The following is a 57,671-nucleotide window of genomic DNA, read 5'->3' on the forward strand; positions in this document are numbered from 1 at the left end:
CCATGGGTTTACCGTGACAAAGCAGCTGATGGCGAGCGCGGCGCTGGATTCAAGTATCCGGTTATGAACGTGCTCGATATCTGCCGCCTGCCAGTGTGGGATCTGGCTGCCGAAGATTGCCTGCTGGCTATGTGGTGGGTACCGACACAGCCGGTTGAGGCGCTGAAGGTTATCGAAGCGTGGGGATTCCGCCTGATGACCATGAAAGGATTTACCTGGCATAAGACGAACAAGCACAAAGGCAACAGCGCGATCGGAATGGGCCATATGACCCGGGCGAACAGTGAAGACTGCCTGTTTGCGGTGCGTGGAAAGCTGCCGGCGCGCATGGATGCCTCGATCTGCCAGCATGTCACGGCGCCGCGCATGGAGAACTCGCGCAAACCTGACGTGATCAGGGAGAAGCTGGTGCAGTTGCTTGGCGATGTGCCGCGCATTGAGCTTTTCGCCCGCCAGTCATCCCATGGTTTCGACGTATGGGGCAACCAGTGCGAAGGCCCGGCGGTGCAGTTGCACCCTGGCTACGCGCTGGATATCGCCGGGATGACGAGAGCATTCGGACATGCTCCATTTCCACCAACAGACAATCAGGGCCGGGAGCGTGCGGCATAATTCATCAGCGAGATTTAAATAGTCATTTTCTTCGGCTACTGACTTTCCATCCACTTCTCAAACTTCGAAGGGGAGAACAGCACCAGATCGGTGTGCTCCCCTGCTATCCAGGCATCAACCATATCAGCCCACTGCTGAAGCATGTAAGCGCGTTGCCGCGCATATTCTGCTTTATTGTAAACCGCTCTCGTCCCTTTCTGCTTTCGTGCCTGGCCTTTTTCAATCCAGTCTGATGGATAATCAGCTTCATGAAGGTTGGTACTGGCGGTACGTCGCAGATCATGCACAGTAAAGCGTTCAAAGTGATAACCCGATTCGTTTATGCGCGCCACTACGCGGTCGATCAGGGAATTAAGCGAGGCGTTAGAGATAGGTTTGTTGAAGTCGTATCTGCCAGGCACAAGATAAATACTGCCGCCTGCACACATCTGAAGGGTCACCATCAGATCAAGTGCCTGCCTTGAAAGGTAAATTGAATGAGGTTTCCCGCTCTTCATTCTTTCGCCAGGAATGGTCCAAACCCCTTTGGTGAAGCTGATTTCTTTAAGCTCGGCGTTGGTGAACTCCCCTTTCCTGACCATCGTCAGCAGAACGAGCTTGATTGCCATCTTCAGCGTGCCCATTGCACTGAAACTATCCAGCGCACGGAAAAATACACCAATTTCTTCTGGACTAAGGTATCGCTCCCGGTCCACAAATGTGGCAATGGATGACGGTTTTATATCAGCAGCTGGGTTATAGAACCCGTGCCCTCTGTCATTAGCATGACGGTACACACTGCTGATTATCTCCCGGGCTCTTACTGCTGTTGCATTACCACCGCGCTGGACGATTTTATCGCACAAATCACGAACCGCCGCTGTGGTGATCTCAGTCATTAGCTTGTTGCCGAGTGACGGTATCAGGTCACGATCAATGATCGCCCGCTTAAGCTCCCGCGTACTGTCGGCCAGCGTGGCATTCTTCATGTAACTGTCGGTATGTACCGCGAAAGTCTCAGCCCCACGGATTTTTTTAATACCGTCTCGTTTCGCCGCAGCAGGCGACTGGCCTGCCTTCACGAGCTTTTTAGCGTTAATCAATTCTTCTCGCGCTTCCGCCAGGCTGATACCGTCACGACCGTACTGGCCGATCACCAGTGTTTCCCGGCGGCCGTTGATGCGGTAGTCGTAGCGGAACGAGACAGAGCCTGACGTGAGCACGGCGACATACAGCCCGTCACGGTCAGAAACTTTATACAGTTTGTCTTGCGGCTTGAGGTTTTTAAGTTTGGTATCGGTAAGCACAATTCACCCGTAATGCATCCATATTTTTGTCGCTATGAGAGTATACCTTTCGGGTAATACCGTCACCTGTACCGTCGAAAAATGTGGTGTAGAGTGAATAGATATGAGTAGATATAAACAAAAACCCTCTGCAATTACAGAGGGTTAGATATTAAAATGAATAGATATGATGAGCTATGAGCTAGCTATACATCATTCCCACTCGATCGTCGCCGGTGGCTTGCCGCTGATGTCATACACCACGCGGGAAATGCCATTGACTTCATTGATTATTCTGTTAGACACGCGGCCTAAGAAGTCATACGGCAGGTGCGCCCAGTGCGCGGTCATGAAGTCGATTGTTTCCACCGCACGCAGGGAAACAACCCAGTCGTACTTACGTCCATCGCCCATTACGCCTACAGAACGAACCGGCAGGAACACGGTGAACGCCTGGCTTACCTTGTTGTACAGGTCAGCCTTGTGCAGCTCTTCGATGAAGATCGCGTCCGCACGACGCAGCAGGTCGCAGTACTCTTTCTTCACTTCGCCCAGCACGCGTACGCCGAGGCCCGGGCCCGGGAACGGGTGACGGTAGAGCATGTCGTACGGCAGCCCCAGCTCCAGACCGATTTTACGCACTTCGTCTTTGAACAGCTCACGCAGCGGTTCCACCAGACCCATCTTCATCTCTTTCGGCAGGCCGCCCACGTTGTGGTGAGATTTGATAACGTGCGCTTTACCGGTTGCGGAGGCCGCAGACTCGATCACGTCAGGGTAGATAGTGCCCTGCGCCAGCCATTTCACGTCTTCCAGCTTCAGCGCTTCTTCGTCGAACACTTCCACGAACACGCGACCGATGATCTTACGTTTCGCTTCCGGATCGTTCTCGCCTTTCAGCGCGTCCAGGAAACGCTGCTCGCCTTCCACGTGAACGATGTTCAGACCGAAGTGGTCGCCAAACATGTCCATAACCTGCTTCGCTTCGTTCAGGCGCAGCAGGCCGTTATCCACGAAGACACAGGTCAGGTTTTTGCCGATGGCGCGGTGCAGCAGCATCGCGGTCACAGAGGAGTCCACGCCACCGGAGAGGCCGAGGATCACTTTGTCATCGCCAACCTGCTGGCGGATACGCTCCACGGCGTCGTCGATGATTTTTGCCGGGGTCCACAGGGCTTCACACTGGCAGATGTCACGCACGAAGCGCTCCAGCATGCGCATACCCTGACGGGTGTGGGTCACTTCCGGGTGGAACTGCACGCCGTAGAAACGTTTTTCTTCGTTCGCCATGATGGCGAACGGGCAGCTTTCGGTGCTGGCAACGGTCACGAAGTCGGATGGGATGGCGGTGACTTTGTCGCCGTGGCTCATCCACACGTCCAGCAGCGGCTTGCCGTCTGCGGTCAGGGAGTCTTCGATACCGCGCACCAGCGCGCTGTCGGTGACAACTTCAACCTGCGCGTAGCCGAACTCACGCTCGTTAGAGCCTTCTACGTGGCCGCCCAGCTGCATCGCCATGGTCTGCATACCGTAGCAAACGCCGAACACCGGTACGCCCGCTTCGAACACGTACTGCGGCGCGCGCGGGCTGTTCTCTTCGGTGGTGCTTTCCGGGCCGCCGGACAGGATGATGCCGCTTGGATTGAATTCGCGAATCTGTGCTTCCGTGACATCCCACGCCCACAGCTCACAGTAAACGCCCAGCTCACGCACGCGGCGCGCCACCAGCTGAGTGTACTGAGAACCAAAGTCCAGGATGAGAATGCGATGTTTATGAATGTTTTCCGTCATTGACGCTAATTCCGAGGCAAGTGAAACAAAACAAAGCGCCCGGCATTGAGCCGGGCGCGGAAATTTATCAGGAGCCCAGACGGTAGTTCGGGGACTCTTTGGTGATCGTCACGTCGTGAACGTGGCTCTCCTGGATACCCGCACCGCTGATGCGTACGAATTCCGCTTTGGTACGCAGCAGGTCAATGGTACCACAGCCGGTCAGACCCATACAGGAGCGCAGGCCGCCCATCTGCTGGTGAATGATCTCTTTCAGGCGGCCTTTATACGCCACGCGACCTTCGATACCTTCCGGTACCAGTTTGTCAGCAGCGTTATCGGTCTGGAAGTAACGGTCAGAGGAACCTTTGGACATCGCGCCCAGGGAGCCCATACCGCGGTAGGATTTATAAGAACGCCCCTGGTAGAGTTCGATTTCACCCGGAGATTCTTCGGTACCGGCCAGCATGGAGCCCACCATCACGGCTGCGGCACCTGCGGCGATCGCTTTAGCGATGTCGCCAGAGAAGCGGATACCGCCGTCAGCGATAACCGGAATGCCGGTGCCTTCCAGCGCTTCAACCGCGTCAGAAACCGCCGTGATCTGCGGCACGCCTACGCCAGTGACGATACGGGTTGTACAGATAGAGCCAGGGCCGATACCCACTTTCACCGCGCTGCAACCCGCTTCCGCCAGCGCGCGAGCGCCTGCGCCTGTTGCCACGTTACCGCCGATAATCTGGAGATCCGGGTATTTAGCACGGGTTTCACGAATACGTTGCAGAACGCCTTCGGAGTGGCCGTGGGAGGAGTCAATCAGCAGCACGTCAACGCCTGCGGCAACCAGCGCGTCAACGCGCTCTTCGTTACCTGCGCCCGCGCCAACCGCAGCGCCGACGCGCAGACGGCCATGCTCGTCTTTACAGGCGTTCGGTTTACGTTCTGCTTTCTGGAAATCTTTAACGGTGATCATGCCGCGCAGGTGGAAGTTCGCGTCCACAACCAGCGCTTTCTCAACGCGTTTTTCGTGCATTTTCGCCAGCACCACGTCGCGGGTTTCGCCTTCACGCACGGTCACCAGACGCTCTTTTGGCGTCATGTAGACGCTTACAGGCTGGTTCAGGTCAGTCACGAAACGCACGTCACGACCGGTAATGATGCCGACCAGTTCGTTGTCTTCAGTGACTACCGGGTAGCCTGCAAAGCCGTTACGCTCGGTCAGGGCTTTCACTTCGTGCAGCGTGGTGGTTGGCAGAACGGTCTGAGGATCGGACACGATCCCGGATTCATGCTTCTTCACGCGGCGAACTTCTTCCGCCTGACGCTCGATAGACATGTTTTTGTGGATAAAGCCAATGCCGCCTTCCTGTGCCAGGGCGATAGCCAGACGCGCTTCAGTCACGGTGTCCATTGCTGCGGAGAGCATAGGAATGTTCAGACGAATGGTTTTCGTCAACTGCGTGCTGAGGTCGGCAGTATTCGGCAGAACGGTGGAGTGAGCGGGAACGAGGAGGACGTCGTCAAACGTCAGTGCTTCTTTAGCGATACGTAGCATGGGCAATATCTCTGACCTGGGTGGTTAAATATTGCCGTGGCATTATACAGAGCGTAACCGATTGCATCCACACTTTTTTGAAAAAAATGCTTGCGCTCACCTCTCAGCAGGTTACTATCGACTGAATAACTTGCTGATTTAGAATTTGATCCCGCTCACATGTTATCCTCTCAATCCCCCTCAATTTATACTGTCAGCCGCCTTAATCAGACGGTGCGTTTGCTGCTTGAGCAGGAAATGGGACAGGTCTGGATCAGCGGTGAAATCTCTAACTTCACGCAGCCTGCTTCCGGCCACTGGTACTTTACGCTGAAAGACGACACCGCTCAGGTGCGCTGCGCGATGTTCCGCAACAGCAACCGTCGCGTGACGTTCCGTCCTCAGCATGGCCAGCAGGTTCTGGTTCGCGCCAACATTACCCTGTATGAGCCGCGCGGCGATTATCAGATTATCGTCGAGAGCATGCAGCCCGCCGGTGAAGGCTTGCTGCAACAGAAGTACGAGCAGCTAAAAGCCATGCTTTCGGCTGAGGGATTGTTCGACCAGCAGTTTAAAAAACCCCTTCCCTCACCAGCCCACTGCGTTGGGGTTATCACGTCGAAAACCGGTGCGGCCCTGCACGATATTTTGCACGTCCTTAAGCGCCGTGACCCTTCCCTGCCCGTCATTATCTACCCGACTGCCGTTCAGGGTGACGATGCGCCGGGGCAGATCGTGCGCGCCATTGAGCTGGCGAATGCGCGTCAGGAGTGTGATGTCCTGATCGTCGGGCGCGGCGGCGGCTCGCTGGAAGACCTGTGGAGCTTTAACGACGAGCGCGTGGCGCGGGCAATCTTTGCCAGCCTTATCCCGGTGGTAAGCGCCGTCGGCCATGAAACGGATGTGACGATAGCCGATTTTGTCGCGGATTTACGCGCGCCCACGCCGTCCGCGGCGGCAGAGGTAGTCAGCCGTAACCAGCTGGAGCTGCTGCGTCAGATCCAGAACGGGCAGCAGCGCCTGGAGATGGCGATGGACTACTTCCTCGCCAACCGTACCCGCCGCTTTACCCAGCTTCACCATCGTCTGCAACAGCAGCATCCGCAATTGCGTCTGGCGCGTCAGCAAACCGTGCTGGAACGTCTGCGTCAGCGGATGAACTTCGCGCTGGATAACCAGCTTAAGCGGGCGGTATCTCGCCAGCAGCGCGTCACGCAGCGTCTGAACCAGCAAAACCCGCAGCCGAAGATTTATCGCGCACAAACGCGTATCCAGCAGCTTGAGTATCGCCTCGCGGAAAATATCCGCTCACGCCTGAGCGCCACCCGCGAGCGTTTTGGCAATGCGGTCACCCATCTGGAAGCCGTCAGCCCGCTCTCCACGCTGGCTCGCGGCTATAGTGTGACCACCGCGACGGACGGCAAAGTGCTGAAACAAACGAAACAGGTTAAAGCCGGGGATGTGCTCACCACCCGGCTTTCTGACGGCTGGGTCGAGAGTGAGGTAAAAGAGATCAAACCGGTGAAAAAAACGCGCCAGCGTAAAAGCGGATAAATCTTCGCCGGTTACAAACTATACTGCTGCTATTGCCTTTTTTGATAAGGAGAGCAGCATGCCCCATCTTCATAGCGTCATCCCTCCGTATATTCTTCGTCGTATTATCGAAAGCGGTTCAGAGCCCCAGCAGCGCTGCGCCCGTCAGACATTAACCCATGTGCAAACCCTGATGGCGCATATGCCGGGCAAACCCGCCGCGCCGCATGTGAATAAAGCCGGTCAGCTTGAGCGTGACATCTACGATGCGAAACAGACCCAGGAGCTGCCGGGTAGCCAGGTGCGCTATGAAGGCCAGCCCTCCAACGGCGATGTGGCGGTGGATGAAGCGTACGATTATCTGGGGATCACCCATGATTTCTTCTGGAAGGAGTATCAGCGGGATTCGCTCGATAATAAGGGGCTGATCCTGACCGGTACCGTGCATTACGGCCGTGAGTATCAAAACGCCTTCTGGAACGGCCAGCAGATGGTCTTTGGCGATGGCGACGGGGAAATCTTCAACCGCTTCACCATTGCCATCGACGTGGTGGCGCATGAGCTGAGCCACGGTGTGACGGAGACCGAAGCCGGGCTCATTTACTTTGAACAATCTGGCGCGCTGAACGAGTCGTTATCCGACGTGTTTGGTTCGCTGGTGAAGCAATACTATCTTAAGCAAACCGCCGATCGGGCAGACTGGCTGATTGGCGAAGGGCTGCTGGCAGCGGGGATTAACGGCAAAGGGCTGCGCTCCATGTCTGAACCCGGCACCGCCTACGACGATCCCCTCCTTGGCAAAGATCCGCAGCCCGCGCACATGAAAGATTTCATCAAAACGCGCGAGGATAACGGCGGCGTACACCTCAACTCTGGCATCCCCAACCGGGCGTTTTACCTGGCCGCAACAGCAATCGGTGGCTACGCCTGGGAAAAAGCGGGTTATGCCTGGTACGACACGGTTTGCGATCGCAACCTGGCGCAGGATGCGGATTTTGACGCTTTCGCAAAACTGACGATCGCCCACGGCGAGAAACGCTCCGGTAGCGACGTTGGGGCGGCCATTAAACAAGCCTGGGAACAGGTGGGAGTACTGTAATGCAGGTACCGGAACTGACGGATGACGCCGTGGTTGAGCTGGCCCGGGAAGGCGGCGTCGCCTTTATTCCTAAGCTGAGCGGTCAGCGCACGATCGCCCTCTCCACGCTCAACGAGGCACAGCGTCAGCGCGTGGTGAATATTCTGGAACAGGCTATCCCGCGCGGACAGCCACCGGGCCAGGCGTCGTCTCCGGGCAGCGGCGATCAGCGCTATTTTCGCATTCAGATAATCTGGACCCGGCACAATCAGGCGCAGTATACCGATATTATTGTGCTGGTTCCGGAGCAGGAAGCGCCGGAATCGCTGATTGAGCTATGGCAAAAAGGAGAAGGCTGCGTGTGCGATTAAGCCCCAGCCCTGACGAACTCGACGCGTTTTTTTGAGATCAGCCCATGGCCGTTCTGACAGAAGTAATCCACCGCGCCGCAGGCCTTGAGTACCTGAAGCGGCTGATGGCAGTCAGGGCAGCGCGCTTCGAGGGGAATATCTTTATTGCAGCTGTCGCAGTGCGCGATACCGTTTTGCGGCTCGAGCGCTGCGTGGCAATCCGGACAGGTAATCGACATGCTCTCTCCTGTTGAGTTGGGCCGGGACAGGACAACTGCCCCGGCAGACTGAATAGTATCAGGCTTCGGTAGCCGGTTTAGTTTGCGCATTTTCCAGCATGCGACGTACCGGAACAATGAGGACGATCAGCACCGCAGCACAAATCAGCAGCGCGATGGAGCAACGGGCAAAGAGGTCTGGCAGCATATCCAGCTGGTCGGCCTTCACGTGACCGCCAATCAGCCCCGCAGCCAGGTTACCCAGCGCACTGGCGCAGAACCACAGGCCCATCATCTGGCCGCGCATTCTTTCCGGCGCCAGCAGGGTCATGGTCGCCAGACCAATCGGACTCAGGCACAGTTCCCCGAGCGTCAGCATCAGGATACTGCCCACCAGCCAGAACGGAGAAACCCCTGCCCCACCATTGCTCAGTACGTTCTGCGCCGCCAGCATCATCAGGCCAAAGCCCGCCGCTGCACACAGAATACCGATCACGAACTTGGTGATGCTGCTCGGACGAATGTTTTTGCTCGCCAGCTTCGGCCATGCCCAGCTAAATACCGGGGCCAGCAGAATGATGAACAGGGCATTAATCGACTGGAACCACACCGCCGGGATCTCAAAATCACCGATCATGCGGTTAGTGTAGTCGTTGGCGAACAGGTTGAAGGAGGTTGGCTTCTGCTCGAACGCGGACCAGAAGAACGCGGCGGAGACCAGCAGAATAAAGCACACCAGCAGCCTTGCGCGCTCTTTGCGATTCAGCCCGGCGAAGATGAACAGATAGATGAAGTAGAGCGCGACGGAGGCGGCAATCACATACACCAGCACGCTGGCGACCGCGACCGGATTAATCACAATCACGCCCTGGGCAATCAACGTAACGATGATTGCAACACCCACAGCCAGCGCCAGCAGCCAGGCGCCCACGCCGTTACGTTTCACTACCGGACTGTTCCAGGTGGAGTCCAGACCGACTTCGCTGTCGTAACGCTTCATGGCCGGAACGGCAAACACGCGGAAGATAATCAGGGCGACCAGCATCCCAATACCACCGATACCAAAGCCCCAGTGCCAGCCGTGGGTTTTAATCAGCCAACCGGAAATCAGAGGGGCAATGAACGAGCCCATGTTGATGCCCATATAGAACAGCGAGAAACCGCCGTCACGACGCGCATCGCCCTTTTTGTACAGTGTCCCCACCATGACCGAGATACAGGTCTTGAACAGGCCGGAGCCGAGCACGATAAACATCAGGCCGATGAAGAACAGGTTGTCGCCCATGATGGCCGACAGGGCAATCGACAGGTGCCCAAGCGCAATCAAAATCGAACCGTACCAGACGGCCCGCTGCTGGCCGAGCCAGTTATCCGCCAGCCAGCCGCCCGGCAGCGCGGCGAGGTACATGGTGCCAGCAAAAATACCGACAATCGCCGAGGCGTTTTCACGCGCCAGGCCCATTCCGCCGTCATACACGGTGGCGGCCATAAACAGGATCAGTAGCGGGCGAATACCGTAAAACGAGAAACGCTCCCACATCTCGGTGAAGAACAGAGAACCGAGCGGATAAGGATGGCCGAAGAAGGTTCGGCTCTCTTTTTGATTAACAGAGGATTGCATAATTCTCCCGAAAAGGTATGTGTCGTGCTTGTAAACACCAGCATGTACGCCGAACGGTTACGTATCCGATCGATTTTTTACATGCGGCGAAATGTTGGTTAACCATTTGATAACCAGGCGCTAGTTTTGTCTAGTGCCGAACCCTGGACTTTAAGACGAAAATTCGACGATTGTCTACTTTCTTAGATATAAACATGGTTCAAAGCGAATAGTGATTGACATCACACAGGGAAGGCGGGCCTTTTGAATGAGCGAAAAAAAACCCGCGACAGGCGCGGGTTTTAGTGAGATCGGTAAGGATTATTTGCTTTTCTTAATGTGCTTAATCAAACGCTTACGCTTACGCATCTGGTTCGGCGTCAGGGTGTTGCGTTTATTCGCAAACGGGTTTTCCCCTTCCTTGAACTGAATACGGATAGGCGTACCCATCACGTCCAGCGACTTGCGGAAGTAGTTCATCAGGTACCGTTTGTAGGAGTCCGGCAGATCCTTCACCTGGTTACCGTGGATCACCACGATAGGCGGGTTATATCCCCCGGCGTGAGCATATTTCAGCTTCACGCGACGACCGCGCACCAGCGGCGGCTGGTGGTCTTCAGCAGCCATGTTCATGATACGGGTCAGCATCGCCGTGCTCTGACGGCGGGTAGAGCTGTCATAGGCTTCACGAACGGATTCGAACAGGTTGCCGACACCACTCCCGTGCAGGGCAGAGATAAAGTGAACGCGGGCAAAGTCGATAAAGCCCAGACGGAAGTCCAGCGTCTCTTTCACCTGCTCGCGCACTTCATTGCTCAGGCCGTCCCACTTGTTGACGACGATAACCAGTGAGCGCCCACTATTGAGGATAAAGCCGAGCAGAGAGAGATCCTGATCGGAGATACCTTCACGTGCGTCAATAACCAGCAGCACCACGTTGGCGTCTTCAATCGCCTGAAGGGTCTTGATCACCGAGAATTTTTCCACCACATCGGTGATTTTCCCGCGCTTACGCACCCCTGCGGTGTCGATAAGTACGTACTCACGTTCATCGCGCTGCATTGGAATGTAGATGCTGTCACGCGTTGTGCCTGGCATGTCGTAAACCACCACGCGCTCTTCGCCGAGAATACGGTTAGTAAGCGTAGACTTACCCACGTTTGGGCGACCCACGATAGCCAGCTTGATAGGCAGATCCTGCGGGTTGAAGTCGTCTTCCGGCTCTTCCTCTCCTTCTTCTCCGGCTTCAAACTGCGCCCAGTATTCAGCGTCCTCGTCCACCTCTTCCGGTGGGTTTACTTCATCAACCCACGGCAGCAGAACGGTTTCCAGCAGGCTGGTGACGCCACGGCCATGCGAGGCCGCGATAGGATAAATATCGCCCAGGCCTAAAGACCAGAAATCCGCAATGGCCTGATCGGCATCGATGCCGTCAGTTTTGTTCGCCACCAGGAAGGTTGGCTTTTCGCGTGAACGCAGATGTTTAGCGATAGCAGAATCCGCGGGCATCAGGCCAGCGCGAGCATCCACCATAAACAGAACCACATCTGCTTCTTCGATAGCCAGCAGAGATTGCTCTGCCATGCGGGTTTCTACGCCGTCTTCCGTACCGTCAATACCCCCGGTATCGATACAGATGAACTCGCGTCCTTCCACCTCTGCACGACCGTACTTACGGTCACGCGTCAGCCCCGGGAAATCCGCAACCAGCGCATCACGGGTGCGTGTTAAACGGTTAAAAAGAGTGGATTTTCCAACGTTAGGGCGCCCGACAAGCGCGACCACAGGTACCATGTTTGAAGCCTCATAAAATTCAAAATAACGTCGCTTTCGCAGCGTTTTTAAAAATGTCAAAACGGCTCCTGAGTGAACAGGAGCCGTTTAGTATACTACAACCGCCGTGTAATTAACGCGTGATCGCGTACAGCGTGCCGTCTTTTGCCTGAATCAGCAGTTTGCCGTCAGCCACAACGGGCTCCGTCAGGAAGCCTGAGCTATCCACTTTCTGCTGTGCCACGAAGCGGCCATTCTCTGGATCGATCCAGTGCATATAGCCTTCGCTGTCGCCCACCACCAGGCTGCCGTTATACAGTGCCGGTGCGGTCAGCAGACGGTGCAGCAGATCGCTTTGCGTCCACAGCGTTACGCCACCTTCGGTGCTCAGCGCCAGCAGGCGGTCGTTCTGATCCACCATATAAATACGGTTGCCGTCGACGATGAAATCGTTCACGGAACCCAGCTCACGTTTCCACATGATCTGGCCGCTACGCAGGTCCAGCGCCGTCAGGTTGCCGTTATACGCCAGCGCGTAAACCACACCGTCGACGATAACTGGCGTGGTGTCCACGTCACTCAGACGGTCGATTTCAGTTGAACCGGTCGCCTGGGAAATACGCTGCTGCCAGATCATCTGGCCCTGCTGCATCAGTACCGCGCTGACTCGGCCGTTGTCACCGCCCACAATGGCGGCACCAAATGCGGTCGCCGGAGCAGATTCACCACGCAGAGACAGCGCTGGCATATCCAGGTTAACCGTCCATTTTACCAGACCATCGGCTTCGTTCAGCGCCTGCAACTGGCCGTTGCTGGTATGGATCAGCACCAGGCCGTCGCTAACAACCGGACGCGACAAGGATTCACCGGCAACGGTGGTCTGCCATGCAACCGAACCGTCGCTGGCATTCAGCGCGTAAACCTGCGCTTTTTCGCTGCCCACATACACGTGACCGCCAGTAACGGTCAGGCCGCCAGAAAGCAGTGCAGGTTTACGGGAGAACCAGCCGTCTTTTTCCGCCAGGTTAATGGACCACACTTCTTTTCCGTCATCAGCGTTCAGCGCTTTAACGGTGCCTTTGCGATCGGCCGCATAGACAACGCCGTCAGCAAATGCCGGGTGCAGGTTGGAATAAAAATCGCCAATACCATCGCCTACGGAAGTGTCCCAGGCGGTAGATGGGGTGAACTGGTTTTCAACCGTCGGCAGCGGGGACATTTTAACAACGTCTTCTTCGCCACTGAACAGTGAACAACCACTCAATAACGTAACAGAAAGCAGTCCTGGCAGAAGTAATTTACGCAATTGCATTGGGTCCCTCTCAGACGGACAAATTATTTATTTTCATCTGCATCATTTCGCTCAGCGCAGGTGAAGCTTTACTATCCACGCCAGCTTGCCACGCTTTACGCGCGCCCGCTTTATCACCCTTACTCAGCAGTGCTTCACCGCGAAGATCGGCAACAATAGCGGCAAAGCCTTCGCCTTTAATGGTATCAAGCGTTTTGAGCGCGTCGTCGGCTTTTTTCTGCTGAACCTGGATACGCGCCAGACGCAGATTGATCACCGCTTTCAGATTATCGTCACTGGCAGCAGCAAGCCCCTGAGACAGTTGCGCAGCGGCTTTGTCCAGTTCGTTTTTATCAACATACTGCTGAGCCACTTCCAGCGCAGCCAGCGCGCCGTAGGTGTTTTTGTTGTCAGCGGCAAATTTCTCCGCAGCCGTCAGCGTTTGCGGCTGATCGGCACGGATTGCGCTAACGGTATTTTCGTAGTTCAGGGACGAACCGCGAGCAGAGTCAGCCTGATGATTGTTCCAGTAACGCCAGCCTACCAGCGCACCAACACCTAAAATAACCCCTACAACCAGTGCCTTGCCGTTTTCAGCAAAGAAGCGTTTAACCGCATCAACCTGGTCGTGTTCGTTCTCGTAAATTTCCACGCAGTCCTTCTCCTTAGCCCAATAGTGTGCGCAAGTGCGCCGCAACGCCATCCTGCGTTACCGTAGTTTGCTCACCAGAGCGCAGGTCTTTAACTACCACTTCGCCGTTGGCCACTTCGGACTCACCCAGCACCAGTGCGATACTTGCGCCCCACTTATCGGCACGAGCAAACTGTTTTTTAAAGTTGCCGCCGCCGTGGTTGGTCATCAGCTTAACGTCCGGCAGCGCATCGCGCACGCGTTCGGCAAGCTGCATTGCCGCAGACTGCGTATCCGCACCTGAGGCCACCAGGTATATATCGACAACAGGATCAGCTTTAAATTCCGGATTAACTGCCTGAACCAGCAAAACAAGTCGCTCAAGGCCCATCGCGAAGCCTACTGCCGGTGCTGCGCGACCACCCAGTTGCTCGACCAGACCGTCATAACGACCGCCAGCACAGACGGTGCCCTGCGAACCGAGGCTGGTGGTGACCCACTCAAATACGGTGCGGTTGTAGTAGTCCAGACCGCGCACCAGACGCTGGTTAACGGTATAAGCAATGCCCGCCGCTTCAAGCAGCTTGCACAGGCCGGCAAAGTGTTCGCGGGAATCCTCATCCAGGTAGTCACCCAGCGCTGGCGCATCATTCAGCAGCGCCTGTACGTCAGGATTTTTGGAATCGAGTACGCGCAGCGGGTTGCTGTACATACGACGCTTACAGTCTTCGTCGAGCTTCTCTTTGTGCTGTTCCAGGAACGCCACCAGCGCATCGCGATAGTTCGCACGCGCTTCCAGAGAACCGATAGAGTTCAGCTCCAGGGATACGTGCTCAGAAATACCGAGCGCACGCCACCAGCGGGCAGTAAGCATAATCAGTTCAGCATCGATATCTGGTCCTTGCAGACCAAACACTTCCACGCCAAGCTGGTTGAACTGACGGTAGCGGCCTTTTTGCGGACGTTCGTGGCGGAACATCGGGCCGATATACCACAGGCGCTGCTCCTGATTGTACAGGAGACCATGTTCGATGCCGGCGCGTACGCAACCCGCCGTCCCCTCAGGACGCAGGGTCAGGCTGTCGCCGTTGCGGTCCTCAAAGGTATACATCTCTTTTTCAACCACGTCGGTTACTTCGCCGATCGCGCGTTTGAATAACGGGGTCTGCTCTACAATCGGCAAACGAATTTCGCTGTAACCGTAGCTGCCGAGCACCTGCTTCAGTGTGCCTTCAATGCGCTGCCAGATGGCGGTTTCGCCAGGCAGATAATCGTTCATGCCGCGGATGGCTTGAATGTTTTTTGCCACGTTTATTCTCTTTCTATATACAAAAAAGAACCCAAAGAATGGGTTCAATCATACATGGGAAGCAGCCTGCTTCCCATCACGTTATTTTTCAACCTGCTGAACGCTGATGCGCTGCGCTTCGTCCATCATCGTCGCTTTTGCACGAATGCGGGCTTCGAGCTGGTCGATCATGTCACTATTATCCAGACGATCTTTACGAACGCCATCCTCATAGAGACCACTTTTCTTGTTACCGCCGGTCACGCCCAGCGTGGACACCAGCGCTTCACCCGGACCGTTCACCACGCAGCCGATGATGGAAACGTCCATCGGGGTGATGATGTCTTCCAGGCGCTGCTCCAGAGCATTCACGGTGCCGATCACGTCAAACTCCTGACGTGAACAGGTTGGGCAGGCGATGAAGTTGATCCCACGCGCGCGGATACGCAGTGATTTCAGGATGTCGAAACCGACTTTGATCTCTTCCACCGGATCGGCGGCCAGGGAGACACGTAACGTGTCGCCGATGCCTTCAGAGAGCAGCAGGCCGAGACCAATCGCAGATTTTACCGAACCGCTGCGCAGACCGCCCGCCTCGGTGATGCCAAGATGCAGCGGCTGATCGATCTGTTTTGCCAGCAGACGATACGATTCAACGGCCAGGAAGACGTCAGACGCTTTCACGCTCACTTTAAACTGATCGAAGTTAAGGCGATCCAGATGATCGACGTGACGCATTGCGGATTCGAGCAGCGCCTGCGGCGTCGGCTCACCGTACTTTTCCTGGAGATCTTTTTCCAGAGAGCCAGCGTTTACGCCGATACGGATTGGAATGTTTTTGTCGCGGGCGCAGTCAACCACCATGCGAATGCGCTCTTCGTTGCCGATGTTGCCTGGGTTAATACGCAGGCAATCGACACCATATTCAGCGACTTTCAGCGCGATACGGTAATCGAAGTGAATATCGGCAACCAGCGGAACACTCACCTGCTGCTTGATCAGTTTGAACGCCTCGGCGGCGTCCATGGTAGGCACAGAGACGCGAACAATGTCCGCGCCGACGCGTTCTAATGCTTTGATTTGATTGACCGTCGCTTCTACATCCGTAGTACGCGTATTGGTCATCGACTGGACGGCGATAGGCGCCCCATCGCCGATTGGCACGTTCCCAACGTAAATCCGTTTCGATTTTCTACGTTGAATAGGAGCCTGGTTATGCATGTAAAATCTCCCGCATTGCCCGTCTGTTACTGTGCTGCTGATTGTTCGGCATTAACGGTAAGACGCGCAACCTGGTTAGTTCTGATAAAGCGGCTCAGATCGACAGGTTTTCCTTGATACTGGATCTGTACCGCTGCCGGTGCGCCGATTTTAAGCTTGTAAGGTGCCTGGCCCGTTAGATTTAACGTGCCATCTTTACGTTGCAGGCCGCTGAACAGCTTTTTACCTGTCGCGTCAGTCACTTCCAGCCAGCAATCAGCCGTAAAATTCATCACCAGCGCATTCGGGTCAACGGCAGGTGCCGCCGTGCCAGCCGGGTCAGTTGGCAGTGACGCCGCGGTGTTCTCTGCCGGTGCCGTTGCCGCAGGGGCGGTATCAACATTGGCCTGAGAAGGTGATACGACCGCGTTCTGATCCTGGGTCTGGGTGGCTGGCGCAGTATTCGTCGTCGCTTCTGGCGTCGCCGCTGGCTCGGTTGCAGGCGTGTTGCTTGCTGCCGACTGAGGTTCGCTGGAGGTCGCCCCTTCGGTGCTCAACGGCACGCTTTGCGCGCCGTTATTACCAGACTGATTAAGCTCAGCGGAGGACTGATCGGCCATGGTGGTGATCTCTTCCTGCTGCGCTTTGTGGTTTTGCCACCACCATGCGCCCGTCAGGCCGACAACCACAAACAGGACCAGCCAGGTAAAGCTCATCAGCCAGCCATCGCGTTTTTTACGACGTTTACCCAGAGAGAAGCTTTGCATCGGCGCAACTTTTGCCGCACGCACAGGCGCCTGCTTCTCCATCATCGGCAGTAATTCGTCTTCAGGGATATGAACCAGTTTGGCGTAAGAACGGATATAACCGCGCAGAAACGTTGAAGCCAGATCGGCGGGTGCCTTATCTTCTTCAATATCGCGAACGGTGGAAACCTTCAGGCACAGGCGTTCTGCAACGGCTTGCTGGCTAAGTCCGAGTTGTTCACGGGCGTTGCGAAGACGAACGCCAGTGGAGAGTGCTGCATTTTGATCGTGAGTGGCTTCAGTATTCATTCGCTACAACTACTGGTACGTGAAAATAAGGGTTCAGGTGCCGGTGAGTCACAATGCCACCCGCACCGCGAAACTTTAGGTCAGTTAACCTGGAACAAACAGTATAAGACTGTCGGGCCGCAGATGACAGCGCTGGCAGGCCTTCACGCTAAACTGTTGTTACGTCGTTACATACTGCCCGAAAGTCGTATGAAACGCACCGTAATTATTAATCAGTCGTGATGATTGTGACTGAATATTCAGTAAATTAATGCTTCACGGCGCAAAAAATGCGCCGTGTCTGCATAATAATCAAATGGTTTTAACCGCGATTGACTCACCCTGCATACGCTTACGCAGCGTACGTTTGGTACGGTCAATAACGTCACCCGCCAGCTGGCCACAGGCTGCGTCGATATCGTCGCCACGCGTTTTACGTACGATGGTGGTGAAACCATACTCCATCAGCACTTTTGAGAAGCGATCGATACGGCTGTTCGAGCTACGGCCATACGGCGCGCCCGGGAACGGGTTCCATGGGATCAGGTTGATCTTGCATGGCGTATCTTTCAGCAGTTCAGCCAGCTCATGTGCATGCTCGGTACCGTCGTTAACATGATCCAGCATCACGTATTCAATGGTCACGCGGCCCTGGTTAGCGTTGGATTTCTCCAGGTAACGGCGCACGCCAGCCAGGAAGGTTTCGATATTGTACTTTTTGTTGATCGGCACAATTTCGTCACGGATGGCATCGTTTGGCGCGTGAAGGGAGATGGCCAACGCAACGTCAATCATATCGCCCAGTTTGTCCAGCGCAGGCACCACGCCGGAAGTAGAGAGCGTAACGCGGCGCTTGGACAGGCCAAAACCGAAATCGTCGAGCATAATTTCCATCGCCGGAACGACGTTGGTCAGGTTGAGCAGCGGTTCACCCATCCCCATCATCACCACGTTGGTGATTGGACGTGTACCGGTGACTTTCGCCGCGCCCACGATTTTCGCGGCACGCCAGACCTGGCCGATGATTTCCGACACGCGCAGGTTACGGTTAAAGCCCTGCTGCGCCGTAGAGCAGAATTTGCACTCCAGCGCACAGCCCACCTGAGAAGAGACGCACAGCGTGGCGCGATCGTCTTCCGGGATATACACGGTTTCAACGCGCTGATCGCCAACGGCAATGGCCCACTTGATGGTGCCATCTGAAGAGCGCTGCTCTTCCACCACTTCCGGTGCGCGGATTTCAGCCACTTCTTTAAGCTTATTGCGCAGCACTTTGTTGATGTCCGTCATGTCATCAAAGTTGTCGCTGCAATAGTGGTACATCCATTTCATGACCTGATCGGCACGAAACGGCTTCTCGCCCATCTCTTTAAAGAACTCGCGCATCTGCTGACGGTTCAGGTCCAGCAGGTTAATTTTTCCATTTTTATTGGGAACCGCAGGAATGGCGACTTCGGAGGTATTCACTAATTCAGACATAATTTTTTCCGGCCTCGTTGTTACACGTTGTGGCCCTTGGTGGGTTGAAAAGAAACGCCCCGGTAAGCAGTCTGCTCGTCCGGGGCGTTGCATTGTACAAAGTCTGGCGCAGGGATGCCACGTTTGCACGCGGCATTTACGAAATTATTAGCGAGTGCGCGGGCACACTTCGCCTTCAGCGAAGAAGAACGCGATTTCGCGCGCAGCAGATTCAACAGAGTCGGAACCGTGGGTGCCGTTCTCGGTGAAGCTGTCTGCGTAGTCAGCGCGCAGAGTACCTGCCAGCGCGTTGTCCGGGTTGGTTGCACCCAGCAGATCGCGGTGACGCTGTACCGCGTTTTCGCCTTCCAGTACGGATACCACGATTGGGCCAGAAGTCATGAACTCGACCAGACCGTCAAAGAATGGGCGACCTTCGTGCTCAGCGTAGAAACCGCGAGCCTGCTCAACGGTCAGGTGCAGCATTTTGGTGCCAACGATCTTAAACCCTGCTGATTCAAAGCGAGCGAAGATGCTGCCAATAACGTTTTTTGCCACCGCGTTTGGTTTGATGATGGAAAAAGTACGTTCAATAGCCATTGATAACCTCTGTAAAATGTTCTGTTGTTTTTGCATACCTGAGTATGGTGTGGCGCGGATTATAAAGAGCAATAGCGCCATTGCCTATGGTTATGCATAACATTTTTTTAAAATGAGACGAAGATTAGCAACAGCTCGTATTTCGCATACCGTGTTGATGATGAAAACAGAGCGGGCACTGCTTTTCATCAGACGTAAATGACCAGAAATGACGGTGGCACGTCAGGCAAACGGCTTCATATGCCCGTATGGTCACGCTTTTCGCTGTTCCTTCTGTTTGCGTCACGTTTATCGCCCCATGCTGGCATACCGCTTCGCAGCCGCCGCACCCCGTACAGCGTCCGGTTTCCACGACCAGTTCAGCGTTCTCAAACCGAATCGCGTTTTCCGTACAACTCCGCCAGCACGCGCCGCAGAGTACGCAGGATTCGGTATCGAGAGTTATCTCTGCCTCGCTAAACGCAGAAAACGCCCTGCGCAGCTCATGCTGACCGGGCACGACGCTACAGACCCGGACATCCTCACGGGGAACGTGCATCAGCGCACGCCGGGCGGTATTAACCTCGTTGACGGGTATATGTTTAAACGCCCACGCCGCTTCACCGCGTCGACGAAGCGCCAGATTCAGCCGGGCAATCGCCAGCAACCAGTCAGGATTCTGCTCCGCGTCGATACTGATAAAACGAACGTGGTACTGCGCGTGCCACAGCAGAAGCTCATTCACCCCTGGCGCACGGTCAGTAAACGGCCCAACAAGCGTATCGCCACTCAGAAAGCGTTTTCGCGGCGTGATGCCGGTGATGGCCCCAGCGGGGCAGACGAACAGGCAGTCACCGCATTCAATACAGCGGCTGTCATCAACCGAGACGCCTGAGTCGGTAAAAGAAAAAGCCTGCACGGGACAGACGTCCGCGCAGGCACAGCAGGAAGAGTGGCGAAAACGACGACGGACGCACGCATGCGTCACGTCCATCGCCGGGGCAAAGGTTAATCCGCCCATCAGCCAATACTGAAGAAAACAAAGCGCAGCATCAGCTCACCCACAATTAGCAAGGCGCTGCCCAACAGCATTGTGCCTCGCGCCGCTTTTAAGCCGCCCGCAGCAAAGCACAGCATACCCGCAACGGATACGCACCAGCTCAGCAGATGAACGGTTCGCAGTTGCTCCAGCATCTGTAGCGGTGCGTGAGGGAACGTCACCACGGTGTGGTCCATAGCCGTAATATCTGCCAGCCAGACGGGCTGCATCACCAGACGCACAAGCACCAGCAGCGTGATAATGACAACCGCCGCACGCACGGTTGACTGGGAACGCGTCCCAACGGCCATGCAGGCTGAACCGATAATCCCCACCGAACCGATAAACAGCACCAGAGTGTTAACATGCTGCCATGTCACCACGGATGCGTGCATGTAGATCTGCGCCATGCAGAACACATCCACCAGCCCGACAAGACCTGCCACAACCAGCAGTGGCTTCCAGCCAGGCTTTTTGACAAACATCAGCAGCGTTGCGAGGCCAAGTGCCGCAAGATAAAGACTGGCAAAGATAATCTCACGGCTCAGCCAGGAGCTGGATACGTGGCGCAGCGCGTTAAAAGCATTAAGCGGATAGCCCATGTGCAGCGCGGAGGCAAGCAGCCCCAGGCTCGCCAGCACAAACGCTCCGGCAGCCGGCAGCAGCGCGCTACGTTGCGTGCTTCCGAACGCCAGCCACAGCGTAACGCCAACCGATCCTTGCAGGAACAGCGTAAAAATCAGCAGCGGTAACTCATGCATGACGTTTCCCCTCTTTCTCTGCGCCCTGATGCGCTTTGATCACCAGGTTTGGTTTGGTGATGGAGGAATCAGGCAAGCCTTTCACATCACAGACCGCACCATACTTCGCCCGCAGTTCATCAATCGGCCCGAATTTAATCGCTTCGAGTGGACAGGTTGCCACACAGACGGGCTGCTCTCCCTTCGCCTGGAGATCCACGCAGAAATCACATTTGGACATCTGCCCGGTCTGCTCGTTGAGCTGTGGCGCGCCGTAAGGGCAAGACCACGCGCAGTAGCCGCAGCCGACGCACTTATCAGTATCAACGCGCACAATGCCGTCTCCCGGACGCTTGTGCATCGCCGTGGTCGGACAGTTTTTAGTGCAGATTGGGTCTGCACAGTGGTTACAGGAAATAGAGAGCGTGTAGGCAAACACATTGTTGCTGACGCCGCCCTGCCCGGTTGGGATGAAATTCCCGCCATTGACTTCATAAACGCGACGGAAACGACGTCCGACCTCAAGGTTGTTTTTATCTTTGCACGCCACCTGGCATGCCTTGCAGCCCGAGCAGCGAGAAGAGTCGATATAAAAACCCAGCTGTTTGTCGCTCACCGGTGCGTAATGTTTAAACTGACTCATGCTTTAGCTACCTCCACCAGCATGGTTTGATGGGAATTCCCTTTCGCAAGCGCGGTAATACGGGCGGAACTGAGCACGTTCGCGCAGCCGCCTTTATCGATACCCTGCTCGTCCGGCTGCCACCAGGCGCCTGCCTGCATGGCCACCACGCCTGGAATGATGCGCGGCGTGACCTCCGCCGGGATCTCGCAAATGCCGCGCGCGTTATGAATACGTACGGTATCCCCCTGCGCAATGCCGCGCTTTTGCGCATCCTGCGGGTTGATCCACAGCTTTTGCTGCTGCGCCTCAATTAACCACGGGTTGGCGTACTGGGTGGAGTTAGCGCGGTTTTTCCCTTTCCAGGTGATCAGCTGGAGCGGGAAGGTTTTCGCCAGCTCGTCTTCCGGCCCTTCATGGGCAGGCACGTAGTGCGACAGCGCCGGAATTTCCGGGTGATGCATGTCGTACAGACGCTTCGAGAAGATCTCAATTTTTCCGGACGGCGTCGGGAACGGATGATTCTGCGGATCGCGAATGTTGTCTTCAAAGGCAACGTACGGCGCGCTTTTGAAAAGATGCTGACGCGTCTTCTGTAGCGTCGCGAAGTCCGGCAGGTTTTCATCCGGCATGGACAGCCGCGTCTGCTCCCAGATGTGCTCAATCCACGCTTTTTCGTCACGGCCCTCGCTGAACGCTGGCTCGACGCCAAGCTTAGCAGCGACCTCCCGCAGCCAGTCGTAGTCTGAACGGCGTTCAAATTCAGGTTCAATGAGCTTTTCTGACAGGATCAGATAGCTTGCCGTGCCCCAGGTTTCGCCGATATTCCAGCGTTCCATAAAGCTGGTTTCCGGCAAAAGCAGGTCGGCGTATCTGGCGCTAGGCGTCATAAACAGATCGCTTGCGACGATAAACTCGATTTTCGACTCGTCTTCCAGGACACGGGTTGCCTGATGAAGATCCGGGTTCTGGTTAGCCAGATAATTGCCCGCCAGCGAGAACAGGATGCGGATATTGCTGTCCAGCTTCTCAGCATCCTTCAGGCCATCTTCCGCGGTTACCTTAGAAGCATCATCAGCAGCCTGCACCCAGTTCATGACCGAAATTTTGGCTTTGACCGGGTTGTCCGGCATCTCTGGCCCGGCCGCAAATTTGCGGTTTGCGCAGCCTCCATAGCCTGCTGCCCAGCCGCCTTTCACCCCAACGTTACCCGTCAGCGTGGCCAGTATCGTCGAGCCGCGCGCGGTGCGCTCGCCGCAGTTGTGACGCTGCGGTCCCCAGCCCTGGATCAGCGCGGCGGGTTTGGTGGTTGCGTAGTCGCGCGCCAGCTGACGAATAGTTTGTGCAGGCACGTGAGTGATTTTCTCTGCCCACTCGGGCGTTTTCGCCACGCCATCCTTTGCACCGCTCAGGTAAGCCATCAGGGATTCATTGGCCGGAACGCCTTCTGGCATGGCGTCTTCGTCAAAGCCCAGGGTGTAGCGTTGAATAAAGTCGCGATCGTGCAGATTCTCCGTGACGATCACATACATCATCGCGTCCATCAGGGCGTTGTCCGTGGCAGGAAGCAATGGGATCCACTGATCGGCAAGGGAGGAAACCGTATCGGAATAGCGTGGGTCAACAACGATAAAGCGCGTGCCGTTTTGCTTCATCTTCTGGTAGAAGTGGTTGCTGTGCCCGAAGATGGTTTCCGTCGGGTTATGCCCCCAGAGAATGACCAGTTTGGTGTCCAGCAGCGTGTCCAGAGAGCTGCCGCTGGCGGCGGTGCCATAGGTATAGGGCGTTGCCGCCGCCGTGTTACCCATACTGACCGAGTGATAGCTTTCGAGATAGCCGCCGGTTAAGTTGAGCAGACGACGAACCATTTTATCGCCGGAAAAGGTCCCGCCGGACACCGCGGTGCCCACATGAACATAGCGTGACGCAGCACCGTATTTTTGCGTAATAGTTTTTAATTGATCCGCAATAAGGGTGGTGGCTTCATCCCAGGTAATACGTTCGAATTTTCCTTCGCCACGTTTACCCACGCGTTTCATTGGATATTTAAGCCGATCGGGATGATAAACAAATTTCCGATAAGCCCGACCACGAACGCAGGCGCGCATCACTGGCATCTGCGGATCCAGCGCGTTATCCGGACGCGTTGAAATTCGGGTCACAACGCCATCACTGACGTGAGCACGAATATCACACTTGCCGCCGCAGTCAAACGTACTACAGGTTTGCACCACTTTTTCTTCAGGCGTAGCGTCTGAAACCGCCGCATCCTGTGCCTGTACTTTGCCGGTTTTGACGACAAACGGCAGGGCGGCGAGCGCCGACCCTGCCTGAATAAAATGACGCCGGGATATGGCGGGAATAAGCCCTTCTCCCTGATGTTTATTTTTTTTCATTGCTCGTTCCTTCAAATAAAAACGCATTCTCGTTTTTTTTCAGGAACGAATATTGATAATTATCAAGCTAACTCTTGAGGAGTAACACTTAGCGATCTAATTCAAAATTCACCGTCACCGTTTGTCCTGTTTCATCTAATACAATTAATTGATATTTACCAGGCAAATATAATTGCAGTGAATAATTCTTCTGATGCCCGTCCAGCGGTTCGCCATTCAAAAACCACCATCGTTGCCCCTCCCCGCCGCTGGTTGAAACGTTGAGGGTAATATTTTTCTCACCTGGAAGACGTTTAATTACCGCCCCTTCTCTGACGCCTGACAACATCAGCGGCGCCGCATTATGGTTATCCAGCGGAGGGCAAATTGCTGAACGGGCGGGGAGACGAGCAGCCCGTTTTTCGGCAGCAGGCAGCCAGGGCTCCAGCGGCAGCGGCCAGACATCCAGCACTTTTTCTGTCGCATCAGGACAATCCGCCGCAACGCGTTTGCCTTCTTTATCCAGCCAGACCGGGAAACGGATCCCGCGAATACCTTCCTGTTCCGGCAGCAGCAGCGTAGGCGGTTCACTGCCTTCCAGCAGCCAGGTTGACAGCCGACGCCGACAGTTTTCGCTCCCTTCAGGCAGGGACTGGCCCCCCGGCCAGCAAATCACGCCCCGTCCTACGCTTGCGGGACGCGGATCGCGCGGCAGGCGCGCTTCATCCACCATCGAGCGGGACTGAAGCATGTTATTGACCTGATTCAGGAGCGGTACCGCGCTGGCGAAACCAAACTGCCCGGCAACGGGCGTGCCGTCCGGGCGTCCGGTCCAGATTCCGATGACATAGCGGGCATTCAGGCCGATGGCCCAGGCATCCCGGTAGCCATAGCTGGTGCCCGTTTTCCACGCCAGCGGCGCAACCTGGGGCAGCGCACTGTCCGGCAGGGGCTGTGCTTCATTAGCGAGAATGCGACGAATAATCCACGCCGCCCCCTGCGATAACAGCGGACGTTCGATCAGCGGATCGCCCGGCTGTAAACGCAGCCGGCCCGCCTTACCCTGACGCGCAAAGGCGCTATAGGCGGCAGCGATATCAGCCAGGCGTGCGCCTGCGCCCCCCAGGATCAGAGAGAGGTTGGGCTGTGCCCCCGCAGGCAGAATGAGCGGTAATCCCGCGTTGCTCAGCATTCCGGCAAAACGTTTTGGGCCGTACGCTTCCAGAACCTGCACCGCAGGCAGGTTGAGGGAACGCACCAGGGCTTCGCTCATACTGACCGGCCCATGGAAGCCGCTGTCAAAGTTGCCGGGACGATAATCCCCCGTTTTTCTTGGAACATCCTGTAATAACGAAGCGGGATGGATCAGACCATCGTCCAGCGCCATGCCATAGATGAATGGTTTGAGAACCGATCCCGGCGATCGGATCGCATTGACCATATCTACGTGGCTGAAACGGCTGTCATCATTGATATCTACCGAGCCTACCCAGCCACGCACTTTCATGGATGTATGATCCACGACGATCATCGCCAGCGAACTGCGGGCGGGCAGGCGTGATTTCCAGTTCATTGCCAGCTCTTCAAGCTGTCGTTGCAATGCTGCTTCCAGCGTGGTGACTATTTTTGTGTCACGACTTTTACTCAGCATCATGCGGGAAAAGAGCGGCGCCAGTTGCGGCATCTGCCGGGGGGCCAGCCAGACCGGCTCTTCACGGGACTCTTTCACCAGCTTCTCAGACCAGACGCCCTGAGTCAGCATGCGGTCGAGTACTTTGTTCCGCGCCACTTCGGCACGTTCCGGCCAGCGGTCCGGGCGCAGACGGCTGGGTGCTTGTGGTAGTACAGCCAGCAGCGCCGCGTCGGAATAGCTCAGCTGAGACGGCGGTTTGCCAAGGTAAGTCCAGCTTGCCGCGCCCACGCCCTGCAACGTGCCGCCAAACGGGGCACGGTTCAGATACAGCGTCAGGATTTCACGCTTGGAGAGATGCCATTCCAGCTGCATCGCCCGCCACAGCTGACGAATTTTACCGCCAAAGGTTCGCGGATGCGGATCCAGAAGGCGTGCCACCTGCATGGTAAGCGTGCTCCCGCCAGAAACCACTCTCCCGGAGGTGAGATCCTGCCAGGCGGCACGCAGTACAGATAGCGGATTGACGCCCGGGTGATCCCAGAACCAGCGATCTTCATACTGGATCAGCGCCTCAAGATAGCGTGGGGAAACCTCTTTAATGGTAACCGGATAGCGCCAGATGCCTTCGCTGTCGGCAAAACGCCACAACGGAACACCCTGCTCATCCACCACCACTCGCGCAGGGTTGACCTCTTTCAGGGGCAACGGCCACACGCGGTCAGCGACGACAATCAGCCCCCCTGAAACGAGAAGCGCTCCCGCCAGCCACAGCCAGCGGGAGCGAATCAGGCGTGCTATCCGCATCTTACGGAACAACGATCAGCGGGCCACTGGCCGCCCCCGTTGCCCGCCACTGCGGAACGTACATGGACTCGACCATCGGAACAGGCACCTGGTAGGTTCCCGGCGTAACGGCACGGGCCAGGTAAACCAGCGTGACCGGCTGACCTTCATTGACCGGCACCGCGGCCACAAAGCGATCGTCGCGGAATTCCATGTGCTGAATATCAGACTGTTGCATCTGATTCAGCAGGTTTTGCACTTCACTGCCGCTGTCCTGCAAGCTGGCGCTGCTGCTCGCCAGATTCTGGTTTTCCAGCTCCAGACCTGCCGGGAGCAGATCCACCACCAGCGCATCCGGCACGTTCTGGCTGGCCTTCACTTCCAGCCATACCAGAACCAGTTCACCGCTCTTCAGAGAAGAGAGCGACTTGCTGCTGCCGTCTGTCGCAAGGATATGACGTTCAATCTGCAAGACATTAGAGGATGGCTGAGGCGCATACTCCGGATAGCCAGTAGTGTCCAGTCGTACCCACAGCGGCGTAGTGCCGGTATTCGTCATCTTCAACGCACCAATCTGATCGCCGTTCAGGTTTTCTACCTGCGCTTTATCACTGCTCTGGGTCTGTTCAGAGAGAGAGGTCGTTGCCTGCCACGCACCTGACAAGGTTTGCAGTGATCGTCCGGCCAGGAATAGCGCATTGCTCTCCTGGGTAGACAGCCAGCGCTGGCTGAACGCGTCTTCAGATAACGCGTTCAGCAGCCTGTTTTGCGCATCCGGCAGCAGCTTGTACTCTTCCAGCAGGGAGAGCATCAGGGCATTATCACGCAGCTGGCTGCCGTAATCCGCCATCCAGTTTCGGCTGTCGTTACGGGGTGTTTTGAGAGCCAGATCCAGCGCCTGCTGGCTGCGCGGTGCATCCCCCATCAGTTTGAGTGCCATGCCCAGCTGCATCAACGGAAGCCCGGAAGCAGCCTGAGCGTGGCGCTCCCAGATTTCACGCAGCGCACCGAGCGGCGCTTTTTGCTGACGCGCCAGCACCAGCGAAGCATACGCCTGGACAGCAAATTTGCTGGCCTGGGTGTCGTCGCTGTAGCGGATGGACATCATGCCCGGATCCTGTAAATAGCGCAGCAGTCGGCTGTTGGCGTTATTCACCGCCTCGGCAGGCACGCTGTAACCCTGCTCCCCTGCCCGCACCAGGAAGTCCGTGACATAGGCGGTCAGCCAGTACTCTTCCGGGCCGTTTTTATCCCACAAGGCAAAACCGCCATCGTCACGCTGCATTTGCAGCAGACGGGAGATCCCGATATCAATGGCCGCACGGCGTTTATCGTCGGTATCGCCTTTAATGCCCAGTGCCTTCAGCTGTGCCGCGTTGGTGTAGAGGGACGGGAACAGGCCGCTGGTGGTCTGCTCAAGACATCCATACGGATAGGCCTGAAGTTCACGTATGTAGCGCGCCAGGTTCAAAGGTGGTTTACCGCTGAGCAACAGCTGCCCCTGTAGCGTGGCAGGCGAGAAACCTTCGATATGCTGTGCTGGCGCACTCCAGGATTCGCCAGGATTCAGCATCGTGCCCGTATTCACGGTTTGCGCCGGGAATGCGGGACGCACGCCAATTTTCCAGCTCTTCTGCTGCGGCGCAAACGTCTCACCTGGGAGCTGAAGGCCCGTCACCTGAGCAGTCACTTGCCCATCGCCATAGCCCTCCAGGGCACGCACCGGTATAAACAGGGTGCTACGTGCGCCAGGCGGCAGCTTAACCGGCTCTGGCTGAGCACCTTCGAGCGACAACTTACCGGCTGCGGTTAACGCAATGTTCAGCGTTTGCGGCTGGTCAGTCAGGTTAGTCAGGTCCAGCGTCAGGCGGGAGGTATCGCCACTTGCGAGGAACCGCGGCGTGTTAAGCTCGGTGATAATCGGAGCCGCCACAATGATTTTGCTTTCGCTGCTGCCGAAATCGTCTTCCGTCCAGGCCTGCGCCATCAGACGCAGTTCACCGTTGAAATCGCCAATCGGCAGCGTGATGGTACCTTCGCCGTTGGCATCAAGCGTAACCGGCTGCGCCTGCTGGGCAATAATGGTGACATGGTTCACCGGTGGCTTACCGCCGCGTTTCAGTTCATCGCCGTCTCCGCCAAAGCGCAGTGCGGCCAGACGTCCCTGACCTTCAATCACCTGGCCGTAAACATCATAGATGTCCGCGCCATAGCGCTTCTGACCGAAGAAAGCTTGCCACGGATCCGGCGTGACGTAGTCGGTAATGTTCAGCACGCCGCTATCGACAGCCGAGACCAGCACGTTCACCTTCTGTGGCACAGCCCCCTCTTTTACGCTGGCTTTCACTTTCACAGAAAGCGTCTGGTTCGGACGCATTTTTTGCGGGTTATCCAGTGCGATGTTCAGGCGACGATTTTCGTCCCCCATTGGCAGATGCAGCAGGCCAACCGCCCGTTTTGGCGTGGCGGATTTTGATTTATCGCCAGGACGAACCACCAGCGTGCTGAGATAGAGATCGTGACGTTTCCAGGCCTTGTCGACCGGGATAGCGAGATCCAGACCGTTAGCCGGTACGTCGATCTCTTTCCACCACAGCGGCCCTTCACTGGACTCGATCATCGCATAGCCCTTGCCTGCGGCCGGCGCGGCGATGCGCAGTTGGATGGTATCGCCTGGCTGATAGGATGGCTTATCCAGTTTCAGCGTCACGCGGTCAGGGCGCGCGGCCCCGGTGCCGTCGCTGTTATCCTGCCAGCTGTAGCCTGCCCAGAAGCGCACGCTGCTGACCATGTCATCAGGGGCTTTCACTTCCAGACGGTATGAGCCCCACTCCACCGGGAAGGTGACTTTACCGGTTTCATCGGCCTTGAGGTTTAGCTCCTGCTCGCCCTCAACCAGATCTTTTTGATCAAACTGAGACTGCCAGCCCTCACTCTCGGACCAGTTCCAGAAGTAGTCACGACGCTCGCGAATCAGTCGTACCTGTAATCCGGAAACGGCCTTTTTGGCTCCGCTGGCATCGGCATAGACGATGTCGAAGCTGGCGTTGCCGTTCTCGTCGACGATCGGCTGGTTGACGGTAGTATCGGTGCGGTAGTCGTAAACCGCCTTGCTGGCGAACTGAGGGCGAATACCCGGCAGCTCAGCCGCCGGCCAGATGGACTGCTCAGCGCGTCGCGTCACCGGACGCCCACCTGATTCCAGCAGGCTGGCCTGCAAAATCAGTTGCAGCGGCGAGTGCACCTCTTTCCACTGGCTTTCGGTGGTAACCTGTCCGCGCCCCTGTTCGTCCAGCGTAAGCTGCACTTCATCCAGGCTGCGGCTCAGGTTCTCCTCGGCAATATCACCGAACTGGAAGCCACGCAGCGCAGGCACCGCGTCACGTAGCGGACGCAGGAAAAGCTGGCCTTGCAGAGAATTGCCGTTAGCTGGCGCGCCGTACAGGTAATAGCCGACCACGTTAAAGTCGACGTTATCCTGCGGTGAAACCGGCGTTTTTTGTCCACTCAGGTTGAGCGCCATGCGCTCAGGCATAAAATCTTCGACGTGGAAATCCCACATGCGCTGCTGGTTATCCCCCGTATTCGCGCGAATATGCCACATGCCGGTCTGGGCGCCGCTATCAAGCGAATAGTTGAAGCGATAAAGGCCATTCTCAGGTTGCACAACGACCGTACGCGCCACCTGTCCGTCCGGACGCAGCACGTCAAGTTTTACCGGCTGCTCGAGAAGCGGTTTGCCATCGCTGTCGCGAAGCAGGCCGTTCAGGATCACCGTTTCACCCGGACGATAGAGATCGCGCGGGCCAAACATAAAGAACTGTTTGCTGTAACCCGGGTTACCGGCGATATCAAACTCCGCCAGATCCAGCGCCGGAAGTTTGAGATCAAGAAGCGTGGTCTGGCCATCTTTACTGGCCAGGATCAGCGCGGCTTCTTTATCGGTTTCCAGTTTCGCATGACCATCGGCGTCGCTGTTCGCCTCGGCCAGAGTCTGCCCTTTATCGTTCAGAAGGGTAATGGTCACGCCTGACTGCGCCGCACCGTTTTCAAGACTCTGGGTGAAGATGTCCAGGCGGTTATGATAACGGTGAGCGGACAGCCCAATATCACTTAAGGTAAAGAGCGTCGCGGCGTTACTGTAGTTATAGTGACCAGCCTGATTCATCACGGCGATATAGACGCCAGACTGCTGGAGCGGCTTAATATCTTTGAGCGGCAGGAGCAGTTTTTCACGCGTGTTGCGCGCCGGGTTGAGGTCGAAACGGCCGGTGTAGACCAGTTCCGCCATCTTCAGCAGATTGTCAGATTCCCAGTTGGTCAGCGAGTTACGGTACTCCCACTGGCTGACAAACGAGGCCAGCGACTCCGGCTTAACGCGGTAGAAGTTCACGTCCACATTGTTGACGTTGAGCGCCATCACCGGCAACCCTTCCACCACTTTACCCGGCAGCAGCGATCCGCGGCTGGCGAATCCGACCGTCGGTTCAACATCCCGGGTGGTGATCGCTTTTTCATAGTCAATGCCGAATGTCGCTTTGTTCAGCGCCAGCAAATCACGTTCGACGGTGACAACCAGATTACGATTCGGCTCCAGATGGCGCAGGCGCAGCTCTTTCAGATTGGGGGCCAGTTCCCAGGCGCCGTCCACTTTGCCGCTTTTTTTATCCACCACATGTACCGTTTTCGCAAAATCCTGGCTGGGATCCAGCGGTACAGAGAAGGTCAGAACCAGCGTCGCGGCGCCGTCGAGTTGCACTTCCGAGGCATCCAGCAGCGTCAACGCCTTACCCTGACTCTGCGCGGCCAGCTTAGCCAGCTTTTCAGGATCCGGTGTTGCCGGGGTTTTCTTTTCTGATGCAGTAGACGCTGCGGGGGCAGCGGCCTGAGGTTTGTCGTCGCTGTTATCACAGCCGACAAGCGTAAAGGTGGTGAGCAGCGCGAGAGAGATCGCAGCTAAGCGAAACGGTTTCATCCTGTATCCCTGGCCTGAGGGGCCTGTTGGTCATCGTCCGGATAAGTATTATCCGCAAGTTTCGTTAATACAAAAAGTCCAATTTTATAATCTGGAAAGCACCTCGCAGAATGGCATCACGCCGCTACGCCGTGATGGAACCGCGATCACAGCGCATAACGTCACATGTTACCTTTCACGTCATTTGTTTTTAAAACAAGAAGATAGCTGGATAAGCTCGCATCAGGCCTGCTAGTTTTATGACCATGACGCACCCTGAGTGCGCGGTTCAATAAGAGAGAAAGCCATGAAACGAGCCGTGAACGCCCTACAAAATTTCGGAAAATCACTTTACGGACCTGTACTTATCTTACCCATCGTAGGCCTGTTTATCGCCTTTGGGAATGTGCTGGGTAACGGCAATCTGGCCGAGTACCTGCCGTTTCTTGGCCACCCGCTGATCCAGAGTGTCGGCCAGCTGATCGCCAAGTCTGCCGTGTCGGTGCTGGTCAACCTGGCGCTGGTGTTTGCCGTTGGTATCCCCATTGGACTGGCAACCCGAGACAAAGGCTACGCGGCGCTGATTGGGCTGGTAACTTTTATCGTGTTTATCAATGCCATGAACGTGACGTTACAGCTTCAGGGGGAACTGGCCCCTGCGGAACAGATGAAAGCCGCCGGACAAAGCATGGTGCTGGGCGTCCAGGTGCTGGAAATGGGCGTTTTCGCCGGGATCCTGACCGGGGCGCTCTCCGGTTATCTGTACAACAAATATTCCGGTGTCCAGTTTAACGGCGCGATGGCGATTTACTCCGGCCACTGCTTTGTCGCGATTGTAATGCTGCCTGTCTCTATGCTGCTCGGCGTGATCATGAGCGAACTCTGGCCGTACGCACAGCATGGAATAAGCGCCCTGGCGCTGGCGATCAAAGGGTCCGGTCCGTTTGGCGTGGCGATCTACGGTTTCCTTGAACGCATTCTGGTGCCGACGGGCCTGCATCATCTGGTCTATACGCCGTTCCTGTATACCGAACTGGGCGGTACGCAGGAGGTGTGCGGTACGGCTTACCAGGGCGCGCGCAATATCTACTTCGCCGAGATGGCCTGCCCGGACGTGAAGCAGCTCAGCAGTACCGTGGTGTGGGATGCGCGCGGCATCAGCAAGATGTTCGGCCTTCCTGCCGCCGCGCTGGCGATGTACATGACCGCGAAGCCAGAGCGTAAAGCGATTGCGAAAGCGATTCTGATCCCGGCGGCGCTGACCTCGCTGCTGGTCGGCGTAACCGAGCCGATTGAGTTCTCCTTCCTGTTTGTCGCCCCGCTGCTGTTCGTGGTGCATGCGGTGCTGACCGGTATCGGCATGATGCTGTTCTCGCTGTTTGGCGTTCACGCCATCGGCGCCAACGGGATTATCGATTTCATCCTCTACAACCTGCCGCTCGGCACGGAGAAGTCCAACTGGCCCATGTACATCGTGGTCGGGCTGATCATGTTCGCCCTTTATTTTGTGGTGTTCCGCTTCCTTATCCTGCGCTTCAACATGAAAACGCCGGGGCGTGAAGATGAGGACCAGGAGACACGCCTTTACAGCAAGCAGGAGTACCAGGCGAAGGGCAATAACGACGGGCTGGGCGAATCGATCGTTGTGGGTCTGGGCGGTCGGGAAAATATAGAGGTAGTGGATAACTGCTACACCCGCTTACGCGTCACGGTGAAGGACGTCGCCATCATCGACGAACCGCGCCTGAAAGCGACCGGCGCGAAAGGGATTATCAAACAAGGTAACAACGTTCAGGTGGTCTACGGGCTGCATGTCAAAAAAATGCGAGAAGCCGTTGAGACGTTTCTCTGAAAGGAGCTAAAGATGTTTACACCCCCATTTATTCTGTCGATTGCCGGCGGCGGTAGCACTTACACGCCAGGTATTGTGAAAAGCCTGATGGTGCGTCTGCACGATTTCCCTCTGGCAGAGATCCGCCTGTATGACATTGACGAGGCGCGCCAGAACACCATCGCGCCCGTGGTGGAGAAGGTTATTCGCGACCACAGCCAGAGCATCAAATTTACGGTCACCAGCGACCCAGAAGTGGCCTTTAGCGGCGCGCATTTTGTCTTCGCCCAGATGCGCGTCGGGCAGTACAAGATGCGCGAGCAGGATGAAAAAATTCCGCTGCGTCACGGCGTGGTGGGCCAGGAAACCTGCGGCCCCGGCGGGCTGGCCTACGGCCTGCGCACGATCCTGCCGATGGTGGAGCTTATCGATCTGGTCGATCGCTACGCGCACGAGAAAGCCTGGATCGTGAACTACTCCAACCCGGCGGCGATTGTCGCTGAGGGTGTGCGTCGCCTGCGCCCCAACGCACGCGTGCTGAACATCTGCGATATGCCGGTTGCCGCGATGCGCAATATGGGTGCCATTCTGGGCGTGGATCGTCATAAACTGGAGGTGGACTATTTTGGCCTAAACCACTTCGGCTGGTTTACCCGCGTGCTGGTGGGCGGCGAAGACAAGCTCCCGGCGCTGCGTAAGCATATCGCGAAGTTTGGCCTGCTGACGGAAGATGCCGCAAAAACCGACCCGCAGCATTCCGATCCGTCATGGGTGAAAACCTGGCGCAACATCAAGCCGATTATGGATAACTTCCCGGAGTACCTGCCGAACCCGTATCTACAGTACTACCTGATGCCAAACCAGATTGTGGAGCATCAAAACCCGGACTATACCCGCGCCAACGAAGTGATGAACGGGCGCGAGAAAAAGCTGTTCGCCGCCGCCGAAGAGTACCAGCGCAGCGGGATCTTACCGGACGCCTTCCACGTAGGTGTTCACGGCGAATTTATCGTCGATGTCGCCTGCTCGCTGGCATTCAACCTGCGCCAACGCCATCTGGTGATGGTGGAAAACCGCGGGGCGATTACCAACCTGCCGTACGATGCGGTGGTGGAAGTGCCTGCCTATATCACTTCCGAAGGGCCGGAGCCTGTCCGCGTGGGTCAGGTGCCGCTGTTCCACCAGACGCTCCTGCAACAGCAGCTGGCCTCTGAACAGCTGCTGGTTGAGGCAACCATCGAAGGCAGCTACGAGAAAGCGTTGCAGGCGTTCACTCTGAACCGCACCGTGCCAACCATGGAGCACGCGAAAGCGATTCTGGATGAGATGATCGAAGCCAACCGCGACTACTGGCCTGCGCTGCAAAAGGCCTGGCAGGACGGTGAAGCGGTGAAAAAATAGGGGCTTGCTCGCGAGTTGAACGTGGTTAGCTTGTCGGTGTCAGAAAAAACACCGACAATCCTTTTTTACGGAAAAGAATGGAGGCAACCATGTCCACCTCATATTTTGTCGCTGCCGACTGGCTGATTGAGCACGGCGACGACCCGGAAGTTCAGATTATCGACGCGCGCATGGCCCCTCCGGGCCAGGAGCATCGTGACGTTCCCGCTGAATACCGGGCAGGGCACCTGCCTGGCGCGGTATTTTTTGATATCGAAGCCCTCTCCGATCACACCTCTCCCCTGCCGCACATGCTGCCTCGCCCGGAAGCGTTTTCCGTGGCGATGCGCGAGCTGGGCATCAGCAAAGATAAACATCTTGTTGTTTACGATGAAGGTAATCTGTTTTCCGCGCCGCGAGCGTGGTGGATGCTGAAAAACTTCGGCGTGGAAAAGGTATCGATTCTGGCGGGCGGACTTGCAGGCTGGAAGCGCGACGAACTACCGCTTCAGCAGGGTGACGTCACGCTGCCGGAAGGGGAATTTGATGCCACGTTTGACGCTAACGTGGTCAAGCGCCTGACCGACGTGCTGGTCGTGAGCCACGAAAACACGGCGCAAATCGTCGATGCGCGTCCCGCTCCACGTTTCAACGCAGAAGCGGACGAGCCGCGACCGGGACTGAAACGAGGACATATCCCGGGGGCGCTGAACGTGCCGTGGGGCGATCTGGTGTTTGAAGGCGAGCTGAAAACCACCGATGAATTGCGTGCCATTTTTGAACGTCAGGGCGTGGATTTGCATCGTCCGGTTATTGCAAGCTGCGGCTCCGGCGTAACGGCCTGCGTGGTGATCCTGGCGCTGGCAACCCTTGGCGCAAATGACGTGACCCTGTACGACGGCGCCTGGAGTGAATGGGGTGCACGAGACGATCTGCCGGTTGAACCGGCGAAATAATGGATAACCGCCTGGCAACGCTGTTAACGCGCGGGTCGTCGCTGACCCGCGCGGAGTATCGCGTCCTCGCCCACCTCACTGAGCATCCATTGCTGGTGGGCAACATCACGGTGCGCGAGCTGGCGCAGGCGACATTTGTCTCTACCGCGACGATTATGCGGCTGTGCCAGAAGCTGGGGTTTAGCGGCTTTAGCGAGTTTATCTGGCACTGCAAGCAGCTGCTTTCTGACACGCCGCATATCACCGTACAGCCTGAGCAACATGCGGAAATGCCCGCGCTTTTTACCCGGTTCGTTGCCAACTATCAGCAGACCTTCCAGTGGGTCACTCAGGACAAACGCCAGCAGTTTGCCAGCCTGCTGCGCCAGAAAGAGAGCTTCTTTCTCTACGGCGCCGGGTTTTCGTACCTTTTTGCCGAGTACCTGACCAAGAAGTTGCAGGTGCTAGGAAAAACGGCGTTCATCTCCGGGCCGGGAGACAGCCGGAATATTTTTCTCAGCAACGCCGCGCGCTATCAGGTGTTTATTGCCGTTTCACGCAGCGGCGAAACGGAGCAGGTACTGGATAAAGCGCGGATCGCCAAAAACGTCGGCATGACGATCGTCGCGTTTACCCGCGCGTCGGCCAATACGCTGGCGGGTATGGCGGACGTGCATTTTGCTCTCTATGACGAAGCGGTACATTTCGCCGCCGAAGCCGCAGGTGTGACGTCGTTTGAGTCGAATCTGGTGCTGCTGATGGATTTACTGCTGCTGGAAGCAACGGGGTGAAGATCACCCCGCTGTAATCAGATAATGCGGTTGGTCTTAAGATCGCGCAGGAAGCCGCCCCAGCGACGCTCGTAGAACGGGGTAATGTGCTCGGTAATAAAGTGGCTGATCCCCTTCTCACCTTTCTTCACCTGACAGATATCAATCGGCTCATCGCCCGGCAGGGTGTCGGTCGCCACGCTTCCCGCCGCCTGGATGATCTCGTCGATATCGCCGTCGGCCTCAATCCCTATCAGCAGAACAGGCTTTTCGTCAGCGCTCTCTTTGATGGAGCAGAGAAACGCGCGTTTTACCGGCTTGATGGTTTTAAACAGCGTGGTCAGGGAGTCAATCATCTGCGCGGGCGGCTCGGCCACTTCAGACAGCAGCAGCGTTTCGCCCCCTTCCAGCACCTCCTGAGTGCTGAGCGGGTTGCCCTCGTCACCAATCAGGTGGCTGATTTCGCGCGGAGTAAACTCTTTCCCGGTCGGCAGTTTGGCGTTGAGGAACAGCGTCTGCCCCAGGGTCATTTCGAACAACGTGCGCACCGGCATCACCACGAACGCCTGTTCGTCTTCTACCGCTTCCTGCAAGGCCTCGAGCGAGGTAAAGAACGGGATCACCGACGTGCCGTCGTCTTTCTCCCAGTGCAGCAGATCCAGCGCGCTGTCTTCGACAACCTGCTCCCCTTCCGCTGCGGTGCCCGGTACCCAGACGGTGGATTCCAGCAGCGTGCGGAAAAAGGCCGGACGGTGGGCGGGCTCGGTCGCCGCCTGCTCCAACAGGGTTTCTAATTCGTTTTTGGTTTCTGACATAACAATTCCAGATGTCGAATTTCCCCCTCACCCCTGCCCTCTCCCATGGGGAGAGGGTTAGGGTGAGGGCAAAGAGCATTACTCAGCCGTCAGCAGGTTCGCTACGGTACGCACGCCCAGACCGGTCGCACCCGCAGACCACTGCTCAACCGCCGCTTTACGGTAGGTTGCGGAGCAGTCAATGTGCAGCCAGCCTTCATGGTAGTTCTCAACGAAGTGAGACAGGAAGCCTGCTGCGGTGCTTGCCCCCGCCGGGTACGCTGCGCTCGCGGTGTTGTTCAGCTCGGCGAAGTTAGACGGCAGCTGGCTGCGGTGGAACTCGGCCAGCGGCAGACGCCAGAACGGTTCGTTTTCCGCCGCCGCGCTGGCCAGCAGGCGAGCGGCCAGCTTGTCGTCGAAGCTGAACAGGGCGTGATAGTCATTACCCAGGGCAGTTTTCGCCGCGCCGGTCAGGGTCGCCATGTCGATAATCAGCTCCGGCTTCTGCGCAGAGGCGTCGATCAGGCCATCGGCCAGCACCAGACGGCCTTCGGCGTCGGTGTTCATCACCTCAACGTTTTTACCGTTGCGGTAGCGAATGATGTCGCCCAGCTTGAAGGCGTTGCCGCTCACCATGTTGTCCGCGCAGCACAGGTAGAGCTTCACGCGCTTGTTCAGGCCACGGGTGATGGCGAAGGCCAGCGCGCCGGTAATGGTCGCCGCGCCGCCCATGTCGGACTTCATGGAGTCCATGAATGCGCTCTGCTTCAGGCTGTAGCCGCCGGTGTCGAAGGTGATGCCTTTCCCGACCAGACAGGCAAAGACCGGCGCTTCTTTGTCGCCGGTTGGGTTGTAATCCAGCGCCAGCAGGACCGGAGGACGCTCTGAGCCACGGCCCACGGTGTGGATACCCATGTAGTTCTGCTCGCGCAGGTCTTCCCCTTTAGTGATGCGGTAGGACATCTTTTCGCCCGCCACACCGCACAGCAGGTCAACGGCGCGCTGCGCCAGCTGTTCCGGCCCCAGCTCTTCCGCCGGTGCGTTAATGGTGTCGCGCACCCAGTCGATAATGTTCAGGCGGCTTTCCAGCTCTTTCTGACCGGCTTCGTCGAGGTTCGCCCACTCAATTTGACGGGTGCCTTTCGGCCCTTTGTAGCCTGCCCAGAACGCCCAGCTGCGGTCGGTGTCCCAACCTTCCCCTTCCAGCGACACATGCTTAATGCCAAGGCCGTCAATCTTACGCGCGGCGCGCTGGATCAGGCCCAAATCATCGTTGCCCGTCAGGTGCAGGGTAATGCCGTCGTTATTAATGCTGTAGGTGGCTTTCTCGCCCCAGCGCGCGTCGGCAGGCTGATTCGAGAGCGTAATCTTCATCGCTTCGGTCATTTTATTTTTCCTTATTAGCAACTAGCAAACGGGCCGCCTGAAGGCAGCCCGTTTTGTTATTTATTCTGCTTCATCTAACCAGACTAACAGAATCGCCTCCAGAATTTTTTCATTGGATGCGTTGGGATCGTCGTCGAAATCCTCTAAATCGCAGATCCACTGATGCATGTCGGTGAATCGTACGGTCTTCGGATCGAGATCCGGGTTCGCGTCGTAGAGCGCTTCGCCGATTTCACGGCTGTCTGTCCACTTCAGTCCCATATTAATGCTCGCGTGCGTGGTTGATGGTGTAGCGTGGGAACTCCACGACCAGATCTTCATCGGTCACCGCGGCCTGGCAGCTTAAGCGGCTGTCTGGCTCCAGACCCCATGCTTTATCCAGCATGTCGTCTTCGTCTTCGGTGCTCTCGGCGAGAGAGTCGAAACCTTCACGCACGATGCAGTGGCAGGTGGTGCAGGCACAGGATTTTTCACAGGCGTGTTCCACTTCGATACCTGCACGCAGGGCTACATCGAGAATGGTTTCACCGGTCTTCGCTTCCAGAACAGCGCCATCCGGACAGAGGTCCGCATGAGGCAAAATTACAATCTTTGGCATATTAAACCTCGTCCACGGACTGGCCTTTCAGCGCGACGCGGACAGATTTGTCCATGCGGCGAGCAGCAAAGTCCTGGGTTTGTTTATCAACGTTTTTAATGGCTTCTTCTATCGCGTCAGCGTCATTGCCTTCGGCCACGGCGCTTAAGCGCGCGGCAGCGTCGTCAATCACCTGGCGCTCAGCGGCGCTTAACAGCGCGGCATCGGCAGCGAGCGCCCCGTTCAGGCTTTCCAGCACGCGTGCGGCTTCAACTTTTTGTTCCGCCAGCATACGCGCCTTCACATCCTGCTCGGCGTAGCTCATTGAGTCCTGAATCATGGAGGCGATTTCGCCATCGGTCAGGCCGTAGGACGGCTTAACCTGAATAGACGACTCGATACCGGTCGATTTTTCCATCGCCGTGACGCTCAGCAGGCCGTCCGCATCCACCTGGAAGGTGACGCGAATATGCGCCCCGCCCGCAGGCAGCGCTGGAATTCCGCGCAGCGCAAAGCGCGCCAGAGAGCGGCAGTCCTGCACCAGCTCACGCTCGCCCTGCATCACGTGGATGGACATCGCGGTCTGGCCGTCTTTGAAGGTGGTGAACTCCTGCGCGCGCGCCACCGGAATGGTGGTGTTACGCGGAATGACTTTCTCCACCAGGCCGCCCATGGTTTCTAAACCCAGAGACAGCGGGATGACGTCCAGCAGCAGCATTTCGCTGTCCGGCTTGTTGCCAACCAGAATATCGGCCTGGATAGCGGCGCCGACGGCAACCACTTTGTCCGGGTCGATAGAGGTCAACGGCGTGCGGCCAAAGAATTCGCCCACGCGCTCGCGCACCAGCGGCACGCGCGTTGAACCGCCTACCATCACCACTTCCAGCACCTCGTTAGCCTCAACGCCTGCATCCTTCAATGCGCGACGGCAGGCCAGCAGGGTACGCTTAACCAGAGGCGCAATCAGTTCGCTGAACCGATCGCGGGTGATTTCACCCTGCCAGCCTGCGACATTTACGGTGACCGACTGCGCATCGCTCAGCGCAATTTTGGCGTCGATGGCCGCATCCAGCAGTTCACGCTGCACGCGCGCATCGCTGCGATCGCTGATGCCCGCCTGCTCGCGGATGTAATCTGCCAGCAGATGGTCGAAGTCATCGCCGCCGAGCGCGGAATCCCCGCCGGTCGCCAGCACTTCGAACACGCCGCGGCTCAGGCGCAGGATTGAGATATCGAACGTCCCGCCGCCGAGATCGTAAACCGCGATCACCCCTTCCTGACCGGAGTCGAGGCCGTAGGCAATCGCCGCCGCCGTCGGTTCGTTCAGCAGACGCAGCACGTGCAGGCCCGCCAGACGCGCGGCGTCTTTGGTGCCCTGACGCTGTGCATCGTCGAAATAGGCCGGAACGGTGATCACCACTCCGTCCAGATCGCCGCCGAGCGTCGCCGTGGCGCGTGCCGCCAGCGCTTTAAGGATGTCAGCAGAAACGCGAATCGGGTTCAGCAAACCGGCTGACGTCGCGATCATCGGCAGGCCGTTTTCGCTGGCCTGTAGCTGATACGGCAGATGCGGGTAACGGGTCTGGATATCAGCCAGCGAGCGGCCCATCATGCGCTTAACCGAGCTGATGGTATTGGCCGGATCGCGCGCGGCGTTAGCGCGGGCATCAACCCCGACCGCGTGACCCTGCTGTTGGTAGTGGACTACAGAAGGCAGCAGATGGCGCCCCTGCTCGTCAGCCAGCGTTTCCGCCTGGCCGCTGCGCACGGTCGCCACGAGGGAATTGGTGGTGCCCAGGTCAATACCGACCGCCAGACGACGCTGGTGCGGTGCGGCACTTAAGCCAGGCTCACTAATTTGTAATAAGGCCATAATTGCTTCCGAAATTAAAAATCGAGCAGCTTTTCTTCGAGTTGTTCAGCACTGCTTCGCAGTTTATCGAGAAAACGGAGTTTGCGCACAGTGTCTGCCGCCACGTCCCAGGTCTCGTTGTTCAGTTGCTCCACCATCTGCTGATGGCGGGTATCGAACATACCCTTTACGCGCGTGATAAAGCTTTCCAGGCGCGCTTCGTCTTTAGCCTGTTCAATTTCATCCAGCTCTTCGCGCAGCTCCAGTTGTTCCATCAGAAAGGCGGTGTCGCGCACGGTATGCTGTTCGCTCGCCAGATCGAAACCGTGAAGCGAGAGCAGATATTCTGCACGCGCCAGCGGATGACGCAGCGTTTGCCAGGCCTGGTTGATGGTGGCGGAGTGTGATACCGCAGCCAGTTGCTCTGTCTGCGTCCCGCTGGCGAATTTATCCGGATGGTACTGACGCTGGAGATCCTGAAAACGGACCGTCAGCGCCTGGAGATCGATCGGGTATTGAGCGGGTAGTCCGAAGAGAGTGAAGTAATCCATAACAATCTCAGGGGTAGCCTGTCAGAACAAACCCCACGCGTAGCGGGTAACGCCACGGTGGGGTTTCGGATGACGCGCGGTTAAACGTGGAAGCTTTCGCCGCAACCACACTCGTCTTTGACGTTCGGGTTCGTAAATTTGAACCCTTCGTTCAGGCCTTCTTTGACGAAGTCCAGCTGAGTGCCGTTGAGGAATTGCAGGCTTTTGCCATCGACCACCACCTTCACGCCCTTGTCTTCAAACACGGTGTCATCAGACGCCGGTTCGTCAACAAACTCCAGTACGTAAGCCATACCAGAACAGCCGGAGGTACGTACGCCCAGTCGCAGGCCAAAGCCTTTACCACGGTTCGCCAGAAAAGAGCTTACTCGCGCGGCAGCGCTGTCGCTAAGGGTAATCGACATACTCAAACCTCAATTATTTTGCTTCACGTTTGCTTTTGTAATCCGCAATGGCGGCTTTGATCGCGTCTTCTGCCAGAATTGAGCAGTGAATTTTCACCGGCGGCAGTTCGAGTTCTTCAGCAATATCCGTGTTCTTGATTGCCTGTGCTTCGTCCAGAGACTTGCCCTTCACCCATTCGGTGACCAGGGAGCTGGACGCGATAGCAGAACCGCAGCCGTAGGTCTTGAAGCGCGCGTCTTCAATGATACCTTCATTGTTGACTTTGATCTGCAACTTCATCACGTCGCCACATGCTGGTGCACCGACCATGCCGCTACCAACAGATTCGTCGCTGTTGTCAAAAGAGCCAACGTTGCGCGGGTTTTCGTAATGATCGATGACTTTTTCGCTGTATGCCATGATTGAATTCTCCTTATGTACCGATTAGTGATGTGACCATTCAATGCTGTTCAGATCCACGCCCTGCTTGAACATTTCCCACAGTGGAGAAAGGTCGCGCAGACGGCCGATGGAGTTACGAACCAGCTTGATGGTGTAGTCAATCTCTTCTTCGGTAGTAAAACGACCTAAAGAGAAACGGATAGAGCTGTGTGCCAGCTCGTCAGTCATACCCAGCGCGCGCAGCACGTAGGATGGCTCCAGGCTTGCAGAGGTACAGGCAGAGCCGGAAGAAACGGCCAGGTCTTTCAGCGCCATGATCAGCGACTCGCCTTCAACATAGTTGAAGCTGACGTTGAGGATGTTCGGCGCGCCCTGCTCGAGATCGCCGTTCAGATACACTTCTTCCATATCTTTCACGCCGTCCCACAGACGGTTACGCAGCGTGCGCAGGCGTGCCATCTCGGTTTCCATCTCTTCTTTTGCAATGCGGTAGGCTTCGCCCATGCCCACGATCTGGTGAACAGGCAGCGTACCGGAACGCATGCCGCGCTCGTGACCGCCGCCATGCATCTGTGCTTCGATGCGAATACGTGGCTTACGACGAACGTACAGCGCGCCGATACCTTTCGGACCATAGATTTTGTGACCGGAGAAGGACATCAGGTCCACTTTCAGCTGGCTCAGGTCGATAGGCAGTTTGCCCACGCTCTGGGTCGCGTCCACGTGGTAGATGATACCGCGCGCGCGGCACATTTCGCCGATGGTCGCGATGTCTTGTACCACGCCGATTTCGTTGTTGACGTGCATGATGGAGACCAGAATGGTGTCATCACGCATCGCCGCTTCGAGCTCTTTCAGATCGATAATGCCGTTGCTCTGTGGCGCCAGATAGGTGACTTCGAACCCTTCACGCTCCAGCTGACGGCAGGTGTCCAGCACGGCTTTGTGTTCGGTTTTGCTGGTGATGATGTGCTTGCCTTTTTTCTGATAAAAGTTGGCTGCACCCTTAATCGCCAGGTTGTCGGATTCGGTCGCACCGGAGGTGAAAACAATTTCACGCGGGTCGGCACCGACCAGGTCAGCAATCTGATTACGGGCGATATCAACCGCCTCTTCAGCATGCCAGCCAAAACGGTGTGAACGGGAAGCTGGGTTACCAAAGTTTCCGTCCAGGGTCAGACACTGCATCATTTTCTCGGCAACACGCGGGTCCACCGGCGTGGTTGCGGAGTAATCGAGATAAATCGGTAATTTCATTGCTCTATAAACTCCGTACATCGCTTCAATGCAAGGAATCAGGCAACCGGCTGGATGTACGACCGAGTACGCGGGGTGTGACCACCCCGGCCTGATTCTGAATACTTATCTTTTTAATTACGCGCGCAGTTTAACGTCGATGGCGTCCTGCGTGCGGGTGCTGCGCTGTGAATCCTGACTATGCTGACGCCCAGAGACATCCAGAACTTCCTGGTTATTCACCAGCTCACCGAGGGTGATGTTGTTCAGGAAGCCGGTCAGACGGTCGCTCAGATCGCGCCACAGCGCGTGGGTCAGGCATTTATCGCCGCCCTGACAGCCGCCTTTACCCTGGCAACGGGTCGCGTCAACGGATTCGTCAACCGCGCTAATCACTTCGCCAACCGCAATACTGCCCGCGTCTTTACCCAGCAGATAACCGCCGCCCGGGCCACGAACGCTGGACACCAGTCCATTTTTACGCAGTCTGGAGAACAGCTGTTCCAGGTAAGAGAGGGAGATCCCTTGTCGTTCAGAAATATCAGCCAACGGAACCGGGCCCGCTTCGGAGTTGAGCGCAACGTCCAGCATCGCGGTCACGGCATAACGCCCTTTAGATGTCAGTCTCATGTCTTACTTAACCTCAAACTCGCCCCTGCCCGGGGTTTTTTATTGTAAAATGGGGGTATTGCATAGCAGGGCCAAGTCTGACATTCCTGACTAAATTGGTCAACTATTTACTTGACTGTTTTAGTCAGGTATTTAACCTTCTGTGCCTTCATAATATAGGTGCGGCCTGATGCCCTCACCCCAGCCCTCTCCCACGGGGAGAGGGGGAAATCGACACTACGCTTTGTTCTTCTGCTCAATCGACGCCAGAATCCCGCGCAGAATGTTCAGCTCCTGGCTTTCCGGGCGGGCGCGGGTGAACATACGGCGCAGCTTGTTCATCACCTGACCCGGGTGGCCTTCACGGATAAAGCCGGTTGAGAGCAGCGTCTGCTCCAGATGACCGTAGAAGCGCTCCAGATCGTCCACCAGCGGGTAGGCCGTCTCTTCTTTAGGTTCGACCGGTTTCTCCTGCGTCGCCAGCCATGCCATGCGCACTTCGTAGGCAATGACCTGCACCGCCATCGCCAGGTTCAGCGAGCTGTATTCCGGATTGGCGGCAATCGCCACGTGGTAGTGACACTTCTGTAGTTCCTCGTTGGTCAGGCCAACGCGTTCACGACCAAACACCAGCGCAACCGGCGCCTGTTCCGCTTCTGAGATACTTTTCAGGCCGCATTCGCGCGGGTCCAGCATCGGCCAGGGCAGCGTACGGGAGCGCGCGCTGGTCCCCACCACCAGACTGCAACCGGCCAGGGCTTCGTCCAGGGTGTCCACGATCTGCGCATTCCCGATCACGTCGCTGGCGCCGGCCGCCAGAGCAATAGCCTGAGAGTCTGGTTTCACCAGCGGATTAACCAGCCACAGGTTCGTTAAGCCCATGGTTTTCATAGCGCGGGCCACAGAGCCCATGTTGCCGGTGTGCGATGTTTCGACCAGCACGATTCGAATGTTTTGCAGCATAATTTTTAGATGTCTGGATTCAGTGTCTGAAGAATATTCGGGCATATTATCATAAACGAGAGACATAATCCGATCCCGCTGCTATACTCTGCGCCGATTTTCCTGTTCTTTAACATCCAGTGAGAGAGACCGATGCATCCGATGCTGACCATCGCCGTGCGCGCAGCGCGCAAGGCGGGTAATGTAATTGCCAAACACTACGAAACCCCAGACTCCGTAGAAACCAGCCAGAAAGGCAGCAATGATTTCGTGACGAACGTCGATAAAGCCGCAGAAGCGATTATTATCGAAACGATCCGCAAATCTTACCCGCAGCACACCATCATCACCGAAGAAAGCGGTGAACATGAAGGTACCGATCAGGATGTTCAATGGGTTATCGATCCACTGGATGGCACCACCAACTTCGTTAAACGCCTGCCACACTTCTCTGTGTCTATTGCAGTACGCATCAAAGGCCGTACTGAAGTCGCTGTTGTTTACGATCCAATGCGTAACGAACTGTTCACCGCAACCCGCGGTCAGGGCGCGCAGCTGAACGGCTACCGTCTGCGTTGCAGCAATGCACGCGATCTGGACGGCACGATTCTGGCGACTGGCTTCCCGTTCAAGGCGAAGCAGCACGCAACCACCTATATGAATATCCTGGGCAAGCTGTTCACCGAATGCGCGGACTTCCGTCGCACTGGCTCTGCTGCACTGGATCTGGCCTACGTGGCGACCGGCCGCGTTGACGGTTACTTTGAGCTGTCACTGAAGCCGTGGGACTTCGCGGCGGGCGAGCTGATCGCACGTGAAGCTGGCGCGATTGTTTGCGACTTCACCGGCGGCCATAACTATATGTCTACCGGCAACATCGTTGCAGGTAACCCGCGCGTTGTTAAAGCCATGCTGGCAAACATGCGTGATGAACTGAGCGATGCGCTGAAGCGTTAATTCAGTCTGTTAAGCCCGGTGGCGCTACGCTTACCGGGCCTACAACACGCCTCAGATACGGCTAGAAAGGCCGCAACCCCCTTCCCACCGGCAGCGCGCTCATCCACATCGTGACCGCAGCCACCAGCAGAATCACCCCGCCCGCCAACGCAAGCGTCGTCCAGCCAACCTGTCGCCACAATACCGGCGTTTTATTGCCGCTGAGTTTTACCGCCAGCTGACGGAAGCTGTGCACCAGCAAGGCTAACGAAGAGATCGTCAGAGACGTTCCCGCCGCCATCGCCAGCGCCGAGAGCATGCCCCAGCCAAATACGCCTGTCACTTTGCTGAACAACAGCACCATGATTGCGCCCGAGCACGGACGCATCCCCATTGAGAGCACAATCATCAGACGCGCACGCCAGTCGTCACCATTCTGTAATTGTTCCTGCGTCGGCAGATGCTGATGCCCGCACCCGCAGTTTTCATGGTGAACGTGATGCGGCGTAAAGGCTTTGAATTTTGGTTTTTGCAGCAACGCGCGCAATTTTTTCAGCGCCCGCCAGCAGAGGATCAACCCCAGCACGCCTACCAGCGCGTAACTCCCCTTCTCCAGCCAGAAGCTGCTCATATGCAGCTGGCGAGCCGGCAGCTGTAGCAGCGAGAGGACGACCACGACCAGCGCAATCGCCACACCGCCCTGAAGTAAAGAAGAAGCCAGCGTCAGGCCGATACTCGATTTCAGCTTCGACGGATGCGTGGCAAGCCAGGTCGTGATGACAATTTTGCCGTGCCCCGGCCCCAGGGCATGCAGCACGCCATAGATAAAGCTGAACGCCAGAAGAGCGCCGCCCGCTTTGGTCGGATTTTCCGCCACGGCTTTCAGCAGCACGCTCATCTGCTGATTAACTTCCCGCTGCCAGAGGACGCTTTTCACCATCACCTGCGGCCATGCCTGCCACAGCCAGAGCGCGCCGCCAACCGCTAACAACAAAAAGAGCGCCAGAGGCCAGAGGTGCAGCCAGCGACGCGGCTTACTGACGGGAGAGGAGATCACTGACATTGTAACGTCACCTCCTGCGCGAACTGTTTACCCAGCTCCATGTCCTCAGGCGGGGCATCTGCTTTATCCAGCGAGATCGCAAAGTTCAGCGTCTCTTCGCTGGGTTTAGGGGTGTGCACGCCAATTTTGCAGCTTTTTTGCAGCGCGTCCGGCAGCCGTACGTCGCTGTCTTTGTCATAGCGCATATCGACATAGTAGGTAGGGTCAAAAGTTGAAAAGCGGTACGTTTGCCCGGGCAGCGGCTGAGGATGCGCCAGCGGAAGCACGAACGTCAGCACCGCCTGATGACCTTCGCGGGTCATGCCGTACTCCGTGGGACGGTTAAGAAATTTCACCTTTTGTCCGTTGTGCCAGAACTCGGTGAAGTAGTGCTGACCCAGCACGTTGGCCATCACCTCCGCCGCCAGCTTTTTCCAGATCTCATCGCCGGGCTTTGCGTTTCCGGCATCGTACAGCAGGTCGGCGGAGGTGATTTCATCCATCGTCCAGTGCATCTTCAGGCCACTGAGCTGCGTGCCGTCCGTCACCAGTTCGGTTTTCAGGCTGATAAAACTGTGAGGATGTGCGCCGGCGGCGAAAGTGAAAACCGCCAAAAATAACGCTACCGCGCTTTGTTTAACTATTTGCATCTGTTCCTCACGTCAAAAATTCTGTGATGTTCGCCAGCAATCCTGAGTGAAAGGCCTGCCGGTGCGCTTTTCAGCGCCCATCCTTTAGCTATTCTTATCAAACATTCACACTGGATACCCGACAGATGATGACGACGCTTGAAATTCCATCTGTGCTTTCCAGTTCGCAGCGCCGCTGCCAGGTGCTTTTGATGCTTTACCTGCCCGATGCTGCCGTCACCGCACAGAGCATAATCGCTGCCAACGGCGTGGACGACGTCATGGCACGGCAAGATATAGCCGAGACGCGCGATGAAATCCAGCGCTATCATCGGCTTGATATCGTCACGCACCATGATGGCTGCTACCGAATTGAGGGTTCCGCCCTTAATCAACGTTTGTGCCTGCTGCACTGGCTGCGCAGGGCGCTTCGGCTCTGTCCACATTTTGTCGCCCAACAGTTTACCCCTGCCTTAAAAACCGCGCTCAAACAGCACGGCATTGCCCGCCCGCTTTATGACGATGCGAACCTTCGGGCGCTTATCAACTTTTGTGCGCGCAAGCTTCAGCGCCAGTTTGAGTCCCGCGACGTACAATTTTTACAGCTCTATCTGCAATATTGTCTGATTCAGCATCATCTGGGCAATACGCCGGAGTTTTCGCCCGTTCAGCGCAGCTGGACGCAGTCCCGAGGGGAATACTTTACGGCGCAGGAAATTGTCCGCCACTGGAAACGGCGCGTCCCGCAGGGAACGCACAGCGATGAACAGCTGTTCCTGGCGCTGCTGTTTATGATGCTTCGCACACCCGACCCGGTGATGGATAAACACCAGCAGGATCAGCGCCTGCGTCGCGCCATCGTGCGTATGATTGCCCGCTTCCGGGCACAAACCGGGATGAACTTCAGCGATGAGCAAGGTCTGACCGATCAGCTTTATATTCATCTGGCTCAGGCGCTGGACCGCTCCTTATTTGACATCGGCATCGACAACAGTCTGCCGGAAGAGATCCACCGTTTATACCCCCGGCTGCTGCGCACCACTAAAGAGGCGCTGTTTGAGCTGGAAGCTGAATTTGTTCTGCGATTCTCCGATGAAGAGATGGCTCTGGTGGCGGTGATTTTTGGTGCCTGGCTGATGCAGGAGACCGATCTGCATGAAAAACAGGTGGTCCTGTTAACGGGGGAAAATAAAGCCTGTGAAGAGTTAATTGAGCAGCAGCTTCGCGAGCTGACGCTGCTGCCGCTCAATATTCGTTATCTTAGCCTGGAGGCGTTTAAGAAGGAGGGCGCGCCCCGCGAGGCGGCGCTGGTTATTACGCCTTATCCAACCGCCCTGCCGCTGTTCTCGCCACCGCTCATTCATGCCGTTGAGACCCTGAACACGCAGCAGCAGGAACACATTCGCGTAATGCTCGAATCGTAGTTACGTGCGAGCAGCGACTTTAGGGCGAATAACGATGGCCGGTAAAGCGACCAGCGCCATCACCCAGAACACCCCGTGCCCCAGGTGCTGATAGAGGAAACCGGCAAATACGGTCATCACCGCAATACTGCCGCCCATCGCCACCGCTGAATAGACCGCCTGAAGACGAATAACGTCCCCACCCTCTCGCGCCGCGATGTAGCGCATCGCCGCCAGATGGCAGACGGTGAAGGTTCCGCAGTGCAGAATTTGCGCCACAATCAGCCACGGCAGCTCCGTCGTCCAGCCCATGATGCCCCAGCGCGCCACGCCGCACACGGCGGAAAGCAGCAGCAGGTCACGCGCCCCGAAACGACGGAACAGTTTTTGGCTCAGCGCGAAGATAATAACCTCCGCCACCACGCCGAGCGACCACAGGTAGCCTACCGCAGAAGCCGAGTAACCCGCCCCCTGCCAGTAGATGGCGCTGAAGCCATAATAGGCCGCATGCGCCCCCTGAAGCAGACAGACGCAGGCCAGGAAACGCCAGCTTTGCGCCACCAGCGAGCGCCAGGCGGGCCAGCCGGCGCTCTCCTGATGGCGGCTTTCGCCCTGCGGCATCACCGACGGACGCAGCAACATACCGAGCAGCATTGAGGCGATGCCGAGCGTTAGCAGCGCCAGAATGGCACGATAGTCATAGAGGCTGACCAGTTTCCCGACCAGCGCAGAGCCGATCACGAAGGCAATCGATCCCCACAGGCGCACGCGGCCATAGTCCATGGTGATCTGCTTTTGCCAGGTGTTCGCCAGGGCATCCGTCAGCGGCACCAGCGGGGAGAAGAACAGATTAAAGCCAACCATTACCACCATCAGCCAGGCAAACTGGTGGCTAACCCAGAAGCAGGCGGCAAAGACCAGCGTCAGCAGGGCCAGAATTCGCACCGCTTTAATCAGTAAGGAGGGATCGCTGACGCGGGGCGCAATCAGCAGACTCCCCAGGAAACGTGCCACCAGCCCCGCGCCCAGCAGGATGCCAATGGTCTCAGGCGTCAGACCAATTCCCTTGAGCCAGACGCTCCAGAAAGGCAGAAAAATACCGTAACTAAAGAAATAGGTGAAATAGCTGAGCGCCAGCCAGCGCGTGGAATGCAAGACCATGAATCCCTCCCGAAATGGAGGCGATAGTCTGGCGTTAATCCCTGACTTTAGCAAGTCGTTAGCGCGCTATAAATTAACTAAAAATTAACATCATCACCAGCCGGACAGCGTATGGCGAGAGCGGTAAAACTGTATTACGTTTATAAGACATCGCCTGAAGAGGTCGTTTGCCATGAACAGCTTACGTTATTTCGATTTCGGCTCCTCTCGTTCTCTCCTGCTTTTAATTGCCCGCATTGCTATCGTGGTCCTGTTTATTATTTTCGGTTATCCCAAGCTGACGGGGTTTAGCGGCACCGTTCAGTATATGACGTCGCTCGGCGCCCCCATGCCCATGCTGGCCGCGATTATTGCGGTGGTGATGGAAGTCCCCGCCGCGATTCTAATCGTGCTGGGCTTTTTCACCCGCCCTCTCGCGGTGATCTTTGTCTTCTATACGCTGGGAACGGCGGTGATTGGTCACCACTACTGGGATATGACGGGCGATGCGGTCCTGCCAAATATGATTAACTTCTACAAAAATGTGAGTATCGCTGGCGCATTTATTTTGCTGGCGATTACCGGGCCGGGGGCCATCTCCCTCGATCGACGTTAGCCCATAAAAAAAGGCCGCATGAGCGGCCTTTTTCAGTTCTGCAACGCAGAGAATTATGCGTACACCGGGAAGCGTGCACAGATGTCCAGCACTTTACCTTTAACGCGCTCGATAACCGCGTCGTCATTGATGTTGTCCAGAACGTCACACATCCAGCCCGCCAGCTCTTTTACTTCCGCTTCTTTAAAGCCACGACGAGTTACGGCCGGAGAACCGATACGGATACCGGAGGTCACGAACGGGCTCTTCGGATCGTTTGGCACGCTGTTTTTGTTCACGGTGATGTTGGCGCGGCCGAGGGCTGCGTCAGCTTCTTTACCGGTCAGGTTCTTATCAACCAGGTCCAGCAGGAACAGGTGGTTTTCAGTCCCGCCAGAGACCACTTTGTAGCCACGATTCAGGAACACTTCCACCATCGCTTTGGCGTTTTTAGCAACCTGCTGCTGATAAACCTTGAACTCTGGCTCCATCGCTTCTTTCAGCGCGACGGCTTTCGCGGCGATAACGTGCATCAGCGGGCCGCCCTGGGCGCTTGGGAATACGGCGGAGTTCAGCTTTTTGTACAGCTCTTCGTCACCGCCTTTCGCCAGGATCAGCCCACCGCGTGGACCCGCCAGGGTTTTGTGGGTGGTGGTGGTCACAACGTGCGCATGTGGAACCGGGTTCGGGTAAACACCAGCGGCAATCAGACCGGCAACGTGCGCCATGTCGACGAACAGGTACGCACCGATGCTGTCAGCGATTTCACGCATTTTTGCCCAGTCAACGATGCCGGAGTAAGCAGAGAAGCCACCGATGATCATCTTCGGCTTGTGCTCTTTGGCCTGCTTCGCCATGTCTTCGTAGTCAATTTTACCGGACTCATCAATACCGTAAGGGATGATGTTGTACAGTTTGCCAGAGAAGTTAACCGGGGAGCCGTGAGTCAGGTGGCCGCCCTGCGCCAGGTTCATACCCAGAACGGTATCGCCCGGCTGCAACAGCGCGGTATAAACAGCGAAGTTAGCCTGAGAGCCAGAGTGCGGCTGGACGTTCGCGTAGTCAGCGCCAAAGAGTTCTTTCGCACGGTCAATAGCCAGCTGCTCAACGATATCAACGTATTCGCAACCGCCGTAGTAGCGCTTGCCCGGATAACCTTCAGCATATTTGTTGGTCAGCTGAGAACCCTGCGCCTGCATCACGCGCGGGCTGGTGTAGTTTTCGGAGGCGATCAGTTCGATGTGCTCTTCCTGACGTACTTTTTCCTGCTCCATAGCCTGCCACAGTTCGGCATCATAATCGGCAATGTTCATTTCACGCTTTAACATCCGCATCTCCTGACTCAGCTAACAAGTAAATTTTTGGCCTGAAAAGGCAGTCCTGTTGGACGACGGGCAACAGTATAACTGAATAGTTCTGCGATAACAGGTCTTGACAAACGATTTTACGCAAACGTTTACCTCCACGCCACGCAAGGGTTTGAGCAATAAAGCTCTCACCATTTTCAACGGATTTCTTTTCAGCTTTGTGATGCATATTTTTCACGATGCAAAGAACCATTTACATTGCAGGGGTATTTTTATAAGATGTATCTAAAATACATCATTAAAGTAACATCAGAAGGAAGCTGCTATGCTCGACGCCCAAACCATCGCTACCGTGAAAGCCACAATTCCCCTGCTGGTTGAAACGGGTCCTAAACTGACCGCCCATTTCTACGATCGCATGTTCGCGCATAACCCGGAGCTCAAAGAGATTTTCAACATGAGCAACCAGCGTAACGGCGATCAGCGCGAAGCGCTGTTTAACGCTATTGCCGCCTATGCCAGCAACATCGAAAACCTGCCGGCTCTGCTGCCTGCGGTGGAAAAAATCGCGCAGAAGCACACCAGCTTCCAGATCAAACCTGAGCAGTACAACATCGTCGGCAGTCACCTGCTGGCGACCCTGGACGAAATGTTCAGCCCGGGCCAGGAAGTACTGGATGCCTGGGGGAAGGCCTATGGCGTACTTGCAAACGTATTCATCAACCGTGAAGCACAGATCTACAGCGAAAACGCCAGCAAGAATGGCGGCTGGGAAGGCACGCGCGCCTTCCGCATCGTTGAGAAAACCCCGCGCAGCGCACTGATCACCAGCTTTGAGTTTGAGCCAGTTGATGGTCAGCCAGTTGCCGATTACCAGCCGGGCCAGTATCTGGGCGTCTGGCTGAAGCCTGAAGGCTTCCCGCATCAGGAGATTCGCCAGTACTCCCTGACCCGCAAGCCAGACGGCAAAGGCTATCGCATTGCGGTTAAACGTGAGGAAGGTGGTCAGGTATCCAACTGGCTCCATAACGAAGCCAGCGTGGGCGACGTGGTCCATCTGGCGGCACCGGCGGGCGATTTCTTTATGGCCGTTGAAACGAATACCCCGGTGACGCTTATCTCCGCAGGCGTGGGTCAGACGCCAATGCTGGCGATGCTGGATACGCTGGCGAAAGCAAACCACAGCGCGCAGGTTAACTGGTTCCACGCGGCGGAGAACGGTGATGTTCACGCCTTTGCGGACGAAGTGAAAGCGCTGGGAGCGGGTCTGCCACACTTTACCGCGCATACCTGGTATCGTTTACCCACGGAAGCCGACCGCGCAGCGGCTCGTTTCGACAGCGAAGGCCTGATGAATTTAGGGCAGCATGAAGGGGCGTTCAGCGCACCGGGGATGCAGTTCTACGTTTGTGGGCCGGTAGCGTTTATGCAGTATGCCGCGAAGCAGCTGGTAGACCTGGGCGTGAATAAAGACAACATTCATTACGAATGTTTCGGCCCGCATAAAGTGCTGTAATGCAAAAAGCCCCTCAACGAGGGGCTTTTTTTTCGCCGGGTGGCAGCTGCGCCTTACCCGGCCTACCAAATCTTTTTTAAATCGCCGCGTCGTCTTCTTCGCCGGTACGGATACGGATCACGCGCGCCACGTCAAAGACGAAGATTTTCCCGTCGCCAATTTTACCGGTCTGCGCCGTGCGGATGATGGTATCCACACAGGTATCGACGATATCATCGCTTACCACGATCTCGATTTTCACTTTCGGCAGAAAGTCCACCATGTACTCTGCGCCACGGTATAGCTCGGTGTGGCCCTTCTGACGACCAAAACCTTTCACTTCAGTTACGGTCATCCCGGTGATGCCTACTTCTGCCAGCGCTTCACGTACATCATCCAGTTTGAAAGGTTTAATAATCGCATCAATCTTTTTCATGGTGGGTCCTTAAACTCTTGCCAGTAAGCAGCCTCGTAATCGGTTGCTCACAGTATCATATTCAGGCGAATTTTGCGGTATTACTCTTTAAAATCGTTCGCTTCCAGCTCATGGCGTGAGAGCAATTTATAAAACTCGGTACGGTTACGCCCGGCCATGCGCGCCGCGTGGGTCACGTTGCCTTTGGTGATTTGCAGCAGCTTGCGCAGATAGTTCAGCTCGAACTGGTTTCGCGCTTCCGCAAACGTCGGTAAGGCCGTGTTTTCCCCCTCGAGCGCCTGCTCCACCAGCGCATCGCTGATCACCGGCGATGACGTCAGCGCCACGCACTGCTCAATCACGTTCACCAGCTGGCGTACGTTGCCCGGCCAGCTTGCTGTCATCAGGCGTTTCATCGCATCGGTGGAGAACGCGCGCACGAATGGTTTGTGGCGGTCAGCGGCCTGGCGCAAAAGGTGATTTGCCAGCAGCGGGATATCTTCCGCACGCTCGGCCAGCGCCGGGATTTTCAGGTTGACGACATTCAGTCGATAGTAGAGATCTTCGCGGAACTCGTTGCGCGCCATCACCTTGGGCAAATCGCGATGGGTAGCGGAAATAATGCGCACGTTGATATCGATATCGCGGTTGCTGCCAAGCGGACGCACTTTCCGCTCCTGCAACACGCGCAGCAGTTTGACCTGCAACGGCGCGGGCATATCGCCAATTTCATCAAGGAACAGCGTGCCCCCCTCAGCCGCCTGGAACAGCCCTTCACGGCTGCTCACCGCGCCGGTAAAGGCGCCGCGGGCATGGCCGAAGAGCTCAGACTCAAGCAGTTGTTCCGGCAGCGCGCCACAGTTGATGGCAATAAAGGCATTTTTACTGCGTGGGCTGGCGTTGTGGATCGCCTGGGCCAGGATCTCTTTCCCGGTCCCGCTCTGGCCGTTGATCAGCACGCTAACGTCGGATTGCGCCACCATCCGCGCCTGTTCCAGCAGGCGCAGCATCACAGGGCTACGCGTCACGATGGATTCACGCCAGCCGTCGTCGCCGGATGGCGCCGCGTGCTCAAGAGCGCTGTCGATCGCTTTATAGAGGGCGTCTTTATCCACCGGTTTGGTGAGGAAGCTGAATACCCCCTGCTGCGTCGCGGCCACCGCATCAGGAATAGATCCGTGAGCGGTGAGGATAATCACCGGCATCCCGGGCTGCTGCTTCTGGATCTCCGTGAACAGTTGCAGGCCATCCATTTCATCCATGCGCAAATCGCTGATCACCAGATCGATTTTCTCGCGGCTGAGCACTTTCAGCCCCTCCTGCCCGCTTTCAGCGGTGACCACGCTGTAGCCTTCGCTGACCAGACGCATCCCCAGCAGCTTTAACAGCCCGGGATCGTCATCCACCAGTAACAGATGGGCAGGTTTACGGCTTGTCATGGCTTCACATCCTCTTGTTTCGGCGTCTCACTGTCTGGCGTCGTGGCAGAGTTGCCTTTCGACCCATCGGGCAGATAGCTGCCTGCCGGCTTACGCGTCGAGAGCTGTCTTTCGATATCGGTCAGATTTTCGAGCTTGCGGGTGGTGGTTTCCAGCTGCTCGCGCAGCGACTCCTGCTGCTGGCGAAGCGCATCAAGCTCGCTGTCGCTTGACTGCTGCAATTTGCTGTAGCGGAAACGCTCTTCGGACAGCTGTAATTGCAGGGTTTGTCCGTCCCGCCAGAGCTGATAAACCGGGCGCACCTGGGGGGGAATATTGATCACGTAAGTATCCAGCCGCGTCACGTTGGCGCGGCGTTCGACAGGCGTGATTCTGGCATCCGCCATCACGATCCCGCGTTTAAACGCGTCCTGCCAGGTATCGTCCATCAGCATCGCCGCCTGGGCACGGGCCTCGGCGGGCGCCAGTCGCTGGGCGCAGTCTATTCCGCGCAGCCAGAACAGCGGATTGGATTCAACATCACGCCCCGACAGGCTCCAGATATCATCGCAACGTGTTGAAAGGAAATCGGCCAGCTGTTTTTGCGGCCATTTATCTTCCTGTTTGTGGCTAATCGCACTTTTTGGTGCATGGGTTACACAGCCGGCCAGCAGTAAGCAGGGCAGGCTGAGGCGCACATTTTTGCTGGAAAACACCGCGCGCAGTGCGCGGTAAAAGACGTGTGACATACTCACCAGGTTGTTATTCATTTCATTGATTTTTCCGGCTCAAGAGGCAGTTCGATACGAAAACAGACATCGGCGCGTTCATCACTCACGATGTTAAGCTCACCCTGCATGCGTCGTATGCAGTCGCGGGCAATACTCAGCCCCAGACCACTTCCTTTTACCGCACCTTTTCGCTGATGACTCCCCTGGAAGAAGGGCTCAAAGATCATCGTTTTTTCATCATCCGGAATCGGGCTTCCCGTATTCGCTACGTCAATAAATACCCGCGAACCGTTGTTATTGCTTCTGATATAAATGGTACCGGATTCAGTACCATAGTGCACCGCATTGGAATAAAGATTATCCAGTACGCTCATTAGGAGCATCGGCTCTGCCAGGCAGGATGGCGCATTGAGATCCACCTGGGTATGCATCATTTTAGCTCTTGCTGGCAGGCTATGGGCGGAGATCACCATGTCCACCAGCGGTTCAATCTCAACGCTTTCAAGCACCACAGCACCATCCGCCAGCTTGCGGTTATAGTCCAGCAGTTGTTCAATAAGTTTTTGTAAATTGCGGCTACTGGCATCCAGAATCGCCACGATCTCTTTTTGCTCAGGGGATAACGGCCCCGCCACTTCGTCTGCCAGCAGCTCCGTGCCTTCACGCATACTGGCCAGCGGTGTTTTGAGTTCGTGTGAGATATGGCGCAGGAACTGGTGACGCTGCGATTCCAGCCACGCCAGGCGTTCAGAAAGCCAGATGATGCGCTGACCGACCGAGCGCAGCTCGCGCGGGCCTTTAAAAACAACCGTATCCCCGAGAGATTTGCCCTCCCCCAGGCGGTTAATCATCCGCTGGATCCCCTTTACCGGGCCGATGATCATGCGGGTAAAGAGCAGTACCAGCCCCAGGCTGACGAGGAACAGCACCAGCGCCTGCCAGCCGAAGAACTGGCCGCGCTCGGCAATCTCCTGCTGGAGTTGTTGACCACGGGAAAAGATAACCGTACGGGTGGACTGCACCATCTCCGTATTGGCGTTCGCGAAGGCTTCAAGTCGGGCGGCGGCGGCGGCATCAGGACCGCTGTTTTTGCACTGGAGCTGCGCCAGATCGTTCAGATCCTGACGCAGCGCCTGATAGAGTTTGTCATCCGGCAAGACCCCGGCATGGGCATCCAGCATTTCGCTGTAGCGTTTACGCTGGTTCTGATAGACCCTCTCCAGCGTACGGTCGTCCAGCACGCAGTACTGGCGATAGCTACGCTCCATCTCCAGCGCGGCGTTGGTCATTGCCTCGCTACGGCGGGCATCAATAAGCGTGGTGCGGTTAGTCAGGGCCGCCTGGGCACTTAACGCATTCAGGCTTTGCCATGCCTGCCACGCCAGAACCAGCAAAGGTAGCAGGATCAGCAGGAAGGCCATCATAACGAGCTGTCGCAGGGAGCGAGGGAAAGCGGGCCAGCGTTTCAACACATTACTCTCATCATCCGGGTTTGAGGAGAGCGTAACTGAGTCTGCCCTTCAGATACAACAAAGCCGGGTAAAAACCCGG

At 56.5% G+C, this 57,671-nt stretch carries 50 protein-coding genes (1 of these 50 only partly in view); 12 read left to right on the forward strand and 38 right to left on the reverse strand.

What is annotated here, in order from left to right; genetic code table 11:
• Positions 1 to 612: the 3' portion of an MT-A70 family methyltransferase gene (locus tag ACOTX4_RS08940; RefSeq protein WP_088567101.1), read on the forward strand. The gene continues 36 nt to the left of window position 1, outside the view; the window shows 612 of its 648 coding nt (coding positions 37-648); its start codon lies off the left edge, out of view; its stop codon occupies positions 610 to 612.
• Positions 613 to 647: 35 nt separating this feature from the next.
• Here ACOTX4_RS08940 and ACOTX4_RS08945 read toward each other — a convergent pair whose 3' ends face one another.
• The 3 genes from ACOTX4_RS08945 to guaB all read right to left on the reverse strand — a co-directional run bounded on the left by ACOTX4_RS08945 (position 648) and on the right by guaB (position 5,202).
• Positions 648 to 1,898, reverse strand: coding sequence for a tyrosine-type recombinase/integrase (locus ACOTX4_RS08945; RefSeq protein ID WP_047050290.1), 1,251 nt, complete (start codon positions 1,896 to 1,898; stop codon positions 648 to 650).
• A 192-nt stretch (positions 1,899 to 2,090) separates the two neighbouring features.
• Complete coding sequence (gene guaA, locus ACOTX4_RS08950) at positions 2,091 to 3,668, reverse strand: glutamine-hydrolyzing GMP synthase (protein WP_003860599.1); 1,578 nt, start codon at positions 3,666 to 3,668, stop codon at positions 2,091 to 2,093.
• Between the two features lie 67 nt (positions 3,669 to 3,735).
• Positions 3,736 to 5,202, reverse strand: coding sequence for an IMP dehydrogenase (guaB, locus tag ACOTX4_RS08955; protein ID WP_003860601.1), 1,467 nt, complete (start codon positions 5,200 to 5,202; stop codon positions 3,736 to 3,738).
• Between the two features lie 159 nt (positions 5,203 to 5,361).
• Here guaB and xseA point away from each other — a divergent pair, with 159 nt between their 5' ends.
• From xseA to ACOTX4_RS08970, 3 genes are read left to right on the forward strand one after another with little or no spacing between them, the layout of a single operon-like run.
• Positions 5,362 to 6,735 carry an exodeoxyribonuclease VII large subunit gene (gene xseA / locus ACOTX4_RS08960; protein ID WP_045330480.1) on the forward strand — a complete coding sequence of 458 codons (1,374 nt, stop codon included), beginning with the start codon at positions 5,362 to 5,364 and terminating at the stop codon, positions 6,733 to 6,735.
• Between the two features lie 58 nt (positions 6,736 to 6,793).
• Positions 6,794 to 7,813 carry a M4 family metallopeptidase gene (locus ACOTX4_RS08965; RefSeq protein ID WP_045330482.1) on the forward strand — a complete coding sequence of 340 codons (1,020 nt, stop codon included), beginning with the start codon at positions 6,794 to 6,796 and terminating at the stop codon, positions 7,811 to 7,813.
• Complete coding sequence (locus tag ACOTX4_RS08970) at positions 7,813 to 8,163, forward strand: protealysin inhibitor emfourin (protein WP_003860606.1); 351 nt, start codon at positions 7,813 to 7,815, stop codon at positions 8,161 to 8,163. The genes ACOTX4_RS08965 and ACOTX4_RS08970 overlap by 1 nt, the downstream gene beginning before the upstream one ends.
• Here the strand turns inward: ACOTX4_RS08970 and ACOTX4_RS08975 are convergent.
• The 16 genes from ACOTX4_RS08975 to ACOTX4_RS09050 all read right to left on the reverse strand — a co-directional run bounded on the left by ACOTX4_RS08975 (position 8,160) and on the right by ACOTX4_RS09050 (position 31,381).
• On the reverse strand, positions 8,160 to 8,381 hold the full coding sequence (locus ACOTX4_RS08975; protein ID WP_003860607.1) for a zinc ribbon domain-containing protein: 222 nt from the start codon (positions 8,379 to 8,381) through the stop codon (positions 8,160 to 8,162). The two genes, ACOTX4_RS08970 and ACOTX4_RS08975, sit on opposite strands and share 4 nt — an antisense overlap.
• Positions 8,382 to 8,439: 58 nt before the next feature.
• A complete protein-coding gene (locus tag ACOTX4_RS08980; protein WP_003860609.1) occupies positions 8,440 to 9,981 on the reverse strand; it encodes a peptide MFS transporter in 1,542 nt (513 codons plus the stop codon).
• A 300-nt stretch (positions 9,982 to 10,281) separates the two neighbouring features.
• Positions 10,282 to 11,754 (reverse strand): ribosome biogenesis GTPase Der, encoded by a 1,473-nt coding sequence (gene der, locus ACOTX4_RS08985; RefSeq protein WP_003860611.1) that lies wholly within the window; start codon positions 11,752 to 11,754, stop codon positions 10,282 to 10,284.
• Between the two features lie 112 nt (positions 11,755 to 11,866).
• Positions 11,867 to 13,045 (reverse strand): outer membrane protein assembly factor BamB, encoded by a 1,179-nt coding sequence (bamB, locus tag ACOTX4_RS08990; protein WP_003860612.1) that lies wholly within the window; start codon positions 13,043 to 13,045, stop codon positions 11,867 to 11,869.
• A 10-nt stretch (positions 13,046 to 13,055) separates the two neighbouring features.
• Positions 13,056 to 13,676 (reverse strand): YfgM family protein, encoded by a 621-nt coding sequence (locus ACOTX4_RS08995; protein ID WP_003860614.1) that lies wholly within the window; start codon positions 13,674 to 13,676, stop codon positions 13,056 to 13,058.
• A 13-nt stretch (positions 13,677 to 13,689) separates the two neighbouring features.
• On the reverse strand, positions 13,690 to 14,964 hold the full coding sequence (gene hisS, locus ACOTX4_RS09000; RefSeq protein ID WP_022649001.1) for a histidine--tRNA ligase: 1,275 nt from the start codon (positions 14,962 to 14,964) through the stop codon (positions 13,690 to 13,692).
• A gap of 81 nt (positions 14,965 to 15,045) precedes the next feature.
• Positions 15,046 to 16,164, reverse strand: coding sequence for a flavodoxin-dependent (E)-4-hydroxy-3-methylbut-2-enyl-diphosphate synthase (ispG, locus tag ACOTX4_RS09005; protein ID WP_003860619.1), 1,119 nt, complete (start codon positions 16,162 to 16,164; stop codon positions 15,046 to 15,048).
• A gap of 26 nt (positions 16,165 to 16,190) precedes the next feature.
• Complete coding sequence (rodZ, locus tag ACOTX4_RS09010) at positions 16,191 to 17,198, reverse strand: cytoskeleton protein RodZ (protein WP_045330488.1); 1,008 nt, start codon at positions 17,196 to 17,198, stop codon at positions 16,191 to 16,193.
• A 291-nt stretch (positions 17,199 to 17,489) separates the two neighbouring features.
• Positions 17,490 to 18,656, reverse strand: a complete 1,167-nt coding sequence (locus tag ACOTX4_RS09015) for a bifunctional tRNA (adenosine(37)-C2)-methyltransferase TrmG/ribosomal RNA large subunit methyltransferase RlmN (protein ID WP_063937755.1) — start codon at positions 18,654 to 18,656, stop codon at positions 17,490 to 17,492.
• 147 nt (positions 18,657 to 18,803) lie between these two features.
• Positions 18,804 to 19,235 (reverse strand): nucleoside-diphosphate kinase, encoded by a 432-nt coding sequence (gene ndk, locus ACOTX4_RS09020; protein WP_003860625.1) that lies wholly within the window; start codon positions 19,233 to 19,235, stop codon positions 18,804 to 18,806.
• A gap of 124 nt (positions 19,236 to 19,359) precedes the next feature.
• On the reverse strand, positions 19,360 to 20,235 hold the full coding sequence (locus ACOTX4_RS09025; RefSeq protein ID WP_045330490.1) for a 4Fe-4S binding protein: 876 nt from the start codon (positions 20,233 to 20,235) through the stop codon (positions 19,360 to 19,362).
• Positions 20,235 to 21,014 (reverse strand): dimethyl sulfoxide reductase anchor subunit family protein, encoded by a 780-nt coding sequence (locus ACOTX4_RS09030; RefSeq protein ID WP_045330492.1) that lies wholly within the window; start codon positions 21,012 to 21,014, stop codon positions 20,235 to 20,237. The genes ACOTX4_RS09025 and ACOTX4_RS09030 overlap by 1 nt, the downstream gene beginning before the upstream one ends.
• On the reverse strand, positions 21,007 to 21,636 hold the full coding sequence (locus ACOTX4_RS09035; RefSeq protein ID WP_003860631.1) for a DMSO/selenate family reductase complex B subunit: 630 nt from the start codon (positions 21,634 to 21,636) through the stop codon (positions 21,007 to 21,009). The genes ACOTX4_RS09030 and ACOTX4_RS09035 overlap by 8 nt, the downstream gene beginning before the upstream one ends.
• Positions 21,633 to 24,011: a DMSO/selenate family reductase complex A subunit gene (locus ACOTX4_RS09040; protein WP_045330494.1), complete on the reverse strand. Its 2,379-nt coding sequence runs from the start codon at positions 24,009 to 24,011 to the stop codon at positions 21,633 to 21,635. Before ACOTX4_RS09040 ends, ACOTX4_RS09035 begins: the two co-directional genes overlap by 4 nt.
• 88 nt (positions 24,012 to 24,099) lie before the next feature.
• Positions 24,100 to 26,427 (reverse strand): peptidoglycan glycosyltransferase PbpC, encoded by a 2,328-nt coding sequence (gene pbpC, locus ACOTX4_RS09045; protein WP_063937757.1) that lies wholly within the window; start codon positions 26,425 to 26,427, stop codon positions 24,100 to 24,102.
• A gap of 1 nt (position 26,428) precedes the next feature.
• A complete protein-coding gene (locus ACOTX4_RS09050; protein ID WP_045330498.1) occupies positions 26,429 to 31,381 on the reverse strand; it encodes an alpha-2-macroglobulin family protein in 4,953 nt (1,650 codons plus the stop codon).
• Positions 31,382 to 31,667: 286 nt separating this feature from the next.
• Between ACOTX4_RS09050 and ACOTX4_RS09055 the strand changes: the two genes are divergently transcribed.
• The 4 genes from ACOTX4_RS09055 to ACOTX4_RS09070 all read left to right on the forward strand — a co-directional run bounded on the left by ACOTX4_RS09055 (position 31,668) and on the right by ACOTX4_RS09070 (position 36,297).
• Positions 31,668 to 33,212 carry a PTS transporter subunit EIIC gene (locus ACOTX4_RS09055; protein WP_045330500.1) on the forward strand — a complete coding sequence of 515 codons (1,545 nt, stop codon included), beginning with the start codon at positions 31,668 to 31,670 and terminating at the stop codon, positions 33,210 to 33,212.
• A 12-nt stretch (positions 33,213 to 33,224) separates the two neighbouring features.
• Positions 33,225 to 34,592 (forward strand): 6-phospho-alpha-glucosidase, encoded by a 1,368-nt coding sequence (locus ACOTX4_RS09060; RefSeq protein ID WP_045330502.1) that lies wholly within the window; start codon positions 33,225 to 33,227, stop codon positions 34,590 to 34,592.
• Between the two features lie 89 nt (positions 34,593 to 34,681).
• Positions 34,682 to 35,527 carry a 3-mercaptopyruvate sulfurtransferase gene (gene sseA, locus ACOTX4_RS09065; RefSeq protein WP_017383536.1) on the forward strand — a complete coding sequence of 282 codons (846 nt, stop codon included), beginning with the start codon at positions 34,682 to 34,684 and terminating at the stop codon, positions 35,525 to 35,527.
• A complete protein-coding gene (locus ACOTX4_RS09070) occupies positions 35,527 to 36,297 on the forward strand; it encodes a MurR/RpiR family transcriptional regulator (RefSeq protein ID WP_015572161.1) in 771 nt (256 codons plus the stop codon). Before sseA ends, ACOTX4_RS09070 begins: the two co-directional genes overlap by 1 nt.
• Before the next feature lie 17 nt (positions 36,298 to 36,314).
• Here the strand turns inward: ACOTX4_RS09070 and sseB are convergent, their stop codons facing one another.
• The 11 genes from sseB to trmJ all read right to left on the reverse strand — a co-directional run bounded on the left by sseB (position 36,315) and on the right by trmJ (position 45,030).
• On the reverse strand, positions 36,315 to 37,091 hold the full coding sequence (gene sseB, locus ACOTX4_RS09075; protein WP_023325069.1) for an enhanced serine sensitivity protein SseB: 777 nt from the start codon (positions 37,089 to 37,091) through the stop codon (positions 36,315 to 36,317).
• 78 nt (positions 37,092 to 37,169) lie between these two features.
• Positions 37,170 to 38,456 carry an aminopeptidase PepB gene (pepB, locus tag ACOTX4_RS09080; protein WP_023325070.1) on the reverse strand — a complete coding sequence of 429 codons (1,287 nt, stop codon included), beginning with the start codon at positions 38,454 to 38,456 and terminating at the stop codon, positions 37,170 to 37,172.
• A 60-nt stretch (positions 38,457 to 38,516) separates the two neighbouring features.
• Complete coding sequence (gene iscX / locus ACOTX4_RS09085; RefSeq protein ID WP_003860650.1) at positions 38,517 to 38,717, reverse strand: Fe-S cluster assembly protein IscX; 201 nt, start codon at positions 38,715 to 38,717, stop codon at positions 38,517 to 38,519.
• Between the two features lies 1 nt (position 38,718).
• On the reverse strand, positions 38,719 to 39,054 hold the full coding sequence (gene fdx / locus ACOTX4_RS09090) for an ISC system 2Fe-2S type ferredoxin (protein WP_003860652.1): 336 nt from the start codon (positions 39,052 to 39,054) through the stop codon (positions 38,719 to 38,721).
• A gap of 1 nt (position 39,055) precedes the next feature.
• Positions 39,056 to 40,906, reverse strand: coding sequence for a Fe-S protein assembly chaperone HscA (hscA, locus tag ACOTX4_RS09095; protein ID WP_045330507.1), 1,851 nt, complete (start codon positions 40,904 to 40,906; stop codon positions 39,056 to 39,058).
• Between the two features lie 14 nt (positions 40,907 to 40,920).
• Positions 40,921 to 41,436 (reverse strand): co-chaperone HscB, encoded by a 516-nt coding sequence (gene hscB, locus ACOTX4_RS09100; protein WP_421635369.1) that lies wholly within the window; start codon positions 41,434 to 41,436, stop codon positions 40,921 to 40,923.
• A gap of 80 nt (positions 41,437 to 41,516) precedes the next feature.
• Positions 41,517 to 41,840: an iron-sulfur cluster assembly protein IscA gene (iscA, locus tag ACOTX4_RS09105; protein ID WP_003860659.1), complete on the reverse strand. Its 324-nt coding sequence runs from the start codon at positions 41,838 to 41,840 to the stop codon at positions 41,517 to 41,519.
• Between the two features lie 13 nt (positions 41,841 to 41,853).
• The gene (gene iscU, locus ACOTX4_RS09110; protein ID WP_003860661.1) at positions 41,854 to 42,240 is read right to left on the reverse strand and encodes a Fe-S cluster assembly scaffold IscU; all 387 of its coding nucleotides are present in this window, start codon (positions 42,238 to 42,240) and stop codon (positions 41,854 to 41,856) included.
• A 24-nt stretch (positions 42,241 to 42,264) separates the two neighbouring features.
• Positions 42,265 to 43,479: a cysteine desulfurase gene (gene iscS, locus ACOTX4_RS09115; RefSeq protein WP_003860663.1), complete on the reverse strand. Its 1,215-nt coding sequence runs from the start codon at positions 43,477 to 43,479 to the stop codon at positions 42,265 to 42,267.
• Between the two features lie 117 nt (positions 43,480 to 43,596).
• The gene (iscR, locus tag ACOTX4_RS09120) at positions 43,597 to 44,088 is read right to left on the reverse strand and encodes a Fe-S cluster assembly transcriptional regulator IscR (protein WP_003860665.1); all 492 of its coding nucleotides are present in this window, start codon (positions 44,086 to 44,088) and stop codon (positions 43,597 to 43,599) included.
• Between the two features lie 216 nt (positions 44,089 to 44,304).
• Positions 44,305 to 45,030, reverse strand: a complete 726-nt coding sequence (gene trmJ, locus ACOTX4_RS09125) for a tRNA (cytosine(32)/uridine(32)-2'-O)-methyltransferase TrmJ (RefSeq protein WP_003860666.1) — start codon at positions 45,028 to 45,030, stop codon at positions 44,305 to 44,307.
• A gap of 132 nt (positions 45,031 to 45,162) precedes the next feature.
• On the opposite strand from trmJ, the gene suhB reads away from it, so the two are divergent.
• Entirely contained in the window at positions 45,163 to 45,966 is an 804-nt protein-coding gene (gene suhB, locus ACOTX4_RS09130) for an inositol-1-monophosphatase (protein ID WP_003860668.1), read from the forward strand.
• A gap of 61 nt (positions 45,967 to 46,027) precedes the next feature.
• Here the strand turns inward: suhB and ACOTX4_RS09135 are convergent, their stop codons facing one another.
• Positions 46,028 to 47,008 (reverse strand): nickel/cobalt transporter, encoded by a 981-nt coding sequence (locus tag ACOTX4_RS09135; RefSeq protein ID WP_045330514.1) that lies wholly within the window; start codon positions 47,006 to 47,008, stop codon positions 46,028 to 46,030.
• Positions 46,999 to 47,637 (reverse strand): DUF1007 family protein, encoded by a 639-nt coding sequence (locus ACOTX4_RS09140; RefSeq protein ID WP_045330516.1) that lies wholly within the window; start codon positions 47,635 to 47,637, stop codon positions 46,999 to 47,001. The genes ACOTX4_RS09135 and ACOTX4_RS09140 overlap by 10 nt, the downstream gene beginning before the upstream one ends.
• Before the next feature lie 125 nt (positions 47,638 to 47,762).
• On the opposite strand from ACOTX4_RS09140, the gene csiE reads away from it, so the two are divergent.
• Positions 47,763 to 49,040, forward strand: coding sequence for a stationary phase inducible protein CsiE (gene csiE, locus ACOTX4_RS09145; RefSeq protein WP_045330518.1), 1,278 nt, complete (start codon positions 47,763 to 47,765; stop codon positions 49,038 to 49,040).
• Here csiE and ACOTX4_RS09150 read toward each other — a convergent pair whose 3' ends face one another.
• On the reverse strand, positions 49,041 to 50,180 hold the full coding sequence (locus ACOTX4_RS09150) for a 3-phenylpropionate MFS transporter (protein WP_003860673.1): 1,140 nt from the start codon (positions 50,178 to 50,180) through the stop codon (positions 49,041 to 49,043). It abuts the gene before it with no gap.
• A gap of 172 nt (positions 50,181 to 50,352) precedes the next feature.
• Between ACOTX4_RS09150 and ACOTX4_RS09155 the strand changes: the two genes are divergently transcribed.
• Entirely contained in the window at positions 50,353 to 50,775 is a 423-nt protein-coding gene (locus ACOTX4_RS09155) for a DoxX family protein (RefSeq protein ID WP_003860675.1), read from the forward strand.
• Between the two features lie 53 nt (positions 50,776 to 50,828).
• Here ACOTX4_RS09155 and glyA read toward each other — a convergent pair whose 3' ends face one another.
• Complete coding sequence (gene glyA / locus ACOTX4_RS09160; protein WP_003860678.1) at positions 50,829 to 52,082, reverse strand: serine hydroxymethyltransferase; 1,254 nt, start codon at positions 52,080 to 52,082, stop codon at positions 50,829 to 50,831.
• A gap of 304 nt (positions 52,083 to 52,386) precedes the next feature.
• Here glyA and hmpA point away from each other — a divergent pair, with 304 nt between their 5' ends.
• Complete coding sequence (gene hmpA / locus ACOTX4_RS09165; RefSeq protein ID WP_023325074.1) at positions 52,387 to 53,577, forward strand: NO-inducible flavohemoprotein; 1,191 nt, start codon at positions 52,387 to 52,389, stop codon at positions 53,575 to 53,577.
• Between the two features lie 76 nt (positions 53,578 to 53,653).
• Here the strand turns inward: hmpA and glnB are convergent, their stop codons facing one another.
• The 4 genes from glnB to qseE form a co-directional block, all read right to left on the reverse strand.
• Positions 53,654 to 53,992, reverse strand: a complete 339-nt coding sequence (gene glnB, locus ACOTX4_RS09170; protein ID WP_003860685.1) for a nitrogen regulatory protein P-II — start codon at positions 53,990 to 53,992, stop codon at positions 53,654 to 53,656.
• An 80-nt stretch (positions 53,993 to 54,072) separates the two neighbouring features.
• Positions 54,073 to 55,410 (reverse strand): two-component system response regulator GlrR, encoded by a 1,338-nt coding sequence (glrR, locus tag ACOTX4_RS09175; RefSeq protein ID WP_003860687.1) that lies wholly within the window; start codon positions 55,408 to 55,410, stop codon positions 54,073 to 54,075.
• Positions 55,407 to 56,159 (reverse strand): two-component system QseEF-associated lipoprotein QseG, encoded by a 753-nt coding sequence (gene qseG / locus ACOTX4_RS09180; RefSeq protein WP_003860689.1) that lies wholly within the window; start codon positions 56,157 to 56,159, stop codon positions 55,407 to 55,409. The genes glrR and qseG overlap by 4 nt, the downstream gene beginning before the upstream one ends.
• The gene (qseE, locus tag ACOTX4_RS09185) at positions 56,156 to 57,589 is read right to left on the reverse strand and encodes a two component system sensor histidine kinase QseE/GlrK (protein WP_032610263.1); all 1,434 of its coding nucleotides are present in this window, start codon (positions 57,587 to 57,589) and stop codon (positions 56,156 to 56,158) included. Before qseE ends, qseG begins: the two co-directional genes overlap by 4 nt.
• Positions 57,590 to 57,671 lie beyond the last annotated feature (82 nt).

Origin of the sequence: Enterobacter cloacae complex sp. IR5459 (assembly GCF_049238005.1) — a bacterium.
In the GTDB taxonomy this organism is placed as follows: domain Bacteria; phylum Pseudomonadota; class Gammaproteobacteria; order Enterobacterales; family Enterobacteriaceae; genus Enterobacter; species Enterobacter hormaechei_C.

Excerpts from the sequence above, each read along its gene's own strand:
- glnB (WP_003860685.1), bottom strand. The coding sequence starts at position 53,992 with ATGAAAAAGATTGATGCGATTATTAAACCTTTCAAACTGGATGATGTA.
- qseG (WP_003860689.1), bottom strand. The coding sequence starts at position 56,159 with ATGAATAACAACCTGGTGAGTATGTCACACGTCTTTTACCGCGCACTG.
- iscX (WP_003860650.1), bottom strand. The coding sequence starts at position 38,717 with ATGGGACTGAAGTGGACAGACAGCCGTGAAATCGGCGAAGCGCTCTAC.
- iscA (WP_003860659.1), bottom strand. The coding sequence starts at position 41,840 with ATGTCGATTACCCTTAGCGACAGCGCTGCCGCGCGAGTAAGCTCTTTT.
- iscR (WP_003860665.1), bottom strand. The coding sequence starts at position 44,088 with ATGAGACTGACATCTAAAGGGCGTTATGCCGTGACCGCGATGCTGGAC.
- ACOTX4_RS09060 (WP_045330502.1), top strand. The coding sequence starts at position 33,225 with ATGTTTACACCCCCATTTATTCTGTCGATTGCCGGCGGCGGTAGCACT.
- ACOTX4_RS09070 (WP_015572161.1), top strand. The coding sequence starts at position 35,527 with ATGGATAACCGCCTGGCAACGCTGTTAACGCGCGGGTCGTCGCTGACC.
- guaA (WP_003860599.1), bottom strand. The coding sequence starts at position 3,668 with ATGACGGAAAACATTCATAAACATCGCATTCTCATCCTGGACTTTGGT.
- ACOTX4_RS08970 (WP_003860606.1), top strand. The coding sequence starts at position 7,813 with ATGCAGGTACCGGAACTGACGGATGACGCCGTGGTTGAGCTGGCCCGG.
- ACOTX4_RS09150 (WP_003860673.1), bottom strand. The coding sequence starts at position 50,180 with ATGGTCTTGCATTCCACGCGCTGGCTGGCGCTCAGCTATTTCACCTAT.
- ndk (WP_003860625.1), bottom strand. The coding sequence starts at position 19,235 with ATGGCTATTGAACGTACTTTTTCCATCATCAAACCAAACGCGGTGGCA.
- rodZ (WP_045330488.1), bottom strand. The coding sequence starts at position 17,198 with ATGAATACTGAAGCCACTCACGATCAAAATGCAGCACTCTCCACTGGC.
- pbpC (WP_063937757.1), bottom strand. The coding sequence starts at position 26,427 with ATGCGGATAGCACGCCTGATTCGCTCCCGCTGGCTGTGGCTGGCGGGA.
- glrR (WP_003860687.1), bottom strand. The coding sequence starts at position 55,410 with ATGACAAGCCGTAAACCTGCCCATCTGTTACTGGTGGATGACGATCCC.
- sseB (WP_023325069.1), bottom strand. The coding sequence starts at position 37,091 with ATGTCAGAAACCAAAAACGAATTAGAAACCCTGTTGGAGCAGGCGGCG.
- ACOTX4_RS09015 (WP_063937755.1), bottom strand. The coding sequence starts at position 18,656 with ATGTCTGAATTAGTGAATACCTCCGAAGTCGCCATTCCTGCGGTTCCC.
- csiE (WP_045330518.1), top strand. The coding sequence starts at position 47,763 with ATGATGACGACGCTTGAAATTCCATCTGTGCTTTCCAGTTCGCAGCGC.
- pepB (WP_023325070.1), bottom strand. The coding sequence starts at position 38,456 with ATGACCGAAGCGATGAAGATTACGCTCTCGAATCAGCCTGCCGACGCG.
- der (WP_003860611.1), bottom strand. The coding sequence starts at position 11,754 with ATGGTACCTGTGGTCGCGCTTGTCGGGCGCCCTAACGTTGGAAAATCC.
- ispG (WP_003860619.1), bottom strand. The coding sequence starts at position 16,164 with ATGCATAACCAGGCTCCTATTCAACGTAGAAAATCGAAACGGATTTAC.
- fdx (WP_003860652.1), bottom strand. The coding sequence starts at position 39,054 with ATGCCAAAGATTGTAATTTTGCCTCATGCGGACCTCTGTCCGGATGGC.
- ACOTX4_RS09040 (WP_045330494.1), bottom strand. The coding sequence starts at position 24,011 with ATGAAAAAAAATAAACATCAGGGAGAAGGGCTTATTCCCGCCATATCC.
- ACOTX4_RS09025 (WP_045330490.1), bottom strand. The coding sequence starts at position 20,235 with ATGGGCGGATTAACCTTTGCCCCGGCGATGGACGTGACGCATGCGTGC.
- ACOTX4_RS09135 (WP_045330514.1), bottom strand. The coding sequence starts at position 47,008 with ATGTCAGTGATCTCCTCTCCCGTCAGTAAGCCGCGTCGCTGGCTGCAC.
- ACOTX4_RS09155 (WP_003860675.1), top strand. The coding sequence starts at position 50,353 with ATGAACAGCTTACGTTATTTCGATTTCGGCTCCTCTCGTTCTCTCCTG.
- glyA (WP_003860678.1), bottom strand. The coding sequence starts at position 52,082 with ATGTTAAAGCGTGAAATGAACATTGCCGATTATGATGCCGAACTGTGG.
- ACOTX4_RS09035 (WP_003860631.1), bottom strand. The coding sequence starts at position 21,636 with ATGAGTCAGTTTAAACATTACGCACCGGTGAGCGACAAACAGCTGGGT.
- hscA (WP_045330507.1), bottom strand. The coding sequence starts at position 40,906 with ATGGCCTTATTACAAATTAGTGAGCCTGGCTTAAGTGCCGCACCGCAC.
- xseA (WP_045330480.1), top strand. The coding sequence starts at position 5,362 with ATGTTATCCTCTCAATCCCCCTCAATTTATACTGTCAGCCGCCTTAAT.
- ACOTX4_RS08980 (WP_003860609.1), bottom strand. The coding sequence starts at position 9,981 with ATGCAATCCTCTGTTAATCAAAAAGAGAGCCGAACCTTCTTCGGCCAT.
- ACOTX4_RS09050 (WP_045330498.1), bottom strand. The coding sequence starts at position 31,381 with ATGAAACCGTTTCGCTTAGCTGCGATCTCTCTCGCGCTGCTCACCACC.
- bamB (WP_003860612.1), bottom strand. The coding sequence starts at position 13,045 with ATGCAATTGCGTAAATTACTTCTGCCAGGACTGCTTTCTGTTACGTTA.
- guaB (WP_003860601.1), bottom strand. The coding sequence starts at position 5,202 with ATGCTACGTATCGCTAAAGAAGCACTGACGTTTGACGACGTCCTCCTC.
- hmpA (WP_023325074.1), top strand. The coding sequence starts at position 52,387 with ATGCTCGACGCCCAAACCATCGCTACCGTGAAAGCCACAATTCCCCTG.
- hscB (WP_421635369.1), bottom strand. The coding sequence starts at position 41,436 with ATGGATTACTTCACTCTCTTCGGACTACCCGCTCAATACCCGATCGAT.
- iscS (WP_003860663.1), bottom strand. The coding sequence starts at position 43,479 with ATGAAATTACCGATTTATCTCGATTACTCCGCAACCACGCCGGTGGAC.
- trmJ (WP_003860666.1), bottom strand. The coding sequence starts at position 45,030 with ATGCTGCAAAACATTCGAATCGTGCTGGTCGAAACATCGCACACCGGC.
- ACOTX4_RS09140 (WP_045330516.1), bottom strand. The coding sequence starts at position 47,637 with ATGCAAATAGTTAAACAAAGCGCGGTAGCGTTATTTTTGGCGGTTTTC.
- ACOTX4_RS09055 (WP_045330500.1), top strand. The coding sequence starts at position 31,668 with ATGAAACGAGCCGTGAACGCCCTACAAAATTTCGGAAAATCACTTTAC.
- ACOTX4_RS08965 (WP_045330482.1), top strand. The coding sequence starts at position 6,794 with ATGCCCCATCTTCATAGCGTCATCCCTCCGTATATTCTTCGTCGTATT.
- suhB (WP_003860668.1), top strand. The coding sequence starts at position 45,163 with ATGCATCCGATGCTGACCATCGCCGTGCGCGCAGCGCGCAAGGCGGGT.
- iscU (WP_003860661.1), bottom strand. The coding sequence starts at position 42,240 with ATGGCATACAGCGAAAAAGTCATCGATCATTACGAAAACCCGCGCAAC.
- ACOTX4_RS08975 (WP_003860607.1), bottom strand. The coding sequence starts at position 8,381 with ATGTCGATTACCTGTCCGGATTGCCACGCAGCGCTCGAGCCGCAAAAC.
- sseA (WP_017383536.1), top strand. The coding sequence starts at position 34,682 with ATGTCCACCTCATATTTTGTCGCTGCCGACTGGCTGATTGAGCACGGC.
- ACOTX4_RS09030 (WP_045330492.1), bottom strand. The coding sequence starts at position 21,014 with ATGCATGAGTTACCGCTGCTGATTTTTACGCTGTTCCTGCAAGGATCG.